Annotated in this window: 45 protein-coding genes, 3 tRNA genes, 3 rRNA genes and 3 pseudogenes (2 of these 54 only partly in view); 47 read left to right on the top strand and 7 right to left on the bottom strand. The window is 64.2% G+C overall.

Translation table 11 applies throughout. The features are described 5' to 3' along the window. Positions 1-1,930 carry the 3' portion of a phenylalanine--tRNA ligase subunit beta gene (gene pheT / locus CKV91_RS07600; RefSeq protein WP_065860544.1) on the top strand. The gene continues 623 nt to the left of window position 1, outside the view, so only the last 1,930 of its 2,553 coding nucleotides appear in the window; its start codon lies beyond the left edge, outside the window; the stop codon is at positions 1,928-1,930. Positions 1,931-2,177: 247 nt separating this feature from the next. Here pheT and bioB read toward each other — a convergent pair whose 3' ends face one another. After that, positions 2,178-3,263: a biotin synthase BioB gene (bioB, locus tag CKV91_RS07595; RefSeq protein ID WP_065860545.1), complete on the bottom strand. Its 1,086-nt coding sequence runs from the start codon at positions 3,261-3,263 to the stop codon at positions 2,178-2,180. A gap of 97 nt (positions 3,264-3,360) precedes the next feature. On the opposite strand from bioB, the gene CKV91_RS07590 reads away from it, so the two are divergent. From CKV91_RS07590 to CKV91_RS07490, 21 genes and pseudogenes are all read left to right on the top strand, one after another. Then, a complete protein-coding gene (locus CKV91_RS07590) occupies positions 3,361-3,951 on the top strand; it encodes a TetR/AcrR family transcriptional regulator C-terminal domain-containing protein (protein ID WP_065860546.1) in 591 nt (196 codons plus the stop codon). 40 nt (positions 3,952-3,991) lie between these two features. Continuing rightward, positions 3,992-4,534, top strand: a complete 543-nt coding sequence (locus tag CKV91_RS07585; protein ID WP_023034013.1) for an arginine repressor — start codon at positions 3,992-3,994, stop codon at positions 4,532-4,534. 116 nt (positions 4,535-4,650) lie between these two features. After that, entirely contained in the window at positions 4,651-5,871 is a 1,221-nt protein-coding gene (tyrS, locus tag CKV91_RS07580) for a tyrosine--tRNA ligase (protein WP_414836117.1), read from the top strand. 785 nt (positions 5,872-6,656) lie between these two features. Continuing rightward, a 16S ribosomal RNA gene (locus CKV91_RS07575) occupies positions 6,657-8,180 on the top strand. Between the two features lie 238 nt (positions 8,181-8,418). Beyond that, positions 8,419-11,492, top strand: a 23S ribosomal RNA gene (locus tag CKV91_RS07570). Between the two features lie 145 nt (positions 11,493-11,637). Next, a 5S ribosomal RNA gene (gene rrf / locus CKV91_RS07565) occupies positions 11,638-11,754 on the top strand. The 16S, 23S and 5S rRNA genes sit together here, the layout of an rRNA operon. A gap of 156 nt (positions 11,755-11,910) precedes the next feature. Further along, positions 11,911-12,990 (top strand): hypothetical protein, encoded by a 1,080-nt coding sequence (locus tag CKV91_RS07560; protein WP_411791899.1) that lies wholly within the window; start codon positions 11,911-11,913, stop codon positions 12,988-12,990. Continuing rightward, entirely contained in the window at positions 12,983-13,978 is a 996-nt protein-coding gene (locus tag CKV91_RS07555; protein ID WP_065860613.1) for an HAD-IIA family hydrolase, read from the top strand. Before CKV91_RS07560 ends, CKV91_RS07555 begins: the two co-directional genes overlap by 8 nt. 357 nt (positions 13,979-14,335) lie before the next feature. Next, positions 14,336-14,902, top strand: a pseudogene (locus tag CKV91_RS07550) (biotin transporter BioY); the annotation flags it as partial. 205 nt (positions 14,903-15,107) lie between these two features. After that, complete coding sequence (locus tag CKV91_RS07545) at positions 15,108-15,821, top strand: energy-coupling factor ABC transporter ATP-binding protein (protein WP_065860615.1); 714 nt, start codon at positions 15,108-15,110, stop codon at positions 15,819-15,821. Positions 15,822-15,886: 65 nt separating this feature from the next. Next, a complete protein-coding gene (locus CKV91_RS07540) occupies positions 15,887-16,504 on the top strand; it encodes an energy-coupling factor transporter transmembrane component T (RefSeq protein WP_065860676.1) in 618 nt (205 codons plus the stop codon). A gap of 139 nt (positions 16,505-16,643) precedes the next feature. Beyond that, complete coding sequence (locus tag CKV91_RS07535; protein WP_021103528.1) at positions 16,644-17,369, top strand: TlyA family RNA methyltransferase; 726 nt, start codon at positions 16,644-16,646, stop codon at positions 17,367-17,369. 154 nt (positions 17,370-17,523) lie between these two features. Beyond that, positions 17,524-18,492 (top strand): NAD kinase, encoded by a 969-nt coding sequence (locus tag CKV91_RS07530; RefSeq protein ID WP_051167175.1) that lies wholly within the window; start codon positions 17,524-17,526, stop codon positions 18,490-18,492. After that, complete coding sequence (recN, locus tag CKV91_RS07525; protein ID WP_065860677.1) at positions 18,489-20,198, top strand: DNA repair protein RecN; 1,710 nt, start codon at positions 18,489-18,491, stop codon at positions 20,196-20,198. The genes CKV91_RS07530 and recN overlap by 4 nt, the downstream gene beginning before the upstream one ends. 120 nt (positions 20,199-20,318) lie before the next feature. Further along, on the top strand, positions 20,319-22,073 hold the full coding sequence (locus CKV91_RS07520) for a CTP synthase (RefSeq protein WP_095141012.1): 1,755 nt from the start codon (positions 20,319-20,321) through the stop codon (positions 22,071-22,073). Further along, positions 22,070-22,705 (top strand): NUDIX domain-containing protein, encoded by a 636-nt coding sequence (locus CKV91_RS07515; RefSeq protein ID WP_065860616.1) that lies wholly within the window; start codon positions 22,070-22,072, stop codon positions 22,703-22,705. The genes CKV91_RS07520 and CKV91_RS07515 overlap by 4 nt, the downstream gene beginning before the upstream one ends. A gap of 257 nt (positions 22,706-22,962) precedes the next feature. Further along, positions 22,963-23,889 carry a site-specific tyrosine recombinase XerD gene (xerD, locus tag CKV91_RS07510; RefSeq protein ID WP_065860678.1) on the top strand — a complete coding sequence of 309 codons (927 nt, stop codon included), beginning with the start codon at positions 22,963-22,965 and terminating at the stop codon, positions 23,887-23,889. Positions 23,890-24,005: 116 nt separating this feature from the next. Beyond that, complete coding sequence (locus CKV91_RS07505) at positions 24,006-24,926, top strand: ParA family protein (RefSeq protein WP_023035185.1); 921 nt, start codon at positions 24,006-24,008, stop codon at positions 24,924-24,926. Next, positions 24,908-25,411 carry a hypothetical protein gene (locus CKV91_RS10110; protein ID WP_065860617.1) on the top strand — a complete coding sequence of 168 codons (504 nt, stop codon included), beginning with the start codon at positions 24,908-24,910 and terminating at the stop codon, positions 25,409-25,411. Before CKV91_RS07505 ends, CKV91_RS10110 begins: the two co-directional genes overlap by 19 nt. A 59-nt stretch (positions 25,412-25,470) precedes the next feature. Then, positions 25,471-26,214 carry a pseudouridine synthase gene (locus CKV91_RS07495; protein ID WP_065860618.1) on the top strand — a complete coding sequence of 248 codons (744 nt, stop codon included), beginning with the start codon at positions 25,471-25,473 and terminating at the stop codon, positions 26,212-26,214. 69 nt (positions 26,215-26,283) lie between these two features. Next, the gene (locus CKV91_RS07490) at positions 26,284-27,285 is read left to right on the top strand and encodes an FKBP-type peptidyl-prolyl cis-trans isomerase (protein ID WP_231933716.1); all 1,002 of its coding nucleotides are present in this window, start codon (positions 26,284-26,286) and stop codon (positions 27,283-27,285) included. 168 nt (positions 27,286-27,453) lie between these two features. On the opposite strand, the gene gluQRS is transcribed toward CKV91_RS07490, so the two are convergent. Next, positions 27,454-28,581: a tRNA glutamyl-Q(34) synthetase GluQRS gene (gene gluQRS / locus CKV91_RS07485; RefSeq protein ID WP_065860619.1), complete on the bottom strand. Its 1,128-nt coding sequence runs from the start codon at positions 28,579-28,581 to the stop codon at positions 27,454-27,456. Positions 28,582-28,719: 138 nt separating this feature from the next. Here gluQRS and CKV91_RS07480 point away from each other — a divergent pair, with 138 nt between their 5' ends. The 10 genes from CKV91_RS07480 to CKV91_RS07435 all read left to right on the top strand — a co-directional run bounded on the left by CKV91_RS07480 (position 28,720) and on the right by CKV91_RS07435 (position 38,707). After that, positions 28,720-29,817, top strand: coding sequence for a helix-turn-helix transcriptional regulator (locus CKV91_RS07480; RefSeq protein ID WP_065860620.1), 1,098 nt, complete (start codon positions 28,720-28,722; stop codon positions 29,815-29,817). Continuing rightward, positions 29,801-30,748 (top strand): helix-turn-helix transcriptional regulator, encoded by a 948-nt coding sequence (locus CKV91_RS07475; protein ID WP_065860621.1) that lies wholly within the window; start codon positions 29,801-29,803, stop codon positions 30,746-30,748. Before CKV91_RS07480 ends, CKV91_RS07475 begins: the two co-directional genes overlap by 17 nt. A 28-nt stretch (positions 30,749-30,776) precedes the next feature. Further along, positions 30,777-30,959, top strand: coding sequence for a hypothetical protein (locus CKV91_RS07470; protein WP_021106159.1), 183 nt, complete (start codon positions 30,777-30,779; stop codon positions 30,957-30,959). Positions 30,960-31,148: 189 nt separating this feature from the next. Beyond that, on the top strand, positions 31,149-31,385 hold the full coding sequence (locus tag CKV91_RS07465; protein WP_021103513.1) for a twin-arginine translocase TatA/TatE family subunit: 237 nt from the start codon (positions 31,149-31,151) through the stop codon (positions 31,383-31,385). Positions 31,386-31,411: 26 nt separating this feature from the next. After that, positions 31,412-32,266: a twin-arginine translocase subunit TatC gene (gene tatC, locus CKV91_RS07460; RefSeq protein WP_021103512.1), complete on the top strand. Its 855-nt coding sequence runs from the start codon at positions 31,412-31,414 to the stop codon at positions 32,264-32,266. A gap of 56 nt (positions 32,267-32,322) precedes the next feature. Then, entirely contained in the window at positions 32,323-35,157 is a 2,835-nt protein-coding gene (locus CKV91_RS07455; protein WP_065860622.1) for a DEAD/DEAH box helicase, read from the top strand. Between the two features lie 136 nt (positions 35,158-35,293). After that, a complete protein-coding gene (gene hisF / locus CKV91_RS07450) occupies positions 35,294-36,055 on the top strand; it encodes an imidazole glycerol phosphate synthase subunit HisF (RefSeq protein WP_065860623.1) in 762 nt (253 codons plus the stop codon). 37 nt (positions 36,056-36,092) lie between these two features. Then, complete coding sequence (locus tag CKV91_RS07445) at positions 36,093-36,488, top strand: HIT family protein (protein ID WP_021103509.1); 396 nt, start codon at positions 36,093-36,095, stop codon at positions 36,486-36,488. 20 nt (positions 36,489-36,508) lie between these two features. Next, positions 36,509-37,477: a ketol-acid reductoisomerase gene (ilvC, locus tag CKV91_RS07440; RefSeq protein WP_065860624.1), complete on the top strand. Its 969-nt coding sequence runs from the start codon at positions 36,509-36,511 to the stop codon at positions 37,475-37,477. A gap of 129 nt (positions 37,478-37,606) precedes the next feature. Further along, positions 37,607-38,707 carry a branched-chain amino acid aminotransferase gene (locus CKV91_RS07435; RefSeq protein WP_065860680.1) on the top strand — a complete coding sequence of 367 codons (1,101 nt, stop codon included), beginning with the start codon at positions 37,607-37,609 and terminating at the stop codon, positions 38,705-38,707. A gap of 207 nt (positions 38,708-38,914) precedes the next feature. Here the strand turns inward: CKV91_RS07435 and CKV91_RS07430 are convergent, their stop codons facing one another. Both CKV91_RS07430 and CKV91_RS07425 read right to left on the bottom strand, forming a co-directional pair. Continuing rightward, complete coding sequence (locus CKV91_RS07430) at positions 38,915-40,387, bottom strand: metallophosphoesterase family protein (protein WP_065860625.1); 1,473 nt, start codon at positions 40,385-40,387, stop codon at positions 38,915-38,917. Further along, positions 40,387-41,661, bottom strand: a complete 1,275-nt coding sequence (locus tag CKV91_RS07425) for a thymidine phosphorylase (RefSeq protein ID WP_065860626.1) — start codon at positions 41,659-41,661, stop codon at positions 40,387-40,389. The genes CKV91_RS07430 and CKV91_RS07425 overlap by 1 nt, the downstream gene beginning before the upstream one ends. Before the next feature lie 55 nt (positions 41,662-41,716). Here CKV91_RS07425 and CKV91_RS07420 point away from each other — a divergent pair, with 55 nt between their 5' ends. From CKV91_RS07420 to CKV91_RS07405, 4 genes are all read left to right on the top strand, one after another. Next, the gene (locus tag CKV91_RS07420; protein WP_021103503.1) at positions 41,717-42,598 is read left to right on the top strand and encodes a fumarylacetoacetate hydrolase family protein; all 882 of its coding nucleotides are present in this window, start codon (positions 41,717-41,719) and stop codon (positions 42,596-42,598) included. A 43-nt stretch (positions 42,599-42,641) separates the two neighbouring features. Further along, positions 42,642-43,586, top strand: coding sequence for a CPBP family intramembrane glutamic endopeptidase (locus CKV91_RS07415; protein WP_095141101.1), 945 nt, complete (start codon positions 42,642-42,644; stop codon positions 43,584-43,586). Positions 43,587-43,682: 96 nt separating this feature from the next. Next, positions 43,683-43,754: transfer RNA gene (locus tag CKV91_RS07410), tRNA-Gln, on the top strand. Between the two features lie 117 nt (positions 43,755-43,871). Continuing rightward, positions 43,872-43,947, top strand: a tRNA-Glu gene (locus tag CKV91_RS07405). A gap of 156 nt (positions 43,948-44,103) precedes the next feature. Here the strand turns inward: CKV91_RS07405 and CKV91_RS07400 are convergent. After that, complete coding sequence (locus tag CKV91_RS07400) at positions 44,104-44,826, bottom strand: IclR family transcriptional regulator (protein ID WP_021103501.1); 723 nt, start codon at positions 44,824-44,826, stop codon at positions 44,104-44,106. A gap of 375 nt (positions 44,827-45,201) precedes the next feature. Between CKV91_RS07400 and CKV91_RS07395 the strand changes: the two genes are divergently transcribed. The 5 genes and pseudogenes from CKV91_RS07395 to CKV91_RS07380 form a co-directional block, all read left to right on the top strand. Then, positions 45,202-45,903 carry a lysophospholipid acyltransferase family protein gene (locus tag CKV91_RS07395; protein WP_081672439.1) on the top strand — a complete coding sequence of 234 codons (702 nt, stop codon included), beginning with the start codon at positions 45,202-45,204 and terminating at the stop codon, positions 45,901-45,903. A 78-nt stretch (positions 45,904-45,981) separates the two neighbouring features. After that, the gene (locus tag CKV91_RS07390) at positions 45,982-47,082 is read left to right on the top strand and encodes a D-alanine--D-alanine ligase family protein (protein ID WP_021103499.1); all 1,101 of its coding nucleotides are present in this window, start codon (positions 45,982-45,984) and stop codon (positions 47,080-47,082) included. A 24-nt stretch (positions 47,083-47,106) separates the two neighbouring features. Beyond that, on the top strand, positions 47,107-48,177 hold the full coding sequence (locus CKV91_RS07385; RefSeq protein ID WP_021103498.1) for a thiamine-phosphate kinase: 1,071 nt from the start codon (positions 47,107-47,109) through the stop codon (positions 48,175-48,177). A gap of 122 nt (positions 48,178-48,299) precedes the next feature. Further along, positions 48,300-48,980: pseudogene (locus CKV91_RS10145) on the top strand (DNA translocase FtsK); the annotation flags it as partial. Between the two features lie 246 nt (positions 48,981-49,226). After that, positions 49,227-50,858, top strand: a pseudogene (locus CKV91_RS07380) (DNA translocase FtsK); the annotation flags it as partial. Between the two features lie 276 nt (positions 50,859-51,134). Here the strand turns inward: CKV91_RS07380 and CKV91_RS07375 are convergent. Both CKV91_RS07375 and CKV91_RS07370 read right to left on the bottom strand, forming a co-directional pair. Beyond that, the gene (locus tag CKV91_RS07375) at positions 51,135-51,749 is read right to left on the bottom strand and encodes a DUF805 domain-containing protein (protein ID WP_065860629.1); all 615 of its coding nucleotides are present in this window, start codon (positions 51,747-51,749) and stop codon (positions 51,135-51,137) included. Between the two features lie 106 nt (positions 51,750-51,855). Further along, positions 51,856-51,929, bottom strand: a tRNA-Val gene (locus CKV91_RS07370). Positions 51,930-51,981: 52 nt separating this feature from the next. Between CKV91_RS07370 and prfB the strand changes: the two genes are divergently transcribed. The 6 genes from prfB to argH form a co-directional block, all read left to right on the top strand. Further along, complete coding sequence (gene prfB / locus CKV91_RS07365) at positions 51,982-53,091, top strand: peptide chain release factor 2 (RefSeq protein WP_021103494.1); 1,110 nt, start codon at positions 51,982-51,984, stop codon at positions 53,089-53,091. A 173-nt stretch (positions 53,092-53,264) separates the two neighbouring features. After that, positions 53,265-53,951: a cell division ATP-binding protein FtsE gene (gene ftsE / locus CKV91_RS07360; protein ID WP_021103493.1), complete on the top strand. Its 687-nt coding sequence runs from the start codon at positions 53,265-53,267 to the stop codon at positions 53,949-53,951. An 84-nt stretch (positions 53,952-54,035) separates the two neighbouring features. Continuing rightward, on the top strand, positions 54,036-54,938 hold the full coding sequence (gene ftsX / locus CKV91_RS07355) for a permease-like cell division protein FtsX (protein WP_021105761.1): 903 nt from the start codon (positions 54,036-54,038) through the stop codon (positions 54,936-54,938). A gap of 34 nt (positions 54,939-54,972) precedes the next feature. Then, on the top strand, positions 54,973-56,478 hold the full coding sequence (locus tag CKV91_RS07350) for a M23 family metallopeptidase (protein WP_065860630.1): 1,506 nt from the start codon (positions 54,973-54,975) through the stop codon (positions 56,476-56,478). A 225-nt stretch (positions 56,479-56,703) separates the two neighbouring features. Next, entirely contained in the window at positions 56,704-57,183 is a 480-nt protein-coding gene (gene smpB, locus CKV91_RS07345; protein WP_065860631.1) for an SsrA-binding protein SmpB, read from the top strand. Between the two features lie 147 nt (positions 57,184-57,330). Further along, on the top strand, positions 57,331-57,671 hold the 5' portion of the coding sequence (argH, locus tag CKV91_RS07340) for an argininosuccinate lyase (protein WP_411791889.1). It continues 1,111 nt past the right edge of the window; only the first 341 of its 1,452 coding nucleotides appear in the window; the start codon lies at positions 57,331-57,333; its stop codon lies off the right edge, out of view.

Below are 57,671 nucleotides of genomic sequence, written 5' to 3'. Positions count from 1 at the left end.
TGGGGCATTCAGCGACATCTACGGCGGTGTTGGCACTGCCAGCTCCGAGGATTGCGTGGAGGACCCCGTTGCGGTCGAGGGACCGGTGCCGGTACGTCTGGACTCCGAGGCCTGTTCCCGGTTCGTCGCCCTGCCACTGGAAGGGTTCGATGCGACCGCACCCACGCCACGATTCATCCAGGATCGGTTGTTCCGCGCCGGGATGCGTCCGATCAGCCTCGCCATTGACGTGACGAATTACGTCATGCTCGAGTCCGGACAGCCCCTGCACGCCTACGACGCCGACAAGGTCACCGGATCCATCGTCGTGCGCAAGGCTGGTCAGGGTGAGAAGCTGCGCACCCTTGACGACGTCGAGCGCACTCTGGATCCCGATGACCTCGTCATCGCCGACGACTCCGGTGCGATCGGCCTGGCAGGGGTCATGGGCGGTGCCACCACCGAGATGTCCACCGAGTCCAGCTCCATCATTCTCGAAGGTGCCCACTTCGATGCCATGACGGTGGCTCGCACCTACCGTCGGCACAAGCTCGGTTCGGAGGCATCCCGTCGTTTCGAACGAGGTGTGGACCCCGCTGCGACCCTTCCAGCCGTCAACCGTGCTGCCGAACTGCTGGTCCGCTATGGCGGTGCCACCGTGGGAGCTGCCACCGCCGTCGGGACGATCGCTGCGATGCCGCGTCAGAGCATCAACGCAGACCTTCCGTCTCGTGTCCTCGGCCAGAACATCGGCAAGGACGAGGTCATCGACATCCTCACCCGCTCCGGGGTCACGGTGACGGCCATGGGAGACAGTCTCTCCCTGGTGCCACCCACATGGCGCCCGGATCTCGTCGATCCGTTCGACTACGTCGAGGAAGTGGCTCGCAAGCGCGGATTCGACGCCGTGGAGTCGGTGCTGCCGCGTACCGCTGGCGGTGGTGGCCTCACCAAGGCCCAACAGGCGCGTCGTCGGGTGACCGCCGCCGTGGCCGGTGCCGGGTTCGTCGAGGTGATCTCGCTGCCATTCATGGGCGATGCGGACCTCGACCATCTCGGGCTGGACGCCGAGGATCCTCGTCGGGCCACCGTCAAGTTGGCCAATCCGCTTGACGACACCCATCCCTACCTGCGCACCACCCTGCTGCCCGGGCTGATCGAGGCGGCCGGGCGCAACCTCTCACGTTCCCAGGATGATCTTGCCATCTTCGAGACCGGCACGGTCTTCCGTGCCACGGCGAAGGCTTCCGCGCCTCGTCCGGCCGTCGATCATCGCCCCAGCGACGCAGAACTCGCTGAGATCGCAGCAGCCCTGCCCGCCCAGCCGCGGATGCTGGCCGGACTGCTCACCGGACACTGGCTGCCGGATCGCTGGGACGGCACGGCAGTCAAGGTGAACTGGACCCATGCCGTGTTGCTGGCCGAGGAGGCCTGTCACGCGGTTGGCCTGGAACTGCAGCGTCGTTCCGCCGCCCTGATGCCGTGGCACCCGGGACGTTGTGCCGAACTCGTCGTTGCAGGACAGGTCATCGGACATGCCGGCGAGTTGCACCCCACCGTGTGCCGGAAGGCTGGTCTGCCGGCTCGCTCCTGCGCAGTCGAGCTGGATCTCGACGCGTTGATTGCTGCTGCCCCCGACGGCGGCACCATCCGGGGGCTCTCCACCTTCCCGGTGGCCAAGGAGGACGTCGCTCTCGTCGTGGACGAGGAGGTCTCCGCAGCCCAGGTGCGCGAGGCCCTTGTCGCTGGCGGCGGGGAGTTGCTGGAATCGGTGGAGCTCTTCGACGTCTACGCCGGCGAGCAGGTGGGCGAGCACAGGAAGTCCTTGGCGTTCAGTCTGCGGCTGAGGGCAGCTGATCGTACCCTCACCGATGCCGAGGCTGCCGAGGCACGAGACGCTGCCGTGGCTCGTGCCGAGCAGGTGTGTGGGGCCCAACTCCGGGCCCAGTGACTCTGCCACTGATGGTCGGCGCACCAGTACCGATCATCAGTGCTCACGCCCATCGGCGCTCACACGTCGTCGCCATCGTTCCCGGCGGGCCCGTCTGCCCAGTCCGTTCCGACTGCCCCGTCCGTTCCGACGCCGGTTTTCCACTCCCGATCCCCTGAACTCTCCTCAGGAGGGTTGAGCCGGGAACGGTCAGCCCCTCCCCGAAACAGGCTCGAGGAGGGGCTGACCGGTGGGGGATCAGTACGAATCAGGCGTTCGCCGGCTCTGGGGACCCGATGCCGCGATGACGGATGTCGACATGCAGCTGCTCGCGGTCCTTGCGGACCTGGCTCACCAGCACGGGCTGGCCCTCGCCGCCCTCGAGCACGAATCCGGCGTCCTCGATCATGGCGAGGTCGGAGGCACCCGCAGCTCCCTCACTGGTGAGGTAGTCGCCCAGGAAGATCGAGTTGGCCACCTCGAAGATGAGTGGCTGCAGGGTACGGATGTGCACCTCGCGACCGGCAGCCGAACGCACCTCGGCGTCCGGGTGGATGAAACGCACCATGGACAGCACACGCAGGCAGTGCCGCGGGGTGAAGTTGTCGGTGGTGTGGGCGTTGCCCAGCGGAGTCCCCTCGAAGGGCAGCAGGAAGTTCACCGGGACCGAGTCGACGCCGTGCTTGCGCAGGTCGAAGATGACGTCCACGAGTTCCTCGTCGGTCTCACCCATGCCGACGATGACACCCGAGCAGGGGGAGAGTCCCGCCTCCTTGAGGACGTCGACGGTCTCCATGCGCTCCTCATAGGTGTGCGTGGTGCAGATGTCGCGGTAGTTGCTCTGCGCGGTGTTGGCATTGTGGTTGTAGGAATCCGCACCGGCCTCCTTGATGGACTCGGCCTTGTCCTTGTCGACGAATCCCATGCACACGCAGACCTCGACATTGGGGTGCTCCGACTTGACGTCACGCACCATCGCATTGACGCGTTCCACGTCCCGGCTGGATGGTCCGTGGCCCGAGGCGACCATGCACACGCGTCGTGCGCCGCCGGCGATTCCTGCCTCGACGGCGTTGTGAACGGTCTCGGGGTCGGCCCAGGAGTACTTCATGATGTTGGCCTGGGAGGAGAGCCGCTGCGAACAGTAGAAGCAGTCTTCCGGGCACAGGCCGCTCTTGAGGTTGACGAGGTAGTTGAGGCGTACGCGGTTGTCGAAGAAATGGCGGCGGACCTTTCCGGCAGCTGCCACAATGGACAGCAGCTCGGAGTCGTCGCTGCGCAGGATCTTCAGCGCTTCCTCTCGGGTGATGGGCTGCCCGTTGAGGCCACGTGCTGTCATGTCAGCTAGATTCATGGAAGCTCCTGTGAGGTACACGATGCGTGTTGAACGCCGTTCATCTTAACGGTGTTCAATTTATCTCACGTTGGGTCAGTGCAAATGAGGGGGTCCGGTGTCACTCACCACACACGACATCGTCGCAGCGGGTCTGGAGATCCTGGACAACTACGGGTTGGAGGACCTGTCGATGCGACGGCTGGCACAGCTGCTGGACGTCAAGGCCAGCGCGCTGTACTGGCATGTCGCCAACAAGCAGACCCTGCTCGCTGCAATGGCCGATGAGATCCTGGGGGAGGAGGGTCAGTTGACCCCTACGGACGATGGTGGGGAGCTGGCCCGAGAACTGCTGGGGTGGGCGCATGCGCTGCGCTCGAAACTCCTTGCGCATCGGGACGGTGCCGAGTTGGTCTCATCGGCCATGTCGGTCGGGTTGGTGACGACCGACCCGAGCGTGCAGCTCGCCAGCTTTCTGCAGGATTGTGGGGGGTGCGACTCCCAGACCGCCCGAGCAGCCTCCCAGGCCCTCACCCATCTGGTCGTCGGGCACGTCATGGATGAGCAGGCGCGTAGCCAACTCTTCGAACTCAACGTCATCGACACCTTCGACGCCGAGGCCCAGGAGACCGAATTCGATGTCGGGGTCAGACTGCTGGTGACGGGAATCCGTGGTGCCAGTTGTGTGATGAAAACCCACGATGCATAATTATTCGTGGTTTTGGAAGGTTTTCGATCACGGAGAGATGATGGCCCAGGACAATCACGCCCCGGCATCCCGAACTGCTCGTCAGGCGCGCATCCGTGAATTGGTACGGTGCGGACGGGTCGCCTCGCAGTCGGACCTGGCCTCGATCCTCGCAGCCGAGGGGCTGACCGTCTCCCAGGGCACCTTGTCACGGGACCTGGTGGAGATCGGAGCGGTACGCGGGCGTGACCTGAACGGCAAACTGCGCTACACGATTCGTGAGGGAAGTCACCCCTCCGATGTGACGACTGGATCACCGGCCTGGGAACACCTTGCCCGGCTCACCAAGGAGTTGTGCACCGGAGTACGCAACAATGAGTCCCTCGTCGTCCTCAAGACCCCACCCGGTGCTGCCCAGTACTTTGGTTCGGCAATTGATCTGGCTGGGTCGCAGGCCATTCTCGGCACGATTGCCGGTGACGACACCATCGTCATCATCTGCGCGTCGGGCATCCGGGCCACCGACATGGCCGAGGCCTTCCGCTCGATGGCGGAGTCGGGAACTCCTGCGCCGATACTTGCCGCCGAAGCCACGAGCAGCTGACGAAACCCCCTACTCACACCGGGCGACGAACTGACCCGGTATGGTGAAGGGGTCAGAGAGCCAGAAGAAAGGATCATCCGGTGAACAGCGTCCTGGACGAACTCACGTGGCGTGGCATGATTGCCGATTCCACCGACAGGCAGGCCCTTGCGGGCCATCTCGCCCAGGGGCCGGTGACCTTCTATGTGGGCTTTGACCCCACTGCATCGAGCCTTCACATTGGTCATCTCATGCAGCTCATGGTGGTTCGAGCCATGCAGGAGCATGGACACCATCCGTTGTTGCTCGTCGGTGGGGCAACTGGCCTCATCGGGGATCCCAAGATGACGGGCGAGCGCAAGATGAATGATCGCGAGGTCGTCGAGGGTTGGGTGGAATCGCTCAAGGCCCAGGTGAGCAAGTACGTCGACATGGACGGACCGACAGGCGCTCGTGTCGTCAACAACTACGACTGGACCAGTGAGTACTCCGCCCTGCGCCTGTTGCGTGATGTCGGAAAGTACTTCTCCGTCAACCGCATGCTGGCCCGGGACGTCGTGGCCCGACGTCTGGACTCAGGCATCTCGTTCAGCGAGTTCAGCTACGTCCTGCTGCAGTCGTTGGACTTCAAGGAACTGCACGAGCGCTATGGATGCACCCTCCAGACCGGTGCTCAGGACCAGTGGGGCAACATCACCGCCGGGGCGGAGTTCATCCGGCGTACCTCCGGCGACGTCGTCCACGGACTGGTGACTCCGCTGCTCACCAAGGCCGATGGCACCAAGTACGGCAAGACGGAGTCGGGAACGGTGTGGGTGGACCCAGAACTCACCAGTGCCTACGCATTCCACCAGTTCTTCCTCAATGCGGAGGACGCGAAGGTCATCGACTACCTCAAGGTGTTCAGCCCGCGTCCGCACGATGAGATAGACGACCTTGCCCGCCAGACTGCCGAGCAACCATGGAAACGTGCTGCCCAACATGCACTGGCTGACGACATCACGGACATGGTGCATGGTCCAGAAGCCAGGAGGGCAGCCGAGAAGGCGGCGCAGGCCCTGTTCGGCAAGGCCGAACTCTACGAGCTGGACGAGACGACCCTGGGCTCGGTCGCGTGTGAGGTCGACGCCGTGACGTTGCAGGGGCCAACTCTGCCAACAGTTGCCGATGCCATGGTTCTCGCCGGTGTCGTGGAATCGAAGTCTGCCGCCCGACGGGCTGTTCGCGAGGGGGGCGCCTACCTCAACAACGTCAAGGTGACTGACGCAGATCAGCCACTCACCAGCGACGACTTCCTTCCCGGCGGGGTGGCTTTCCTGCGACGCGGCAAGAAGACGATCGGTGCGGTACAACGATGAGTCGTCACAGATGAGTACGTCACATGCGTGGTGCGGTGTGCACCACGGCACTGGACGTCGCTCGTCACACTGAGTGAGTACCACGTCACCTGCATCTCGAATCGGCCTCAGGACCAGTGTCCTGAGGCCGATTTTGCATCTGGTCGGAGAGTGTGTATTGTTTTTCGAGTCCTTGCGGGGTTGTCCGGGGTTTCTGGGTGGTTTTGTGGGGGTGTGGTTTTGCCTTTCTTCTTTGGGTTGGCCATGGATGTGGTGTGTCTGCAGTGTGTAGCCGCTTGGGTCCGGGTTTGACTTGGGGATTGTTGATGGGTAAAGTCTTACGGGCTGCCTGAGGGTGGCTGGCTGCATGGGTGGTCTGGATTGGTTTCTGGGTTGCTTGGTGTGGTGGCTGGTGATGTGAGCCGGGTTGATTTCGGTGATCTGATCTGGTAAGCTTGGTCGAGTCGCCGTGAGGCGGTTTGCCGGTCTGGATGGTCGTGGGATTGTCTGGGGCTGGGATCCGGGTTTGACATTCGGGTTTCGGTCTGGTAAGCTTGATCGGGTGCCCCAAGGGGTTGTCGGGAGATGGTTCCGCGGGTCGCGTGTGATGCTTGAGAACTCAACAGCGTGTCTTTCATAGTCAATAGATGCACTTTTGTGTGTCGTTTTAATTATGATTCCTTTGATTGATTCAAATGGACGGATTGACGTTTTTTCGTTGGTTGTTTGTTTGGGTTAGTGTTTTGGATTCTTCATGTTGACACCGTTGCCCTGTGCCTTTTGGGTGTGGGGTTGGTGATATTTTTTCATTGGAGAGTTTGATCCTGGCTCAGGACGAACGCTGGCGGCGTGCTTAACACATGCAAGTCGTACGGTAAGGCCCTTTCGGGGGTACACGAGTGGCGAACGGGTGAGTAACACGTGAGTAACCTGCCCACAACTTTGGGATAACGCTAGGAAACTGGTGCTAATACTGGATATGTGCTCCTGCTGCATGGTGGGGGTTGGAAAGCTCCGGCGGTTGTGGATGGACTCGCGGCCTATCAGCTTGTTGGTGGGGTAGTGGCCTACCAAGGCGGCGACGGGTAGCCGGCCTGAGAGGGTGACCGGCCACATTGGGACTGAGATACGGCCCAGACTCCTACGGGAGGCAGCAGTGGGGAATATTGCACAATGGGCGCAAGCCTGATGCAGCAACGCCGCGTGCGGGATGACGGCCTTCGGGTTGTAAACCGCTTTCAGCAGGGACGAAGCTTTTTGTGACGGTACCTGCAGAAGAAGCACCGGCTAACTACGTGCCAGCAGCCGCGGTGATACGTAGGGTGCGAGCGTTGTCCGGATTTATTGGGCGTAAAGGGCTCGTAGGCGGTTGATCGCGTCGGAAGTGGAAACTTGATGCTTAACGTTGAGCGTGCTTTCGATACGGGTTGACTTGAGGAAGGTAGGGGAGAATGGAATTCCTGGTGGAGCGGTGGAATGCGCAGATATCAGGAGGAACACCAGTGGCGAAGGCGGTTCTCTGGACCTTTCCTGACGCTGAGGAGCGAAAGCGTGGGGAGCGAACAGGCTTAGATACCCTGGTAGTCCACGCTGTAAACGGTGGGTACTAGGTGTGGGGTCCATTCCACGGATTCTGTGCCGTAGCTAACGCATTAAGTACCCCGCCTGGGGAGTACGGCCGCAAGGCTAAAACTCAAAGGAATTGACGGGGCCCCGCACAAGCGGCGGAGCATGCGGATTAATTCGATGCAACGCGAAGAACCTTACCTGGGTTTGACATGGATCGGGAGCTTCCAGAGATGGTTGTGCCTCTTTTGGGGTCGGTTCACAGGTGGTGCATGGCTGTCGTCAGCTCGTGTCGTGAGATGTTGGGTTAAGTCCCGCAACGAGCGCAACCCTCGTCCACTGTTGCCAGCAATTCGGTTGGGGACTCAGTGGAGACCGCCGGGGTCAACTCGGAGGAAGGTGGGGATGACGTCAAGTCATCATGCCCCTTATGTCCAGGGCTTCACGCATGCTACAATGGCCGGTACAGTGAGTTGCGACATCGTAAGGTGGAGCGAATCTCAAAAAGCCGGTCTCAGTTCGGATTGGGGTCTGCAACTCGACCTCATGAAGTCGGAGTCGCTAGTAATCGCAGATCAGCAACGCTGCGGTGAATACGTTCCCGGGGCTTGTACACACCGCCCGTCAAGTCATGAAAGTCGGTAACACTCGAAGCCGGTGGCCTAACACTTTTTGTGGGGGAGCTGTCGAAGGTGGGACTGGTGATTAGGACTAAGTCGTAACAAGGTAGCCGTACCGGAAGGTGCGGCTGGATCACCTCCTTTCTAAGGAGCAAGTGGCGCACTGTTGTGTGTTCTTGTTGTGGAATGTTGGCTGTGGTCACCGTTTGTGGTGGGGCACGTTGTTGGGGTTCTGGGGTATCACGCCGGCTGGTGTGGTTTCCTGGATGTGCGAACGCCGTGGCTGCATGCGTTGGTGTGTGTGGTGGGTGTCTCGTGTGGTGGTTGAGAACTGCATAGTGGATGCGAGCATTTTTGTTTTGTGATTTTGTTGTTTGTTGTGTGACAAGCTACTAAGTGCGATCGGTGGATGCCTTGGCACCAAGAGCCGATGAAGGACGTTGTAACCTGCGATAAGCCCTGGGGAGTTGGTAAACGAGCTGTGATCCGGGGATGTCCGAATGGGGAAACCTTGAATGTCCGGAGTCATGTCCGGTGACCCTGCCCTGAATGTATAGGGGTGTGGGAGGTAACGCGGGGAAGTGAAACATCTCAGTACCCGTAGGAAGAGAAAACAATTGTGATTCCGTGAGTAGTGGCGAGCGAAAGCGGATGTGGCCAAACCGTGTGTGTGTTCAAGCCGGCAGGTGTTGCATGTGCGGGGTTGTGGGGGCCTGTGTGATCCTGCTGCCGTGGGATCGGCTTGCATGTGGTGTGAAGTTGAATCGTCTGGGAAGGCGGACCGTAGTGGGTGAGAGTCCCGTAGACGTGAGTGTCATGTGTGGTTTCAGGTTGCCCCAAGTAGCGCGGTACTCGTGGAATGTCGCGTGAATCTGGCGGGACCACCCGTTAAGCCTAAATACTTCTTGGTGACCGATAGTGTATCAGTACCGTGAGGGAATGGTGAAAAGTACCCCGGGAGGGGAGTGAAATAGTACCTGAAACCGGTCGCATACAAGCCGTCGGAGCCTTGCGGGGTGACGGCGTGCCTATTGAAAAATGAGCCTGCGAGTTAGTGGTGTGTGGCGAGGTTAACCTGTGTGGGGTAGTCGTAGCGAAAGCGAGTCCGATAAGGGCGTCAGTCGCATGCTCTAGACCCGAAGCGGTGTGATCTATCCATGGCCAGGATGAAGCGTCGGTAAGACGTCGTGGAGGTCCGAACCCACTTCAGTTGAAAATGGAGGGGATGAGCTGTGGATAGGGGTGAAAGGCCAATCAAACACCGTGATAGCTGGTTCTCCCCGAAATGCATTTAGGTGCAGCGTTGTGTGGTTCGTGTCGGAGGTAGAGCACTGGATGGTCTAGGGGGCCTATCAGCTTACCGAAACCAGCCAAACTCCGAATGCCGGCACGTGGAGCGCAGCAGTGAGACGGCGGGGGATAAGCTTCGTCGTCGAGAGGGAAACAGCCCAGATCATCAGCTAAGGCCCCTAAGTGATAGCTAAGTGGAAAAGGATGTGGAGTTGCGTAGACAACCAGGAGGTTGGCTTGGAAGCAGCCATCCTTGAAAGAGTGCGTAATAGCTCACTGGTCAAGTGATTCCGCGCCGACAATGTAGCGGGGCTCAAGTTATCCGCCGAAGCTGTGGCAACTTTTTTTGAGTTGGGTAGGGGAGCGTCGTGTTCGTGGTGAAGCAGCCTGGTGATGGGTTGTGGAGTGGATGCGAGTGAGAATGCAGGCATGAGTAGCGAATGACGGGTGGGAAACCCGTCCGCCGAATATCCAAGGGTTCCAGGGTCAAGTTAATCTGCCCTGGGTGAGTCGGGACCTAAGGCGAGGCCGACAGGCGTAGTCGATGGACGACCAGTTGATATTCTGGTACCGGTGTAGCACCGTCCGTGTCGAGGTGTGTGATGCTAAGCGTGCGAGTGTCCTGGTGATCCCTTCGGGGTGATCTTGTGGCGTGAGTGTGTGAACCGATCATGTAGTAGACAAGCTGCGGAGGGACACAGTGAGGTAGCTCGTCCCCGGCGATGGTTGTCCGGGGCTAAATGTGTGGACTGTCTGGTAGGTAAATCCGCCAGACATTGAGTTGAGGCATGATGGCGAGCCATGTTTGTGTGGTGAGCGAGTGATCCTGTGCTGTCGAGAAAAGCTTCGTGAGCGAGGTGTGAGCCGCCCGTACCCTAAACCGACACTGGTGGATTGGTAGAGTATACCGAGGCGATCGAGAGAATCATGGTGAAGGAACTCGGCAAAATGCCCCCGTAACTTTGGAAGAAGGGGGACCTGAGCTGTTGCCGCCACGTGCTGGTGGTTGCGGTGAGGGGCGCAGAGAATTGGGGGAAGCGACTGTTTACCAAAAACACAGGTCCGTGCGAAGTCGTAAGACGATGTATACGGACTGACTCCTGCCCGGTGCTGGAAGGTTAAGGGGAACTGTTAGCTTTGGCGACGCGGTGAACTTAAGCCCCAGTAAACGGCGGTGGTAACTATAACCATCCTAAGGTAGCGAAATTCCTTGTCGGGTAAGTTCCGACCTGCACGAATGGAGTAACGACTTCCCTACTGTCTCCACCATGAACTCGGTGAAATTGCATTACGAGTAAAGATGCTCGTTACGCGCAGCAGGACGGAAAGACCCCGGGACCTTCACTATAGTTTGGTATTGGTGATCGGTTCGACTTGTGTAGGATAGGTGGGAGACTGTGAAGCTGTCACGCTAGTGGTGGTGGAGTCGTTGGTGAAATACCACTCTGGTCGTTCTGGTTATCTAACGTTGGGCCATGATCTGGTTCACGGACAGTGCCTGATGGGTAGTTTGACTGGGGCGGTCGCCTCCTAAAAGGTAACGGAGGCGCCCAAAGGTTCCCTCATCCTGGTTGGTAATCAGGTGTCGAGTGTAAGTGCACAAGGGAGCTTGACTGTGAGACAGACATGTCGAGCAGGGACGAAAGTCGGGACTAGTGATCTGACGGTGGCTTGTGGAAGTGCCGTCACTCAACGGATAAAAGGTACCCCGGGGATAACAGGCTGATCTTGCCCGAGCGCTCACAGCGACGGCATGGTTTGGCACCTCGATGTCGGCTCGTCGCATCCTGGGGCTGGAGTCGGTCCCAAGGGTTGGGCTGTTCGCCCATTAAAGCGGCACGCGAGCTGGGTTCAGAACGTCGTGAGACAGTTCGGTCCCTATCCGCTGCGCGCGTAGGAATCTTGAGAAGAGCTGTCCTTAGTACGAGAGGACCGGGACGGACTGACCTCTGGTGTGCCAGTTGTACTGCCAAGTGCATGGCTGGTTGGCTACGTCGGGTTGTGATAACCGCTGAAAGCATCTAAGCGGGAAGCACGCTTCGAGATGAGGGTTCCCGCAGATGAATCTGGTAAGACTTCCGGTAGACGACCGGGTTGATAGGCTGGATGTGGAAGCACTGCAAGGTGTGGAGCTGACCAGTACTAATAAGTCGAGGGCTTGTTACACAACAACTTCTTGCTGATCAAAACAGTTTTTCTGTGTGTTCGTATCCACTATGTGGCTCCCTTCCACCACCCGAGACGGTGGTGTGGAAGACACCTGACTTGGTTGGGTGTGTGGCATGTTCAGGGTTGTGTGCCCTGTGGATGTTTCGGTGGTTATAGCGTAAGGGAAACACCCGGTCCCATTCCGAACCCGGTCGTTAAGCCTTACCACGCTGATGGTACTGCCAGAGGGATCTGGTGGGAGAGTAGGACACTGCCGGACTTTATATATTGTTTGTGGTTCTCAGCTTGTATGGCTGAGAACCACAAACGCATGTACAGACATTCTCACCGTGATTGTTCCTCGGGCCGTGTCCTGGACGACGTGCCCGGGAGGGTGTCAGTGGTGTCGTGCGTCCCAATGCGAGAAGATAGGGCTATGTCAGATTCTTCCTCTCCCCAGTCCGACGGTAGGCGCAACGACCGGGGTCGTCCCAGTCGTCATGGTGGCTCGCCCCATCGGGGTGGTTCATCTGCTGGTCGTCCGCAGGGCGGTTCGCGAGGACGTGGCCGTACACATGACGATCGTCGTGACGCCGAGACTCGCCCCGGCCGTCGTTCTGGTGGACGTCCTGACCGAGGCCAGTACAACGATCGTCGGCGCCAGGATGGCCCGCGTCGTGATGACCGTCGCAAGGGCGTCGATCGTCAGCCCAACTCACAACGTCACTCGCGTCTGGACAACGAGGTTGAGGAAGAACCGCTGCACCCAGGCCTGCAACCGCGTGACGACGAGCCCATGGCTCCCCTCGACTTTGATGAGAAGGCCCTGCCCGCCTCGGTGAAGGCCGAGCTTCGTGGCGTGCCCTCCGACACCGCGCACATCATTGCCGGGCATCTCGTTGCGGCATCGGAGCTCATCGACGAGAATCCCGAACTCGCCAATGCACACGCCCAGGCTGCCCGTCGCCGGGCTGCCAGGTTGCCGGTGCTACGTGAAGTTGCTGCCGACACCGCCTATGCTGCGGGTGACTATGCGTCTGCCCTCAATGACTACCGTGCCTTGCGTCGTATGACCGGCAATGACAACTATGTGCCTGTCATGGCCGACTGTGAGCGTGCGCTGGGGCGTCCCCTGGCCGCCCTCAAACTCATCGAGACCGGCGAGAAGGCCTCCCTGTCCGGCAGCCAGCAGGTTGAACTGGTACTCGTCAAGGCTGGTGCCCGCGAAGACCTTGGTCAACATGCCGAGGCGCGGCGTCTGTTGAGAGAGGCAATCACCACGACGACTGGTCCCACCGAGGCCGTTGCTCGCCTGCACTATGCATTTGCCGAGATGCTGCTTGCCGACGGCGATGAGAAGATGGCACGGCGCTGGTTTGCCAGTGCCGAGTCCCATGACCCGGGCAGGCTGCTGGACGCGCAGGACCGGGTGGACGTCATCGACGGGTTGGATCCGGCACCAGAGGATGAGGTTGTCCTCACCGAGATCGAGGACGATGGCAAGGCCGATGACTGAAGCACTCATTGATTCCCATGACGCCGCGCTCTTCGACCTGGACGGCGTGGTGTATCTCGGATCCGAGGTCGTGCCGGCGGTACCTGCCACGATGTCCCGGCTGCGTGCGCGTGGCGTGGGCGTGGGTTTCGTGACGAACAACGCCGCTCGGGCCACCACCGTGGTCGCCGATCAGCTCACCGACATGGGCATTCCCGCGGCACCCTCGGACGTCGTCTCCTCCGCAGAGGCCGTGACGGCCCTGGTCGCCACCGAGCTGGGGCAGGGGACCCGGGTCCTCATCGCCGCTACCTCCAATGTCGACGATCTGGCCCGACAACGCGGTCTCGTCCCGGTACACAGCGCTGATGAGCATCCGCAGGCTGTCATCCAGGGCTATGACCCGGACATCGAGTGGTCACGGTTGGAGGAGGCGGCCTTTGCCGTCCAGGCCGGTGCGCACTGGTACGCGTCCAATCCCGACATGACTCGCCCCACCGATCGCGGGCTGGTCCCGGGGCTCGGGGCGCAACTTGCCGTCGTGGGTGCTTGCGTCGATCGGGAACCGACGATGGCCGGCAAGCCGGCTCGCCCCCTGCTGGAAGCCACATGCACTCGGCTGGGGTGCCATCGACCGATCTTCGTCGGGGACCGGTTGGACACCGACATCCTTGGCGCCCGCAATGCCGGCATCACGTCGCTGTTCGTCCTCACCGGGGCCCATGGGGTGCACGACCTCATGGATGCCGATCCTGATCGTCGCCCCGACCACATCGGTGCCGATCTCGGTGCGCTCCTCGAGCCACCCCAGCGAGTTGTCGTCGACGGCGACGCGGCACGGTGCGATGGGCAGCTCGTACGCCAGATCGATGGCGATCTCGAGGTCGACCTGACCAACCATGACATGGCAGCCCAGCTCTGCGGGGTGCGGGCCCTGCTGGAGCTCGTGTGGACGGATAGGGTGCCCGTGAACCACGACGCTCTGTCGGTGTTCGACCTGCTGCACTGAATCGAGTCGCGCCGGATCGATTCGCGTTGGGTCAAGCTGGGTCGACCCGCGGTGGGTTGATTTGCACCGGGCCAATCTGAGTTGAACCGATCCGCGCCGGGTCAATGTGCACTGAATCGATCTGCGCCGGATCAATCCGCACTGGGCCAGTCGCGCTGGTTCATCCCCGTGCCCGTGGCGCATCGCGTTGATCGCAGCGCAGCTGGACGTGTCCGAGCTTGGTGGCCCGTCCTGAACGGTGTTCAAGATGAAGCTATGATACTGGGTGCGCCGCGTGGCGGTGCTGACTGGCACGTCTGATCGAGAACTGAGTCGGATCGGACGTGCGTCATCGCAACGTTTTCTAGGAGATTGATCGTGGCAGCATCCCGCCGCTTCCAGGCAACGGATCTGGCTCTCATCGCGGTTTTCGCAGCCCTCATCGCCGTCCTTGCCATCATCCCGCCGTTGTTCGCGATCGGGGCCGTGCCGTTCGCGATCCAGATGATTGCCGTCATGCTCGCTCCACTCGTGCTGGGCGGTGTGCGCGGCGGCAGTGCCAATGCGCTGTACCTCATCGTCGGGGCTCTCGGCCTGCCCGTCTTCGCCGGGCAGTCCAGCGGACCCGGCGTCCTCTTCGGACCCACTGGCGGATACATCTGGGGATTCGTCCTCGGCGGATTCGTCTCCGGTGCCGTGGCCACCCAGATGCTGTCCCGTCGTCCTCGCAAGGCCATGCTGCCGGTCCACCTGTACCTCGTCGCCATCGTCGACCTGCTCGTCATCTACCTGTGCGGCGTGCTGGGCCTGGTGGGATTCGCCAAGATGGGATTCGGTGCCGCCCTGGCCGCCAACGGCCCGCTGCTGCTCATCGACCTCATCAAGGCCCTCATCGCCGTGGCCATCGCCGTCGCCGTCCTCACCGCCTTCCCACGGCTGCTTCCTGCTGCTCGCACCGCCAACGACGTGCCCGCCGGCACCACGACGCAGCCCAACGCCAGCACCTCCCAGGCTCGTGACAGTTCCGACTCCGCCGGCACCGCAGCCCCCAGACACGCCGCCCAAACCGACACCACCGGTGGTCGGCCTGGCGAGGACCCCAGCGCGACGGTTGCGGGGACGGCTACCGAGCCGACGACGAAGTGATCGCGTGATCGAGTTCCACGATCTCAGCCTGAGCGTTGACGAGTACGACGTCGAGGGCAACCATCGCACCACCACCATCCTACGCGACGTCGACGTCACCCTGCCCGAGCGCCGCATCGCCGTGGTCGGCCCCAACGGTGCCGGAAAGTCGACCCTGCTCAAACTCGTCAACGGCCTGGCCGAACCCACCAGCGGCACCGTCCTCGTCAACGGAATAGAGCCGAAGGCCAACCCGGGACTGGCCCGGCGACAGGCGGGTTACGTCTTCACCAACCCCATGGCCCAACTGGTGATGTCCACTCCGGTGGCCGACGTGGAGTTGTCATTGCGCAGCAGCATCAAGGATCGCAGGGCTCGTCATCGTCGAGCCCTGGAACTGCTCGACAGGCAGGGACTCTCCGACATCGCAGGGCGCTCCGTCCACGACCTGTCAGGTGGGGAGCGCCAACTCGTCTCCCTGGCCAGCGTGCTTGCCGTCGAACCAGACATCATCCTGGCCGATGAACCGACGACCCTGCTGGACCTGCGCAATCGGGAGATGCTGCGCATCGCCTTCGAGCGCCTCGACCAGCAGATCCTGTGCTGCACCCACGATCTGGAACTGGCGGCCAGCTTCGACCGGGCCCTGGCCGTCGAGGGTGGGCAGATCGTCGACGACGGGGAGCCCGCAGCCGTCATCGCCGGGTACCGACGCAGAATGGTGGGGCGGCTGCAGTGAATCGACTGGGACACGGTGGGGACTATCTGGGCAGCTATCGACCCGGCAACAGTGCGGCCCACCGGATGCCGTTGTGGGCGAAATACCTCGTCGTCCTCCTGGTGGGCGTCGTGCCATTCATCTGGCGACGGTGGTGGCTGTCCATTGGCTGCGCCATGCTGGCCGTCGTCATCATCCTCGTCGTGGCCAGACTGCCGTCCCGGGCGGCCCTGCGACTGGGCCCTGCCCTGTGGGCCATGAATGCCCTCATCCTCGTCTACCACGTCTTCCTCACCACATGGCAGAACGGTGTGGCCTATGTGGGGGCCATCATGGCAGCCATCTACACCGCCAGAATGCTCACCTGCACCACCGATCCCGGACGGATCATGGATGCCACGGCGGCAGTGGCCAGACCATTTCGTCTTCTCGGTGCCAAACCCGAGAAATTTGCCCTCACCATGGCGATCATGTGGACGACGATTCCCTACCTTCTCTCCTCCTTCGTCACCGTGAAGGACGCTGCACGAGCCCGTGGGTTGGAGAAACAGACCTGGCGATTCCTCATCCCGTTCGTCGTCGGTGCCGTCGGGCACGCCCTGGAACTGGGCGAGGCACTGCAGGCGCGCGGACTCGGGGAGGACGAGCAGGAGCGTGTCCCACGCGCTCGTACCGAGGCCACAGCCGAGGCGGTGTCGGAATGACGCTCACATGTGTGGCGCCTGACACGAGTGATGCTCCTGCGAAGATTTCGGCGGGGATCACCTCGGTGCCCCGACACCGAATGAACCAGTCCCTGTGCCGAGATGGTGCACCATGTCGCATGGTCCCCGTGGTGCGCCGATGACTCGGCTGGACGTGGAACTGGTGTCGCGCGGCCTGGTGCGCTCACGCACCCTTGCTGCCCGACTCATCAAGGAGGGCAAGGTCCGGGTGGGGGGATCCGTCGTCACCAAGCCGTCGACCCCGGTGGACGCACACACCCCCCTCATGGCCGAGCAGGAGCCGTGGGTCTCCCGAGGGGCGTACAAACTCCTGGGTGGTCTTGACGATCTGGACGTCAGGGTGCCGCCTCTGGTGCTCGATGCCGGGGCGTCGACCGGGGGATTCACCCAGGTGGTTCTCGACCGGGGCGCCGAGCGCGTCTTCGCCATCGACGTGGGACACGGCCAGATGGCTCCCCAACTCGCCGAGGACCCCCGTGTCGTCATGCGGGAGGGGTTGAACCTGCGGGATCTCACCCTCGATGACCTCGACGGGCAGCCGGTCGATCTCGTCGTGGGGGACGTGTCGTTCATCTCACTCACCATGCTTCTGGAGCCACTGAGCGCAGCAACCCATGATGCGTCGCAGATGCTGCTGCTCGTCAAGCCGCAGTTCGAGGTGGGCAGGAAGGACCTTGGTGCCCGTGGGGTCGTCACCGATCCCATGCTGCAGGCCAGAGCCGTGGACACGGTCGTCTCGCAGGCATCGGCGCTCGGCTGGACCCTCATGGGCACGGCCCCCAGCAGGATCACGGGTCAGGACGGCAATCGCGAATTCTTCGTCCACGTCGTGCGCAGTACGTGAACCTGCAGCTGCTGACACGGGACCTGGGGTTGCCACATGGAACCCGGCGCTGCCGACATGATGGAGAATTCGTTGCAAACCCCACCTTTCGACATGGTGCCTTGCTCGGACGACGATCTGTCGCACGATTACCACGGCCGCTAGAGTTGACGTCGTGAGTGAAGCAGCATCCCAGAGAGTTCCCGGACCAGATGCGCCTGCCGACTCGCCCCGAGTCGTCGCGGTGATATCACATCCCATTCGGGAGGATGCCTTTGACGCTGCCGGGGAGTTCATCGCCGGTATCGCCGAGCAGGGTGTGTCCAGCGTGGTACTTGCCGACCAACGCGACGCTCTGCAGCAGAAGGTCCCCGGGGTGCCGCTGACGACGATCGATCCCAGCGAGGTGAACCCACGCGAGAGCCGTATCGAGGTCGTCGTCGTGTTCGGGGGCGATGGCACCATCCTGCGTGCTGCCGAATGGGCTCTTCCTCGTCGGGTCCCCATGCTGGGGGTCAACCTTGGGCATGTCGGGTTCTTGGCGGAGCTGGAGCGCTCCGACATGAACTCCCTGGTGCGCCAGGTCATTGACCGTGCCTACACCGTCGAGGACCGCCTGGTGCTCGAGGTCACCCTCACCGACGCCGCTGGTGAGGAACACTGGAGATCCTTTGCTGCCAATGAGCTGAGCGTGGAGAAGGCGTCGCGGCGCCGTATGCTCGACCTCATCGCCTCCATCGACGGCCTGGCCGTGCAGCGGTGGAACTGCGACGGAATCCTGGTGTCCACTCCCACCGGATCCACGGCCTACGCCTTCTCCGCCGGGGGACCGGTGATGTGGCCGGACGTCGACGCCATCCTCATGGTGCCGGTGGCCGCCCACGCGCTTTTTGCCCGCCCCTTGGTCACCTCCCCACGTGCTCGACTGGACATCGACATCCAACCTGACGGTGCCGATTCCGGGATCATGTGGTGCGACGGACGGCGCAGCTGTCAGGTGCGTCCCGGTGACCGGATCACCGTGGTGCGCCATGAGGCGAACCTGCGCATCGCGCGACTCTCCGAGCAGCCGTTCACCTCGCGGCTGGTGAAGAAGTTCGCCCTGCCGGTCGTGGGATGGCGACAGGGGCAGGCCACGTCATGATCACCACACTCACCATCCGCAATCTCGGAGTCATCGAGGACGCCTCCCTGGAACTCGCCGGGTCACTCACCGCCGTCACCGGTGAGACCGGTGCCGGAAAGACGATGGTCGTGAGCTCCTTGGGGCTGCTGCTCGGGCAGAAGGCCGACCCCGGTCTGGTGCGCCACGGCACGGATCGTGCTGTCGTGGAGGCCGTCATGTCCTGTGACGAGCAGATGGCACGACACGTCACCGAGGTCGGCGGGGATTGCGAGGATGGTGAGGTCATCTGCAACCGTCAGGTGCTGTCGTCGCGGCGCTCCCGGGCCGTACTGGGTGGAGCACGGGTGACGGCCGGCCAACTCGGTTCGCTGACCTCCCAGACCATCACCATCCATGGCCAGTCCGAGCAGATCCGACTCACCGATCCTGCCCACCAGCTCCTCATGCTCGACCGAGCTGGAGGAGAGGAGATGGCCGCGGCGCTGCATGACCACCACGAGCTGTGGTCGCGATACACCGACGTGGCGGCTCGGCTGCACGAGGCCACCACTGGACGAGACGAGAAGGATCTGCAGATCGAGGTGCTCCGCCGCCGCCTCGACGAGTTCGACAAGGTCGATCCGCACCCCGGTGAGGACGACGAGCTCCTCGCCACCTCACGGCACATGCAGGTGGCCCAGACCCTGCGTGAATCGCTGCAGCAGGCCGACCAGTTCCTCAACGGAGCGCAGGGCGAGGCAGAGCTGCAACCGGGCGCCCTGGCCCTGGTGAGCCAGGCAGCTGCCCAACTCGCCGCGATGGGGGACGAGGACCCACGTGCCGCCGGACTGGCCCAGCGAGCCCAGGGCATCGAGGTCGACCTCACCGATCTGGCTGCCGACGTCGCACGACTGGCCGCCGAGTCCGACACCGGGCCCGGTGAACTCGACGAGGTCATGGCACGGCTCAGCGCCATCCAACGTCTGCTGCGCTCCCGGGCGACGACACTGGACGATCTGCTGAGAACCACCCAGCAGGATCGGGAGAATCTCGACCACCTCGTCGGCGGTGATGACGACGTCGACGAGCTGACCGCACAGGTGCAGCAGCTCAAGGGCCAACTCGCTGCCTCGGCCTCCCGGCTGAGTGCGATCCGGCACCGCACCGCAGCTCGACTGCACCACGACCTCACCCCGGAGCTGGCAGCTCTGGCGATGCCATCGGCCCGGGTGGAGTTCCAGCTCGACGAAGCACCGATGGGCCCCACCGGCACCGATGCCGTCACCATCATGCTGGCTGCGAACTCGGGGGCTGCCCCGGCATCGCTGTCCAAGGCCGCTTCCGGTGGTGAGCTGTCCCGGGTCCGATTGGCCCTGGAGGTCGTCCTGGCCGGGAGCGAGAGTGGGAGAACCCTGGTCTTCGACGAGATCGACTCCGGCGTCGGCGGCAGCGTCGGCATCGAGATCGGACGCCGACTGGCAGCCCTGGCCACCCGCCACCAGGTCATCGTCGTCACCCACCTGGCGCAGGTGGCTGCCTTCGCCGACACCCATCTGGTCGTCACCAAGGCCGATGACGGGCGTATCACCCGATCTGGGGTGCGTGAGGTCGGCGAGGCGGATCGGGAACGGGAACTTGCCCGGATGATGAGTGGCATGTCCGGTTCGCAGACCGCCGTCGACCATGCTCGCGAGCTGCTGGACCTTGCCCGGGGCGGCCAACCATCACGAGACAGTGGGCTGTGAGGCAGCAGTGGTGTGGGATCGAGACGACACGGTGACGTGTCGGGTGGCGTCCTGGTGACGCAGGTGCGGTAATCGTCCCGAGCTGACTCATCGGGGGTCGATCAGATAGGCTGGAATTCCGTGGGCAACGAAAATCATCGCAGCAGGCACGTGTTCGTCACTGGAGGAGTCGTCTCCTCACTCGGCAAGGGGCTGACGGCGTCATCCCTGGGTTCCCTTCTCAAGGCTCGTGGGCTCAAGGTCACGATGCAGAAGTTGGACCCCTATCTCAACGTCGATCCGGGCACGATGAATCCGTTCCAGCACGGTGAGGTGTTCGTCACCGAGGACGGTGCCGAGACCGACCTGGACATCGGCCACTACGAACGGTTCCTCAACGAGAACCTCTCCGGTGAGGCGAACGTCACCACAGGCAAGGTGTACTCGGCCGTCATCGCCAAGGAACGGCGCGGCGACTACCTGGGCGACACCGTGCAGGTCATCCCGCACATCACCAACGAGATCAAGGCGCGAATGCTCGCCATGGACGAGGGCAACCCCGATGTCGTCATCCACGAGATCGGCGGCACCGTGGGCGACATCGAGTCCCTGCCCTTCCTGGAGGCTGCTCGTCAGGTGCGTCAGGAGATCGGACGAGAGAACGTCTTCTTCCTGCACGTCTCACTGGTGCCCTACATCAAGCCGTCCGGGGAGATGAAGACCAAGCCGACCCAGCACTCGGTCGCCGCCCTGCGTCAGGTCGGCATCCAACCCGATGCCATCGTCTGCCGTTCGGAACGCCCACTGGTCAAGGGCATCAAGAACAAGATCGCCCTCATGTGTGACGTCGACACCCCGGCCGTGGTCTCGTGCCCGGATGCCCCCTCGATCTACCTCATTCCCAAGGTCCTGCACCGTGAGGGGCTGGACGCCTACGTCGTCCAGAAACTCAACCTGTTCTTCCGTGACGTCGACTGGACCACCTGGGACGACCTGCTCGAACGGGTGAAGAAGCCCACCAGCGAGGTGACGATCGCCCTGGTCGGCAAGTACATCGACCTGCCCGACGCCTACCTCTCGGTGACCGAGGCGCTGCGTGCCGGTGGATACGCCAACCGCGTCAAGGTCAACGTCAAGTGGGTTGCCTCCGACTCCTGCGCCACCCCGCAGGGGGCGGCCCAGTACCTGGGTGACGTGGACGGCATCTGTGTGCCCGGCGGGTTCGGTATCCGCGGTGTGGAGGGCAAGATCGGAGCCATTCGTTACGCCCGTCAGAAGCGGATCCCCTTCCTGGGGTTGTGCCTCGGACTGCAGTGTGCAGTCATCGAGGCGGCCCAGGACTTGGCGGGGATCGAGGGAGCTGCTTCCAGCGAGTTCGATCCGGGCTGCGCCGATCCCGTCATCGCGACGATGGCGGAGCAGGTCGACGTCGTCGAGGGCAAGGGTGATCTCGGGGGAACGATGCGGCTGGGGTCCTACTCGGCCAAACTCGACAAGGACTCCCTGGTGGCCAGTCTGTACGGCACGACGACCGTGACGGAGCGACACCGCCATCGTTACGAGGTCAACAACGCCTACCGGGACCGTCTCGAGGCTGCCGGGCTGCACATCAGCGGTACCTCTCCCGACGGCTCCCTGGTGGAGTTCGTCGAGTTGGAGCGCAGCAGTCACCCGTTCTTCGTGGCCACCCAGGCCCACCCGGAGCTCAAGAGCCGTCCGACCCATGCCCATCCGTTGTTCCGTGGACTCGCTGCTGCTGCAGTACGGCGGGCCAAGGGAGAGGATCGTGAGGTCCCGCTACCCAGCAGGCACACCTCCAAGGCCGAGAAGTCCCGGTCCGACCGTTTCACGGCGGAGGCATCCGCGTCTGCGAGCAGGAAGGACGACTCCAAGTGAGTCGCTGGGACGCTGCCGAGACCTGGCAGGTGGATGAGCACGAGGTGCTGGCCACCGGACGGGTGTGTGATTTCGTCAATGACACCATCACCACCCCGGCCAGGGAGCGGATCCAGCGTCAGTACACCACCCACCCCAGTGCCGTGGGCATCATCGCCCTCGACGAGCACGACCGGGTTGCAGTGGTGCGTCAGTACCGCCACCCGGTGCGCATGATCTTGGTGGAACCACCTGCTGGTCTGCTCGACGTCTGCGGGGAGGACTACCTGGCTGCTGCCCAACGAGAACTCGCCGAGGAGGCGATGCTCGCGGCCGTGGACTGGCAGGTACTCCTCGACATCGTCACCACTCCCGGGGGATGTCAGGAGGCGTTGCGCATCTATCTGGCCAGGGACCTGAGCCCGGCCCCACGCCCGGACGGGTTCGTCCCGGAGGGGGAGGAGCGTCTCATGACGGCCGACTGGGAACCCCTGGACGACCTGGTGGCAGCGATACAGGCCGGGCAGTGTCAGTCACCCACCCTGGTCACCGGTGTGCTGGCGACGGCTCTGGCCAAGGCGCAGGGCAGGCTGGACGATCTGCGTCCGGCGCACAGTCCGTGGCCGGTGATGGATCGGCGGCGAGCCCGCTGAACTCCCCACAGCCTCACTCCACCGCTCAGCTCCGGACGACGTCGACACCGTCCCCCCCGCCAGCCGGGGATGCCACGGCGATGGGGCACACGCACACCACGGACGGCTCAGGCCCCACGAATGGCCCAGACTTCACGGGCGGAGACCCCACGGACAGTTCAGACTCCACGGGCAGGCCAGCTGCGGTGTCTGGCCCCAGCTCGCTGCCCGGATCCGTTCCAGCTGCTGGAGGCAGATCTGCTGATGGTCACCGTCCCATCGACGACCAGGTGAGTGACTACCTGCAGCACCTGGTCGTGGAACGTGGCCTGTCCGACAACACCGTCGTGGCCTATCGTCGTGACCTGGCCAAGTATGCCCAGTTCCTGGCCGATCGTGGCGTGGACGATCTGGCCGGAACCACCAGCCCGGACGTCGCCGAGTTCGCCCGTGACCTTGCCGAGCGGGGACTCGCCCCCTCGTCGGTGACGCGTACCGTCGTGGCTGTGCGCAATCTGCACAAATTCGCCCTCGTCCAGGGATGGGTGAGCGACGACGTCGCCAAGACCGTCGCCCCGGCAAGCCCGGCGAAGCGGCTTCCCAAGGCGCTCAGCATCGCGGAGGTGGAGGCCCTGCTCGCCTCCTGCGACACCTCCACCGTTGAGGGGCTGCGGGATCGGGCATTGCTCGAGTTGCTCTACGGCACCGGCGCACGGATCAGCGAGGTCTGTCAGCTCGATGTCGACGATCTGCGCGGGGTACGTGCCGACCCCAGCTCTGGACTTCGATTGATCGGCAAGGGCAACAAGGAGCGAGTCGTTCCGTTGGGCCACTATGCGTTGGAGGCCGTGGAGGCCTGGTTGGTGCGTGGGCGTCCCGCCTGGGCGGATCGCGGCGCCGCCACCCCGGCACTCCTGCTCAATTCCCGCGGCTCGCGGCTGTCACGGCAGAGTTCGTGGGCCATCATGCAGCGTGCGGCGCGATCGGCTGGTGTCACGACGCACATGTCGGCCCACAGTTTGCGGCACTCCTATGCCACGCACCTACTCGACGGAGGCGCGGACGTACGCGTCGTCCAAGAGTTGCTGGGGCACGCCTCGGTGACGACGACCCAGATCTACACGATGGTGACGGCAGAGCATCTGCGTGAGGTCTATCGCAGCTCGCATCCCCGGGCGGTGTCACGCCCGCCCACCGAGAACTGACGGGTGGAGCGCCGTGTCCACCGAATCGAGGGGCCGGCAGGCGTCGATTTTTTCGGGAACATACTAGGGTTGGACATTGACCGGTGAGTACCGGCTCGTCGTCCAAGGAGGTCAAGGTGTCCGAACCGTCACCGGAACCGCTGATTCGCGTGCCCGGGCCTGGGCAACAGGCCATCGAAGCGGCTGAGAACTCGATCGGCCCCACGGGTAGGCCATTACCAGACCTCCCCGACCCTGCTCCGGTGCCCGATGGCCCCCAACACGCCATGGTCATCTCGATGTGCAACCAGAAAGGTGGCGTCGGCAAGACGACGACGACCATCAATCTCGGCGCGGCCTTGGCCGAGTACGGCCGCAGGGTGCTGCTCGTCGACTTCGACCCGCAGGGATCACTCTCGGTGGGTCTGGGCGTCAATCCGCACACCCTCGATGAATCCATCTACACCCTGCTCATGTCTCGGCAGGGAGATCCGCACGATGTCATCACCGACACCGTCATCGAGGGCATGGACCTACTTCCGGCCAACATCGACCTGTCGGCGGCGGAGGTGCAGCTCGTCAGTGAGGTGGCCCGTGAGCAGACCCTCAAGAGGGTCATTGATCGGGTGCGTGATGAGTATGACGTCATTCTCATCGACTGTGCACCGTCCCTGGGGCTGCTGACGATCAATGCCCTCACTGCCTCCGACTGGGTCATCATGCCCTTGGAGTGTGAGTTCTTCGCTCTGCGTGGTATCGCCCTGCTCACCGACACCATCGAGAAGGTGCAGGATCGTCTCAATCCCGATCTCAAGATCCTCGGTATTCTTGGCACGATGTTCGACTCGCGTACCCTGCACGCCCGTGAGGTCATGGAGCGCGTCGTCCAGGCTTTTGGTGATGTCGTCTTCCATACCGTCATCAAGCGCACCATCAAATTCCCCGAGACGACGGTGGCTGGCGAGCCCATCACCACCTATGCCCCCAAGTCGCCGGCGGCCGATGCCTATCGTGATCTCGCCAAGGAGGTGCTGACACGGTGTCAAACCGCCGCGTGAGCCTCCCAGGTGCCTCGGAACTCTTCCGGTCCACGGCCAAGCACAATTCCTTCGGTGACACCGACAAGGCACATGATGGCCTTGACGATGTCGAGCAGCGCACATCCTCGGATCCAGATGCCTCGGCACGGTCCGGCAATGGCACACGGCAGGGGCATGGCGGTCGGCAGACCGCTGCTGCGGATGCCTCGGCGGACGCACAAGGATCCACCGAGGATTCTCGTGCTGCCACCACGAACAGCTCGGCCACGAGGGGCACGACCGGATCCCGCCGGGGTAGCGGACGGGTACGTCATGATGAGAAGATCACCGTCTACGTCAGTACCGAGGAACTCCTGGCACTGGAGAATGCACGTCTGCAGCTGCGTGCCCAAGGGGTGGCAGCCGATCGAGGACGCATCGTACGGGAAGCCATCGCCATCGCCCTGGCCGACCTCGACCTTCGCGGCACCGAGTCCGCACTGGTCACCCGTCTGGACCAATGAGACGTGAAGAACCCAGCTGTGGGGACAGTGGGCCGGTGAGCCCGACTATTGGAGGAACGATGAGCGACAAGCCCGAGGAAGGAATCCGTCTGCAGAAGGTCCTGGCCCAGGCCGGGCTGGCCTCGCGACGGGCCGCAGAGGAGATGATCGCCGGTGGTCGAGTGGAGGTCAACGGCGAACTGGTCATCGAGCAGGGTCGCCGTGTCGACCCCGAGCACGACGAGATCCGAGTGGACGGGTCACGTATTCCCACGGCACGCCGGCACGTCTACTACGTGCTCAACAAGCCGCGTGGCGTCATCTCGACGATGGACGATCCGGAGGGCCGCCCAGATCTCTCCGACCTGGAGGGGGTGCCGCACGGTATCCGACTCTTCCACGTCGGCCGGTTGGACACCGAGACCTCTGGGCTCATCCTGCTCACCAATGACGGAGAGTTCGCCAACCGCATGACACATCCGTCCTACGAGGTGCTCAAGACCTACCTCGCCGATGTGGAAGGGCGTGTTGACCACAAGGTCATCAACCGGTTGAGCAAGGGAATCACCTTGGAGGACGGCCCGGTGCACCCGGACTCGGTGAAGCTGGTGCAGGCGATGGACGAGCACTCGTTGGTCCAGGTGACACTGCACGAGGGACGCAACCGCATCGTGCGTCGCATGATGGACTCGGTGGCCCACCCGGTGCGCCGACTGTCGCGCACCTCGATCGGTCCGGTGCATCTGGGCAAGCTCGGGGGGGGCGACATGCGCCCCCTCACCCGTGAGGAACTTGGCAAGCTCTACGACATCGTCGGGCTGTGATGAAGACCCAGTGGGCGAACAGATGGTCTGTGCGCCCGTACATGAGTGACAGGAAATGTGATGAGTGACATGAAACGTCGACCCGCGCGCCGGTTCGTCCAGGCGACGACCCTCCTGGCAGTGGCTGCCATGGGGTTGACGGCCTGCGGTTCGAAGGACTCCGATGCCGGATCCTCACCCTCTGCGACCCCGAGTGCCACGGCTGCCTCGTCGGCATCCAGCAAGCCTGCCAAGGCCATCAAGAGCCTGGACGAGCTCAAGGTCGACGCCAAGCAGGGCAAGGAGTCCACGGTCACCGGGGCCTGGCCACTCAAGATCGACAAGACCCAGTCCACCGTGCTCAAGAAGGGATCGGGAGCCGAGGTCAAGGCCGACAGCACCGTCACCCTCGACTACGTCGGTGTCGACGCTCGGGACGGCAAGGTCTTCGACTCCTCCTACAAGCGTGGTCAGGCGGTCACCTTCCCGCTGCAGCAGGTCGTCCCCGGATTCCGCAAGGGGCTTGCCGGGCACCGTGTGGGTGATCAGGTACTCGTCATGATGCCCGGTTCCGATGGTTACGACGCCAGCGGCGGCAACCCCGAGGCCGGCATCCAGAAGGGTGACTCGCTGATCTTCGTCGTCGAGATCAAGGAGCTCACCCCCACCGAGGCCACCGGTGAGAAGGTCGATCCCCCTGCTGGTCTGCCCACCGTCAGCATGGCCAAGGACGGCCCCAAGGTGAACATCGGCAAGGCGTCCAAGCCGTCCAAACTTGTCACCCAGCCGCTCATCAAGGGCAAGGGCAACAAGATCACCGCAAACGACGTCGTCACGGTGAAGTACCGTTCATGGGCTTGGTCCACCGGCAAGGTCGTCGATGACGGCTATGACGATCCCGGCATTCAGGGCATGCTCCAGCAGACCATTCCAGCGTGGCAGGAGGGTCTGGCCGGTCAGACGGCTGGATCACGACTGCTCATCATCGCCCCGCCGAACAAGGCCTATCCCGAGGGCAGTCCCGACAAGAAGGTCAAGAAGGGCGAGACGATGATCTACGTCATTGACGTGCTCCGGGCCGAGAAGGGGTGACTCCTGGGGCGTCGTGTGTTTCCCCTGCGTCCCAGCTGGACTCACTCGTGCCCCAGCTCGACCCATTCGGGTGTCATCCGGGCAACATCATCTGGTGACTTCCCATCGGGCACCTTTCGAGGGTGGACGTTCCTGGTGGCGGTGGTGGCTGGCCGTCTCGGTGATGGCTCACCATGTGGGTGCCGTCCAGTCACTCCACCAGCCCAGCCTGCTCGACGACTCCGAATCACGGTACGGCCCCGCGTCCACCGGACGTGGGGCTTTCCCCTGTGGTGGGGCGTGGCGTGACGCCGCCGGTTGCGGGGTGGCGGCAGGCGCGTCCGAATGCCGCGACGAGCTCGGATCGTCCCAGGTACCCGGCGTCCCCGATGGATCAGGGGCCGTCGGGGGAGGAGTGAGGGCTGCCGTCACGTCAGGATCGGCGAGTAACTCATGTGGATCATCCACTGCCGGAAGCCCCAGGGACTCACACAACGCGGCCCGCACCCGAGGAAGCTCCACCCCGCGGGCCGCCAGTTCGGCCAACCCTCCGGCGTGCGCCGATTTGGACAACCGTTCGCCGTCTGGAGCATGCACCAGGCCGCAATGGGCGTAGCGCACCTCGGGAAGACCGAGCAGGTGCCCCAGATGGCTCTGCCGCCCAGCAGAGGGCCACAGGTCACGGGCCCGCACCACCTGATCGACTCCCTGCACACCATCATCGACGACGACAGCCAGGTTGTAGGCGTAAACCCCGTCATTGCGACGCAGGACGACGTCGTCCACCTGGCCCAGACAGGTGCCACGGGCTTGGTCGGTGACCTGCCAACCGGAGACCTCGGAGGCCAACCGAGTGGCAGCAGGGCGCATTCTCGCGCGGCTCTGGCGATCTGAGTGGCTCAAGGTGCGGCACGTTCCCGGGTAGGGGCGCCAGCTCTGGACGCCATTGGGGGCCTGGGCGGCTGCTGCGATCTCCCTGCGAGTGCAGAAACACGGGTAGGTGGACAGCTGCGCGAGGGCGTCTGAATAGATGTCCAGCCGCTCCGATTGACGCATCACCGGGCCGTCCCAGTCAAGGCCCAGGGCCTCCAGATCGCGCAACTGTTGATCGGCGATCCCATCGGCAGCAGCGACCCGTTGCTGGTCCAGGTCCTCCACCCGCACGACGAATCGTCGATCACTGCACCGCGCCAGCAACCACGCTGCCAAGGCGGTGCGGAGATTGCCGATGTGCAGTGCAGAGGTGGGCGAGGGGGCGAACCGGCCGGCAGGACGCCCGCCGGTGGTGGCATTGCTGAATGGGTGTGGGCAGGACACGGATGGATTGTAGATCGACTCGAGTCACCCATCACGATGGACGCGAGTAGGCTCATCCCCGTCTGACCGTGTGCACCAGCCATCGAGATCGAGGAATCGATGTCTGCGGCACTGCACAGGATTTCGTGGACTGGGGTGATGATGTCGAAACGGCACGAACGAATGGTGAGCCTCGTCACCGCCCTGCTCACCACTGATCGTCCACTGCTGCGCAGCGAGTTGCGCGACCACATCGAGCTCTACCATGACCTCTCCGACGATGCTTTTCGGCGCACCTTCGAACGGGACAAGAGATCACTGCGCGAACTCGGCATTCCCATTGACGTCGTCGACATGCCCGGCATCGGCCCCAACAAGATGGGGTATCGCATCGTTCGTCAGAACTACGAGCTGAAGCCAGTACATCTCACCACCGACGAGACGGACGTGTTGGCCATGGCCAGCACGGTGTGGCGCGACTCCGTGCTCGACGAGTCGGCTCATTCCGCCATTCGCAAGTTGCGTGCTGTTGAGGCCGAGCCGTGCAGCGATGCCGATGCGACGTCGATGCTGGCTGCAGAGGTACCGGACGTCACCATGACGGGTCCGATGGCCCTGGCCGGGCACAGCGATGGTAACGACCAGGTGCCAGTGCTCATGACCGCCACCGACCAAGGTGTTCCCGTGAGTTTCGAGTATCGCGCCGAGCGAGTACGGCACGTCGACCCCTGGCAGGTCATCCTGCAGGACGGTCACTGGTACCTGCAGGGGCGTGACATCGATGTTGACGAGGCACGCACCTTCCGGGTGTCACGGATCACCTCGCACGTGCGGCTGACAGGTCGACCCGGCACGGTCGTACGCCCGGACAGTGCCACCATGCAGCGCGAACTGGGGCCATTGGATCCCACCGACAGCGAGGACATCGAGGCGATCGTCGTCCTCACCGGAGCCGTCCAACTCGCCGGGGTGCGGATCCGAACCCTGAGCGACGACGAGATTCCACCGTCCGTCGGCACCGTGGGAGGCACTGGAAACTCTCGTGTCGTGCATGTCACCGCACCTGGTCTGCGCCAGCTGCAGACGGCAGTCCTCCAGGCCGGTGGTCGAGCAGTCGTCGTCGGACCACCGCAGGTGCGTGAACAGGTCATGGCGTGGCTGCAGGAGCTCGTCGACCAGCCCTGGCTGCAGCAGGCATCGGGGCAGGACGGCGATGGTGACGACATGGTGGAGGTGGGCAATGGCCGGTCACAGTGACCTTTCCCGACTTCTCACCGTCGTGCCGTACCTGCGCTCCCATCCCCAGGTGACGGCGACGCAGGCCGCCAAGGATCTGGGCGTGACCGAGCGCCAGCTCGAAGGCGACCTGCGCACCCTGCTCATGAGCGGTTTCACCGTTGGAGGTCTGGACGACGACCTGCACCTGGAACGTGATGGGCAGGAGCCAGCGATCATCTCGATGGGCAGTCCCGATGAGCTCGATCGCCCCATGAAGTTGTCGTCTGCGGAGGCATGGTCACTCATCGCAGCACTGCAGATCGTGCGCGACCTGGCCGACGAATCGCTGACCCGGACGGTGGATCGTGTCATCGACAAGCTTGTCGAGGCGGGCTCGGTGGACCATGACGCCGTTCGGGTGCATCCCCCGGAGATTGATGAGAAGTCCCAGTGGTACATGCAAGCCTGTGAACGGGATTGGCGCATCAAGCTCACCCATCGACGCAAATCTGCCGGAGCGCTCACCACACATGTCGTCGATCCCGTCGAGGTGCAGCTGCGGGACGGACACCTGTACCTCCACGGCTGGTCACTGACCCGCAAGGCATGGCGTACCTGGCGGCTGGATCGCATCGTCGACGCGGTGAGGATCGGTTCGGCGACCCGCCACCGACACAGTGACGATGAATGGTTCGCCACCCTGCCAGCCGATGCCGAGGTTCAGGTGATCGTCAGACCCGCTGCCCGATGGTTGGGGGAGCACTTCCCGTCCCGCCGGGTGGAGCGCGTCGAGCAGGGCTGGCAGATCACCTTTCCCGTGGCGAATGACGCGTGGTTCACCGGTCTGTTGGCGATGTTCCAGGACGAGGTGCTCGCCGTCACCCCCGCGTGTGCCGCTCACCGCCTCGCGGAACTCGCCACCCGTACCCTCGCCGCCCACCGGGTCTGCAGCGTCGATGACGAGGGGTGAGGGTCTCATGTGGATCAGGATGCTTGGTGTGGCACTCGTCGGCATGATCGTGGTGGTCCTGTGGGGAGCGTGGTACCTGTGGAGACGCTTCACCCGGATGACGGAGAGTCTGGAGCAGCTCACCGCAAGACTGGGGGAGGTGGGCGAGGTGGCCGAGCAGATCGACCTTGAGGGACTGCAGCAGAGCGTGGACGGATCGGCGTCACCGTGAGGAAGCCGGGCCTTGATCCCTGCCTCCTGGGTGAACGGCTTGTGAACAGCGCGTGAATGGGCAACCGGCATGCAGATGATGGCGCAAAGAGTGACGACGATGGTCGAGGGCACGTGGTAGCCTGAACGCCGTCCGACACTGGGGTGCAACTAGGTGGGAGCGCCCCCGGAGCTCCTGAAAGGACTGCTCATGTTTCCAGCTCTGCTGCTCGTCCCCACCGAGATATCGGTGCTCATCCTCGTCATCATCGCCCTGCTGCTCTTCGGCGGGTCGCGGTTGGCTGGCGTCGGCAAGGGAGCTGGCCGTGCCATTCGTGAGTTCAAGGAGGAGACCCAGGGACTCAACGACAAGGACAAGAAGGACGACGCTGCTGCGAAGGCGCAGGACAAGGCCGTCGAGAGCAAACCCGAGTCCACCGAGAACTGAACGGGCTCTGACTGGTGGCGCAGACGATGGGCGAGGGGACCGAACACCGGCGTCGGTTCGGCAGGTTCCGTCCGCCTGAGGCCGGCGAGGGCGGTACGATGCCGCTGCTCGACCACTTCCGTGAGTTGCGTTATCGACTCATCGTCTCCCTGCTGGCCATCGTGGTGACCACCTCGGTGGCATTCGTCTTCTACCGCCCCTTGGTGCAGGTCGTCATGTGGCCTTACCAGTTGGCCAGTCGGGCGATCGTGGCGAAGAACCCCGGGGCACAGCTGCAGGTGGTCAACACCGGTGTCGTCGCTCCCTTCCTGCTCAATCTGCGGGTGTCCATGGTGGCCGGCCTCATCGCCGCCTGTCCGATATGGCTCTACGAGATCTGGGCATTCATCGTTCCGGGTCTGCTCGCCAAGGAGAAGAAGCTGGCGTTGAGATTCGTGGGGGCGTCCGTACCCCTGTTCCTCACCGGGGCCGCCCTGGGGTACTGGGTGCTGCCCAAGGGCATCACCATGATGCTCAATTTCACACCCAGCGGCATGGGCATCACGAACCTGTTGGACATGAATGCCTTCCTGGCGCTCGAACTGCGTCTTGTGCTGCTGTTCGGGGTGTGCTTCCTGCTGCCGGTCTTCCTCGTCCTGCTCAACCTCATTCACTTGGTGAGTTCTGCCCAGCTCGCTGCTGCCCGCAAGTGGGCGATCTTCGGTTTCTTCGTCCTGGGTGCGTTCGCCAACCCGTCCGGTGATCCAGTGTCGATGATGGCCCTGGCGCTGCCGATGGCCGTCATGTACGTCATCTCGGAACTCATCTGCCGGGCCAATGAGAAACGGCGTGGCTCCGACCTCGGGATCGATCCCGAGGAGTTCAACATCAAGGTCGACTGAGAGCCCGGTGCCGTTGCGATACCGCGTGCCGGGTGACTCGTGGATATCGTGGAGCCATGGACACCTCCCCGTTGAGCCGTTTCGCGTCCACCTACTCCTTCGAGCTGGACGACTACCAGCTGCAGGGCTGCCACCACCTCGATGAGGGAGCCGGCGTGCTCGTCGCAGCTCCCACTGGTGCCGGGAAGACGGTCGTGGGGGAGTACGCGACCTTCCTGGCCTTGGAATCCGGTCTCAAGTGTTTCTACACCACCCCCATCAAGGCCCTGTCCAACCAGAAGTACCACGACCTCGTCGCTCGCTACGGCGCGGACTCGGTGGGGCTGCTCACCGGGGACGCCTCCGTCAACTCCGAGGCGCCCATCGTCGTCATGACGACCGAGGTGCTGCGCAACATGATCTACGCCGGCTCGTCGACCCTCGTCGGGCTGGGATGGGTCGTCATGGACGAGGTGCACTACCTGGCGGACCGGTTTCGCGGCCCGGTGTGGGAGGAGGTCATCCTTGGCCTGGACCCGACGGTGCGTCTGGTTGCCCTGTCGGCAACGGTGTCCAATGCCGAGGAGTTCGGCGAATGGCTCGACGAGGTGCGCGGTGACGTGCGTGTCGTCGTCTCGGAGGAACGTCCGGTGCCGCTCAGCCAGCACGTCGCCGTGCGTGGTGGTCTCATCGATCTCTTCGATCCCCAGGGTGATGACGTCAACCCGGAGCTCACTCGTCTGGCCAAGCAGGAGTCTCGCTACCATCGCGACGATGCCCGCCGACCTCGTGGCCGCTCGGGTCGGGGCCGCAGGACCGTGTCCTATGGTTCCGGCCGGTTCGGCGGAGCCTCGATGTCACGAAACCGGCGGGGTAACACGGATCGAGGACATGCAAGGAACGGAGGACAGGGCAAGGATCGCGGCAGGGGCCAGTGGGGTCGCGGGCAGGACCGCGAGCGAGCCCCGCGCAACTCACCGAGCCGTGGCCAGGTGGTTCGGGCCCTTCGTCGTTCACGGCTTCTTCCCGCCATCATCTTCATCTTCTCCCGCAAGGGCTGCGAAGCCGCTGTGCACCAGTTGGCCAATCAGGACATCGTCCTCACCAGTGAGTACGAGGCCGGACAGATCCGCCGGATCGCCGAATCCTACGGCGACTCGCTGGGCGTCGAGGAGAGACGGGCCCTGGGATGGGACGTCTTCGTGTCACATCTGGAGCGGGGGCTTGCCGCCCATCACGCCGGCCTGCTTCCGGTGCAGAAGGCCGTGGTGGAGGAGGCATTCGTCCGTGGTCTGCTCAAGGTCGTCGTCGCCACCGAGACCCTCGCCCTGGGAATCAACATGCCGGCACGAACCGTCGTCCTGGAGAAACTCGTCAAGTACAACGGCCAGACCCACGCCGACATCACCGCAGGTGAGTACACCCAGCTCACCGGCCGGGCGGGTCGACGCGGCATCGACACCCAAGGGCATGCCGTCGTCTGCTGGCAGCCCGGGATGGATCCGCGAGCCGTGGCCGGACTGGCGTCCCGACGCACCTATCCACTCCGGTCGGCATTCGAGCCCACCTACAACATGGCCGTCAACCTGGTGCACTCGATGGGCCGTGACCAGGCCGTCGATCTTCTCGTGCACTCCTTCGCCCAGTTCCAGACCGACCGTCGGATTGGTGCGCGGGCCGGGCTGAGTCGTGAGGACGAACAGGCCATCTCCGACTACCTCGCAGCAGCACACTGCGAGCTGGGTGACTTCACCGAGTACGCCGCGATGCGTGAGAAGATCTCCCAGTTGGAGGCGGAACAGGCCAGGGCACGCCGCGGTGGGGCCCGGGCCGAGATCCTCGACTCGGTGTGCGAACTCGGGGTGGGAGATGTCATCGCCGTGCCCAGCGGGCCACATGCCGGCTGGGCAGTGGTGCTGGATGCCAGACGACGTGGTGGACGAACGGCGTCGATCCGGGTGATGGCGATGGTCGAGGGGCACACGGTCGTCACCCTGGGCAATGACGACATCGACGCCCCGGTGCACCGGATGGCGGGAATCCACGTCCCCAAACACTTCCATCCCGGCAATGCGGCCGCCAGACGAGCACTGGGGCGAGACCTCGACGCGGCAACGGCCCGTCTGGAACCTCCGAGACCGGACCGACGCCACAAGGCGCGGCCAGACACCGACCTGGCCGATGAGATAGCCCGTCTGCGGGCGACGATCCGCACCCATCCGTGCCACCAGTGCCCAGATCGTGAGACCCATGCGCGATTCGCCGAACGTGCCATGCGCCTGCAACGTGCCCGGGACAAGGCCCAGGCCAAGGCGCGCAGCCGCACCACCTCCATCGCGACCCGGTTCGACCGCATCTGTCTGGTGCTGGAGGCCCTGGGGTATCTGGCCGACGACGGGCACCAGGTCACCGACCGTGGTCAGATGCTCTCGCGCATCTACTCCGAGCTGGACCTGGTGACCTGCGAGGCCATCGGGGAGGGGATCTTCGACGAACTGGACCCGGCAGATCTCGCTGCCGTGCTCTCCACCCTGGTCCACGAGTCCCGGCCGGGGGATCGAGGCCGGATGATGCGCATGCCGACCCATGAGAGCGAACGAGCCGAGAGCAGGCTTCGTGCGGTACGTGCCCGGGTGGGGCGTCTGGAACGCGATCAACGACTGGAGCCGCGCCGTGACCTGGACATCGGCTTCGCCGAGACGATCCACGCCTGGGTGTGCGGAGCCGGGCTCGACGTCGTCCTCAGCGAGGGCGGCAGTGCGGGGGACTTCGTACGGCAGGCACGTCAGGTGGCCGATCTCGCCGGGCAGATCTCCCGATCCGGGGTGGACGACGAGTTGGCCCACACCTGCCGGCAGGTGGTGGGTGCCATCCAACGTGGCGTCGTCGTCCTGGACCGTGACGAGGGCTGAGACGCTCCGTCAGCGGCAGACGTCGCCGCCGTTCACCGGTCTGGCTCGGGTGAGGCCTGGGGCATACCATCCGTGGACGTCGTCCCACCCTGCGGAGCTGGGGCGAATACTGCTCGGCTGGCAGTAGGGTTCGGACATGGGTGTTGCGCTGCGCGTCATCGCGTGCTTGGACGTCAAGGACGGTCGCGTCGTCAAGGGGGTGAACTTCACCGGTCTGCGCGATGCGGGCGATCCGGTGGGGATGGCTCGCAGCTATGGCGAGCAGGGGGTGGACGAACTCACCTTCCTCGACATCTCGGCCTCCGAGCAGGGACGACGTACCACCATGCAACTCGTGACGAGGTGCGCCAACACGGTGTTCATCCCACTCACGGTGGGCGGGGGAGTGCGCACCGTGGACGACGTCGACGCCCTGCTGCGCCACGGCGCCGACAAGGTGAGCATCAACACCGCGGCCATCGCCGATCCGAGCGTCATCGCCACGATTGCCGACCGATTCGGAAACCAGGTGGTCACCCTGTCGCTGGACGCCCGACGGGAGGCGGGCCAGCCTTCCGGTTTCGGCGTCACCACCCACGGGGGCAGCCGTGCCGCTGGTCTGGACGCCGTCGAGTGGGCTCGCCGTGCCGTGGATCTGGGGGCGGGGGAGATTCTGCTCAACTCGATGGATGCCGATGGCACCACGGCTGGATTCGACCTGGAGATGATCGAGGCACTGCGAGACGCCGTGGACGTCCCGCTGGTGGCCTCGGGCGGTGCCGGAACCGCAGACCACTTCGTGCAGGCCGCCCGAGCCGGTGCCGATGCCGTGCTGGCTGCCTCGGTGTTCCACTACGGCAGGCTCACCATTGCCGAGGTCAAGGATGCGCTGCGCGCAGCAGGATTCGAGGTGCGTTGACCCTCGCCGCACCGAAAACTCTGGTAAAAGAAGGGGCATGGATTGCCTTTTCTGTTCCATCATCTCCGGTGACGTCGAGTCACGGCAGGTTGCCAGCGACGACGTCAGCCTCGCCTTCCTCGACGTGAGTCCTGCCCAGGAGGGCCACACCCTGGTCGTGCCGCGTCACCACGTCACCTCCGCCCTTGACGACGAGGGCGAGCTGGCCCGCATCATGCCCATGGTGACGAAGGTTGCCCACATCCTCGTCGACAAACTCGGAGCCAGCGGGGTCAACCTGCTCGTCAACAGCGGTACCGTGGCCGGTCAGAGCGTCGATCACCTGCACGTCCACGTCATCCCGCGCTACGAGAGCGAGCCGGGCATGTCGCATGTGCGTACCCAACTGCCGATGCGTCCGGTCGACGAGATCCACGCCCAGCTGTGCAGCTGACGTCAACGAAGGAGACATCCATGGCCGCCATCCATTCCGGGGATGCCGATCTCTCCATGATCCAGGACCGGGAGGTCGCCGTCATCGGGTTCGGGCCCGAGGCTCGCGCCCACTGCCTCAACCTGCGTGACTCCGGGGTGGATGTGCGGGTCGGTCTGGCCCCGGGCTCCAGCGGCATTCCTGCTGCCCAGGCCGAGGGGTTGCCGGTGATGTCGATTACCCAGGCCTGCCAGGAGGCCGACGTCATCGCCGTTCTGCTCGCCGACGAGCAGATCCCCACGATCTACGCCGAGCACATTGCTGCCCACCTGGGCGATGGTGATGCCCTCGTGTTTCCACGCGGTTTCAGCGTGCACTTCGGGCAGGTTGAGCCGCCTCGCGGGGTGGACGTCTGTCTGGTGGCGGTCGAGGAGTCCGGTGCGACGATGCGGCGTCACTACGAGGACGGACACGCCGTCCCGGCCCTGCTCGGCGTCCACCAGGACGCGACCGGTCGGGCATGGGACCTCGCCAAGGCCTACACCAAGGCCATCGGCGGGCTGCGGAACGACGCCTTCGCCACGACGATGGGTGAGCAGACCCAGGCCGAGCTGTTCAGCGAGCAGGTGGTGCACGGCGGTCTGGCACAGTTGGTGCAGATGGGTTTCGAGACGCTGGTCCAGGCCGGGTGCCAGCCCGAGGTGGCCCACCTCGAGATGCGGCACGTGCTCAAGGACGTCATGAATCAGATGACGGAAGGGCAGGGAAACACCTCACAGGACGCCACCGCCGAGTACGGCAGTCTGCTGGCTGGCACGAGAGTGATCGACGGACACGTCCGAGCTGCCATGAAGGCGGTCCTCGACGACATCGGTTCGGGTCAGTTCGCCAACCGGTTCCGTGCCGATCAGGATGCCGGTGCCCCCGAGCTCGCCCGGCTGCGCGCCGAGCACGCCAGTCACCAGCTGGTGAGCACGGACGAGCGAATCCGTCCCTGCCCCGGTCGCTGATCGCTCCCGTCCCTGGCCCGAGCCCCTGCCTCGACCATCGTTCGAGCGGCTGGGCTGTCCGGAGCTGATCACGGTGTCCGTCATACGAACTGTCCGGCATGGGCGGGGTCAAGGTATAGCGTGACGACCATGACTTTGAGTTTTGCTGCCCCGGATCGTCCCCATTGGTCTGACCAGGAACGGATCGACGAGATTCACGCCGCTCCCAAGATTGGCCAGCACTTCGGCGAACAGGTCAGTGACCACATGGCGGTCGCCGATTGGACCGTCTCCAACGGCTGGTCCGGTGACGCGATCACGGACTACCAGCCCCTTGCGGTGAACCCTGCCAATGCCGTGCTTCACTACGCTCAGGAGATCTTCGAGGGACTCAAGGCCTATCGCCATGCGGACGGCTCGGTGTGGCTGTTTCGCCCCGATGAGAACGCACGGCGGTTCAACGCCTCGGCCACACGACTCGCACTGCCGCACCTGCCCGAGGAGGACTTCCTCACGGCGGTACGTCAACTCGTTGCCACCGACGCACGCTGGGTCCCCGACCCGGGTTCGGGTGAGAAGAGCCTCTACCTGCGACCGGTGATGTTCGCCAATGACGACTTCCTGGGGGTCGCGCCAGCTGGCAAGGTGCGGTTCGCCATCCTCGGCTCCCCGGTCGGCGCATACTTCTCCGACGGGGTGCGTGCCGTCGACATCTGGGTGGAGCGTCACGAGGTGCGTGCCGTTCCCGGTGGTACCGGTGCCGCCAAGTGTGGCGGCAACTACGCCGCCTCGCTCACTGCACAACTTGCCGCGCAGGATCGCGGGTGCGCCCAGGTGCTCTTCCTCGACGCCGTCGAGCACACCTGGATCGAGGAGCTCGGTGGCATGAACTTCATGGCCGTCACCAATGATGGCCGACTCCTCACTCCGGAGCTCACCGGAAGCATTCTGTCCGGCATCACCCGCAAGTCCATCCTCCGGCTGGCCCATGACCTGGATCTGGTGCCGGTGGAACGCAGGATCTCCATCGACGAGCTCCACGACGCGGTGCGTGCCGGGACGGTCCAGGAGGCCTTTGCCTGCGGCACGGCTGCTGTCGTCACCCCGATCGGCGCCCTGGTCGACGAGAACGGACGATTCGAGCTGCCCTCACCCATTGGAGAGGTGACGATGACGATCCGCCAGAGGCTGCTCGACATCCAGTTCGGCCGCGTCGAGGATCCCTACGGCTGGACCCAGAAGGTCTGCTGAGTCACCGAGACCGACCGGGATCGGTCGGAGGGCTCGATCCCGACCAGTCCAGGCCGCGAACCAGATTCTCCGCCCCACGAGGGCAGAGGGGTGCATCGGGCTGAGAGGCGCATCGGATGGGTGCCAGACCGGTGCCTGCCCCTCGGCCGGTCCTGCCGGAGTTCAGCGCCGTCCTCCAGTGCGGCACGTCCCAGTCGGGCGCGGGCCTCAGCTCGAGGTGAGGGTGAACCGATCAAGGACCACCGGTGTCGGTTCCTCCTGGGTCATGTCGGCGATCCAGCTGGTGAGCACTCCGGTGCCGGTGTCGAGCAGCTGGAAGACGACGTGGTCATCGCTGGCGACGTAGGGCAGCAGTGCACCATGTGCGTCGTGCAGGGGATGGACGGTGGGCACCTGCGGGGTGAGACCACCGGGATCGTCGGCGGCACTGTAGTTGCCGACCTGCCATGGTTCTGGTGGTACGTGCCGCCAGACTTTTTGGGCCGTCGTGTACGCCCCGTAGGAGTTGCCGGTGTTCGACCCCTCGAAGTAGTGGGTGTCACCGCTGCAGAACCGATTCCACAGGTGTGAGTGGCCGCTCGCGACCAACTGCACCCCGGCCTCCTCCAGCAGCGGACACAGGTGGTTGAGCAGCGGATTGTCACGCTGGTCGTAGTCGTACCGGATGCCGATCAGTTCGCCCGTGTCGTCGTACTCGTCATGGCGTTGGGGATCGGCGAATGGGGGAGTGAGGTTCTCCCCGAGCCCGTGCGGCCCCTCGTGCATCTGGACGACGGTGTAGCGCGCCGCTCTGCGTTGCGGCGAGTCGAGTTCGTCAACCAGCCACTGCCATTGTGGGGAGCCGGGGGCGATCGACTCGTGGATGAAACATCCCCGGCCGTGGCGTTGCGGATCTCCGACGTCGGCACTCGCCTCCTGGTAGCGGCTGCGTTGCCGGGCCCGGGGGTCGGCGTTCACGTCGAACCCACGCCACATTCGTGCCACGAACAGGGTGATGAGACGCACATTGCCGATGGTGACGGCGTACCACGGTCTGGCACCGGTGATCTGCCGGTAGGAGTCGATCGAACAACTGCTCGGTCCGAGCTCCCCAGACACCTCGTGGTTGCCGATGGCCGGATACAGGGGGACGTTCTGCACCAGTGGCGCACCACGGTACGCCCTGCCGTTGGCAGCGGTGCTGCGTGCTCGGCCCTGCATGATCGGCAGGAACTGCCGAATCTCGGCATCGTCCTCAGCGCTGGGGTGCGGACCGAACCAGTCTGCCGCCCGGTCCGGGGAATTGACCAGATCACCGGGCATGATGACGGCGTCGACGGGGCCGACCGTGGCCGCGGCCAGTTCCATGTTCGCAGCGGTGTGGGGTTTGGCCTGGTGGTCGCTGGTGATGAGCAGTCGCACCCTCGACCCCTTGCCAGGGGCAGGACGCAGGGTGAAACGCGGTGAGGCCTGGCCATCGCTGATGACCCGATACCCCAGGCCACCGGCTTGCAGCCCGCCCACCCGGGCCCGGTGTCGATGCACGGCACGATCCATCCGGGTGAGTCTCGTCGTGGTGGCCGGAATCCGGCGTCCGTCGTCCAGCTCGACGACGTGACGTGCGCCCGCCTCGGTGGTGAACCAGACGACGTCGACGCCGTGTGCATCGGGCCACAGCAGAAGTGGATCGGACAGGAACATCAGTCCACGTGTCCCACGACGATCGGCCGGCAATCAGATGAATCCCCCAGGGTGAAGGCTCCCTCGAGTGCCGCCCGGGCCCGGTCGACGGCCTCGGGGGCGTCGGTGAGCAGGGTCGCCAGCGGCTGCCCGGTCACCACCCGGTCGCCGGGGCGTACCCGCAACAGCACGCCGGCAGCAGCTTGAACCGGATCCTCCTTGCGCGCCCGTCCGGCCCCCAGACGCCATGCGGCGATGCCGACGCTCATGGCATCGATGTCGGTGACGACGCCGTCATGGGGCGCGTGCAGATCATCGGAGTGCTTGGCGATGGGCAGTGCGGCATCCGGGTCCCCGCCCTGGGCACGGATCATCGCACGCCACACGTCCATGGCCGCCCCGGAGGCCAGCACCTGCTCCGGGTCGGCGTCCAGACCCGCGGCCTCGACCATCCGCCGGGCCAGGGCCACCGTGAGCTCGACGACGTCGGACGGGCCGCCACCGGCAAGTACCTCGATGGCCTCGGCGACCTCGATGCCGTTGCCGCAGGCGTACCCCAGAGGTACGTCCATCCGGGTGATGAGCGCGCTGGTGTTCACGCCAGCAGCCTTGCCCAGCCCCACCAGCCGACGCGCCAACTCCCGGGAGTCCTCCTCGGTCTTCATGAAGGCACCCGAACCGGTCTTGACGTCGAGGACGAGCGCGTCGGTGCCCTCGGCGATCTTCTTGCTCATGATGGAGCTTGCGATGAGGGGGATCGACTCCACGGTCCCGGTGACGTCGCGCAGGGCGTAGAGCTTCTTGTCGGCCGGTGCCAGCCCGGGCCCGGCAGCGCACACGACGGCCCCGACCTCCTCGAGCTGACGCATCATCTCGTCATGGGTGAGGTTCGCTCGCCACCCGGGAATGGCCTCCATCTTGTCCAGGGTGCCGCCAGTGTGCCCCAGGCCCCGTCCGGACAGCTGTGGCACGGCTGCCCCGCACGCGGCGACCAAGGGAGCCAGGGGCAGGGTGATCTTGTCGCCGACCCCGCCGGTGGAGTGCTTGTCGACCGTGGGACGTGACAGACCGCTGAAGTCCATCCGGTCGCCGGAGGCGATCATGGCGTCGGTCCACTGGGACAACTCAGCATCGTCCATTCCGCGGAAGAACACCGCCATGGCCATGGCGGACATCTGCTCATCGGCGATCGTGCCAGTGGTGTAGGCGTCGATGAGCCAGTCGATTTCCTCCTGGGTGAGTCGTCCGCCGCCACGCTTGGTGCGGATGAGATCGACAACGTCGAATTGTGTCATGGGCCAACAGTATTGCAGTGACGATCCAGTTCGGCAGCCCCGTTAGTCTAAAGACATGCGAATCGCCCGTTACGCCCCCGCAGATGGGGATCCTGCCTTCGGAATCGTGGAACTTGCGGCCGACGGTGGTGACCACCCCGACACCATCGCCCAGATCACCGGTGACCCAGTTGCCGGACCGGTGCAGTACACCGGGGCCAGGGTGAACCTGGCCGACGTCCGACTGCTCAGCCCGGTGATTCCCCGGTCCAAGATCATTGGTGTGGGACGCAACTACCCTGCACCGGGCACGGGACGCCCGGATCCCGGCTCGACCCGAGCCGCTGGTGATGGGTCCGCCGCCTCGGCCGGGGTGGGGCAGGGATCGGCTGACTCGTCGTCCCTCATGACGTTCCTCAAGCCCAACACGGCCGTCATCGGCCCCGACAGCCCCATCGTGCGTCCGGACGACTGCACGGATCTGCAGGTCGAGGGTGAACTGGCCGTCGTCATCGGACGAATCTGCAAGGACGTGCCGGTCGAGCGAGCCCAGGAGGCCATCTTCGGGTTCACCGTGGCCAATGACGTCACGGCTGATGGCGACTGGGGTGCCGACGACATGATTCGTGTCAAGGGATCGGACACCTTCTGCCCGCTGGGGCCGTGGATGGTCACCCACTTCTCGGTGGCCGAGGCCGGCAACGTACGGCTGCGCACCACGGTGGACGGAACGGTGTGTCAGGAGTCGTCCACCAGCGAGATGATCCGCTCCGTCTCCGAGCTCGTCAGCGAGATCTCGTCGCGACTGACCCTGCTGCCCGGTGACGTCATTCTCACCGGCACACCAGCGGGAGCTGCAACGGTCGTGCCACGACAGCAGGTCGAGGTGGAGATCGAGGGGATCGGCACCTTGGTGAACTCCGTGGTCGCAGGGCAGAACGCGGTTGTCGAGGGCTGACATGGCTGAGTCGAGACGCCGTGGTGCCCCCCGTCTGGTGCCGATGAGCCGTGGCCAGTGCGTTCCCCCCGAGTCCGGGGTCGACTACGCCCATGTCCTCGATCTGCCACCCGACGGCATGGCCCGGGGGCTCATCGGCGTCGCCGGGGCCATGCTGGGCTATGCCGTCGTGGTTCCGCTGCTCACCCAGCTGTTCATCGCCCTGGGATGGCTCGTCACCGGCATGCCCGGCACATGGCAGCAACACTCGGCACGGGCACTGCGCTACGAGACGGTCGATGGCTTGATCGCCACCCATCTGGGGCTGGCAGGTCTCATTCCCATCGTCGTGCTTCTGGCGAAATTCGTGCATCATCGTCGCGCCACGTGGATCTGGTCGGTGCAACCGGGTTTCCGGTGGCGATTCGCCCTGTTGGTGGCCCTTGTCGCGGGGGTCGTCATCAACGTCACCCAGGTCATCGTCAAGGGCGGGGACTCCTGGGGGTTCACCGCACCCTCGGACTGGTGGGTGTGGCTCATCGCCATCCTGCTCACTTCGCCACTGCAGGCGGCTGCGGAGGAGGTTCTGTTCCGCGGCTACTTCATGAACTGTCTGGGGTCGATGGGCGCCAACCGGTGGGTCGCCGTCGTCGTCTCGGCGCTGGTGTTCGCCCTTGCCCACGGCACCCAGAACATGTGGCTGTTCGCAGACCGGTTCACGTTCGGCCTGCTCGCTGGTGCCCTGGTGATCCTCACCGGGGGCTTGGAGGCGGGGATCGCAGCGCATGTGCTCAACAACCTCTTCGCCTTTGGGTACTCCGTGTTCCGGGGTGGGGCCTCCGTGGCCCGAGGGTTGACGTCGATGGGCTGGGTCGACGCGCTGTGGGATGTCACGGGATTCCTGGCCATCGCGCTGGCTGCCTGGTGGATCTCGCGATGGATGACGGTGGCGACGAGGACCCCGGATGACCTCGTCATGGCTGAGCTTGAGCACTCTGGCAAGGCGTGATGACGGCAGGGGTGGCCCAATTTGCGAAGCTTTCAGCACTGCTGCTAGAGTTCTACGTCGTTGCACGGGTTGGTGAAACCAATCGGTGAAATCCCTTGGGGTATAGGGTAATTGGCAGCCCGACAGATTCTGGTTCTGTTAGTCCAGGTTCGAGTCCTGGTACCCCAGCGCAGTACGTGTGAGCTGGTGACTTGGCAATCCGGTGAGCGGCTTGCTAAGCTTCCACGGCGCCGTCAAGCAGTTGACGGCCGGCTGAGCATGCAACTGTCACGAGAAGTGAACAATGGCCTCGTAGTGCAGCGGCCTAGCACGCGGCCCTCTCAAGGCTGAAACGGCGGTTCGAATCCGCTCGAGGCTACCATTGGCACATGCGGTCCAGACATCGGTCTGGACCGCATTTCTGTTGCCTCTGTCACAGGACCCACCAGCTGGCACACGTCGTTGGCGCATCCCTCGTTCGTGGTGTTCTCGTTGCGTCGGTACTCTCACAGCGGTGGTGCCCCTCACCGGGGATTGCTCACTCAGCTGTGCGACGCAGCACCTCCGAGAGCCGCTCACCGGCGGCGATGACGGCTGGAGCATGGATACGTCCGGGCTGGCGCGACAGTCTGCCAATCGGCCCGGAGACCGAGACAGCCGCAATAACCTTGTCCGAGGGGGAACGTACGGCTGCCGAGACCGAGGCGATTCCCTGCTCCCGCTCACCCACCGACTGTGCCCAGCCACGTTTGCGCACGGCAGCCAAGGTGACGGCCGAGAACGACGAGTGGGCCAGACTGCGGCGGATCTTGTCGGAGTCCTCCCAGGCAAGCAGGATCTGAGCGGCAGAACCAGCATCCATGGACATGAGGCTGCCCACCGGGATGGTGTCGCGCAGGCCAGTCGGGCGCTCGGCGGTCGCGACGCACACCCTGCTCTCACCCTGACGGCGATACAGCTGCGCCGATTCACCCGTGATGTCTCTCAGACGAGCGAGAATCGGCCCGGACGCCGCCAACAGACGATCCTCGCCAGCAGCAGACGCGAGCTCGGCCAGACGCGGCCCCAGGATGAATCGTCCGTGCAGATCGCGTGCGACGAAGCGATGATGCTCCAGGGCGCGGGCCAGACGATGGGCGGTGGGCCGAGCCAGTCCAGTGGTCTGCACGAGGTTTGCCAGGCTCGCCGGGCCGGTCTCGAGTGCGGCGAGCACCAATGCGGCCTTGTCGAGTACGCCGACGCCGCTGCTGTATTCGTCCATATGCTAAGACTAACGTCTCATTTGGCAGCGGTGTCGGGCGCCCTCCAAATAAAATTGTTCCGGCACGGTTTCACCACTGCAGGACACCACTGCGAGAAAGGTCATGAGGCCAGGCCCACGGCCGGGGTACTGCAGTCCAACTCGTTGCATGACTCGCCACCTGCCTGGTGGTGCCTGGTGGGCCGACAGTGTTTCTGGTGTGCAGTCACGGGACGGATTCCGCGTCCTGCGGCCAGAACGTTCTGGGGCCAGTACAGTGTGGTTGTTCACTCTCGAGAGGATGATTTCGTGCGTCGGGTACAGCTGACCAATTCCAGTGACCTGCCCGCCCCCGTGGTGGGGGCCGTCTCGGGCTGCCTGGCCCACCTGGCCCAGATGGCCACGGACATGGAATTCACTGGTGTGGAGAATCTTCCCGCCCAGGGGCCCTGCCTCATCGTGGGCAATCACATCTCCAACTACGATCCCGTCGTCATGGGGGCATTTCTGCTCTTCAACGGCAGGTTTCCGCACTGGCTCGCCAAGAAGGAGCTGTTCTCGGTGCCGGCTCTGGGATGGCTTGCCTCGGTCTCCGGCCAGATCCCGGTGGATCGCTCCCACCCCGATCCCCGCCTCATCCTCGGAACGGCACGCGAGCAGCTGGAGCACGGCCGGACGGTCATCATGTACCCCGAGGGGACGATCACCGCAGACCCGCTCGGGTGGCCGATGACCGGACGTACCGGCGCAGCTCGACTGGCACTGTCGTGTCCGGTTCCAGTGATCCCGGTGGGCCAGTGGGGGCCACAGGAGGTCATGGGTTTCAAGAAGATGACCTTCCCCAGGTTCTTCCCGCACAAGACGATGCGCCTGAGTGTGGGTGAACCCGTGCGATTGTCGGACCTGTGGTACCACCAGGACGATCGCGCTGCCGTCACGGAGGCCACCGAGCGCATCATGGCTGCCATCGACGCCCAGGTGGAGATCGTGCGTGGGGAACACGTGCCGGCCAGCCGATACGATGGGCGTACCGGTCTACGGGTGCCTCGCTGGGCAACCGGTACCGCCACCCGCACCGACAGTGCCGTGGGCAACTGACGCGCCTTGCAGCAATGACGAGATAGGCTTCCTCATCGCGTATGCTTCGTGCACGGATTTTCTCGGAAGGACTGCTCCATGGCTGACCCAATCACGGTGGCTGTCGTCTTCGGCGGGATGAGCTCGGAACACTCCATCTCGTGCCTGACGGCTGCCAACGTCGTCGCTGCGATGGATGCCGATCGCTTCACGGTCGTGGGAATCGGAATCTCACCCGATGGGGTGTGGACCTCGTGGAGTGCGCAGGACGTCCTCGACCTTCCGAGGACTGGCTCGCTTCCCGAGGTGAGCAGTGTCGGCCATCCGGGCGTCACCCTGCAACGACATGCCGACGGCTGCCATCTCGTCACCAGTGACGGGATCGACACCCCCATCGACGTGATCTTCCCACTCCTGCACGGCCCCTACGGTGAGGACGGCACCATCCAGGGGCTGCTCGAGATGAACGGGGCTCGCTACGTCGGCTGTGGTGTGGCGTCCTCGGCGAACTGCATGGACAAGCACCTCACCAAGGTGGTGCTGAGTGAGGCGGGCATCCTGGTGGGCCCCTACGTCGTCGTGCGTCCCCATGAGTGGGAGGACGACCGTCAGGGATGCCTGGACCGCATCGGCGAGCTCACGATGCCGGTCTTCGTCAAGCCCGCTCGTGGCGGCTCGTCGGTCGGCATCACCAAGGTCACCACCGGTGATGATCTCGTGGCCGCCATCGAGCAGGCGCGTCGGTTCGATCCCAAGGTCATCGTCGAGCAGGGGATCACCGGTCGAGAGATTGAGTGTTCCGTGCTCGACGGCCACGGCGGACACGCCCCGCGGGCATCGGCACCCGGTGAGATCATCGTTCACGACCCCGATGGTTTCTACGACTTCCAGGCGAAATACCTCACCGGGCAGGATCGGGCGACCGTGTCCATCCCGGCGGATCTGGACGAGGCCACCAGCGCACGGGTGCAGCAGGTCGCCATCGACGCCTTCCGTGCCCTGGGCTGTGAGGGTCTGGCGCGCATCGACACCTTCGTCACCGGTGACGGCACGATCTACGTCAACGAGCCCAACACCATGCCCGGATTCACCACGACTTCGGGGTTCCCCCTCATGTGGCAGGCCAGTGGGCTCACGTACCCCCAGATCGTCACCGAGCTGGTCGAACTGGCCCTGGAACGGCCGCTGGGGCTGCGATGAGGCCGCGCTGCTAGCGTATGAGCCATGACCGAGCAGACCATCGCCCAGGTGGGGGAGTTCCCCCTCATCGACTCCCTCGTCGCCCCGCTGTCCATGGGACCACAGGTGCAGCTGGGCCCCGGTGACGACGGGGCCGTGGTCACCATCGACGGATCCATGGTGGTCTCGGTCGATCTTCTCATCGAGAACTCACACTTTCGCCGTGACTGGTCATCGGCCCATGACGTCGGGCGCAAGGCGATCGCCGTCAACGTCGCAGACATCGAGGCCATGGGCGCCCAGCCGCTCACCGTCGTGCTGGGGTTCAGCACCCCCGCCAGTCTGCCGGTGCGATGGGCTCGCGAGTTCATGGCTGGTATGGCCCAGGAGGCGCAGCTCGCGGGTGTCAGCATCGTCGGGGGAGACACCACCAATGGTGAGATCATCAGCATCTCGGTCACCGTCATGGGGCAGACGGCAGGGCTTGCCCCAGTGCGTCGCGACGGCGCCCAGGTGGGTGACGAGGTGGCCTACGTCGGTCGACTGGGGTACGCCGCCGCAGGTCTCGACCTGCTCATGCACGGGATCGGCTGGCTCCAACCGGGGGAAGGGGCACACCAACGCGGATTCGACGGTTCCACGGCAGACGCAGCCCGGCGTTTCCAGCACGATGTGTCCAGATACCGGGAAACCATCGAGTCACAGCGTCATCCACAACCGCCGTACGGTCAGGGTCGAGTGGCAGCTCGCGCCGGGGCGCACGCCATGATCGACGTCTCCGACGGCCTCATCGCCGATCTGGGGCACATTGCCCAGAACTCCGGGGTGAGGGTGAATCTCCGCTCCGAGGCATTCATCATTGCCGAGCCGGTACGTGCGGCTGCCGAACGCATCGACACCGATCCCATGACGTGGATGCTCACCGGGGGAGAGGATCATGCCCTCGTCGCCACCTTCGCACCTGGCACCGTGCCCGAGGGCTGGACGGTCATCGGCAGCGTCGATGCTGCCGCCGGACCCGACGCAGCCGGTTCCGCACCGATGGGGCACCCGTGCATCATGGTTGACGGTCAGCAATGGCAGGGCGCCGGGGGCTGGACGCATTTCTCGTCGTGACGGCGCCGATCGAGTCCGCCGGTTCGACTCGTCACACGGGCTGACGAGCCCCTGACCCACCCTGCCCGCTCACAGACTCTGCCGCTGGAGGATCAGGTCGTGCCACGCGTGCCTGACGGGGAATGTCTCACCACTTTGGTAGCGTCCAGAGCATGGCTACTCGTGGGGCCTCCCCGTCACGGTCGCGCAAGAAGACCGGGGCAACCACCCAGGGGAGGAAGAAGCAGACGTCGACCAGCTCGCGGAGCAAGAAGTCGACGTCTTCTCGTGCGTCCACCTCCAAGGCCACCACATCGCGCAAGAGCGCCTCACGTGGAACGGCGTCGAGCGCCCAGAATCCGGTCTCGCGTGCCCTTTCCGCCACCTGGGGCGGATTGGTGGGCGCCATGGGGGCGTTGGTTCGCCGTATTGGCTCGAGCCTGCCCACCCCACAGAATCGCCGCGACGGGGCAGCCACCATCACTGCCTTCGGATCGATCCTCGTGGCCATCGCCTTCTGGTTCCAGCTGCCCGGCCCGGTCGGTGACGCCCTACGGATCGGCGTCTCCACCATTTTCGGCATGATCTCCTACGCCCTGCCGATCGCCGGATTCTGGATGTCGTGGCGTGCCTATCGACACCCTGACCGGCTGGGTTCGGGAAGTCGGCAGCTCGGCGGTTGGCTGGTGCTGTGCCTGGGGCTGCAGGGGCTCGTCAATGTCGCCGACGGGCTGCCTGGCCCCGACGATGCCGCAGCCATGCGGGACGCCGGCGGCATCCTCGGATTCATCTCCTCACACCTGCTCTCCGACATCCTCACTGTCTGGGGAGGGGTCCCCCTGCTCGCCGTGCTCACCGGTCTCGGCTCCTACCTGGTTGCCGGTCCTGGTCTCGGCAGCCGGATGTCCGCCCATCGAGCCAACCGCAGGCAACGCCAGCAGCGTCGTCAGGAGGAGCTGGAGCTCGATTCCCGGGACGCCTACGAGACCCCGCTGGTGGGTGATGGCGACGACGATGACATCCCCACCCTCCCCGGTGCCGCCTACAATCCCGGACTGCTGGGTCGGGACGCCGATGAGACCCCGACCGCCGTGCTTGCCGAGACGAACGACCAGGAACAGTCGGAGGGTCGTTCCCGGACCACGGCGGGTCTCCCGGCTGATTTCACGGTCCACGAGCATGCCGATCTGCAGCCCGCGGATCAGGAGCCCATGCCCGAGCGCGTCGAGCAACTGGCCGACGACGTCGCCTACACCCTGCCGTCCTACGATCTGCTCAAACCCGGCTCGGTGCCGCAGGCGCGCACCGAGGCCTCCGACGCCGTCGTGGCGAAGCTCACCGGGGTGTTCAACGAATTCGGTATCGACGCCAAGGTCACCGGTTACTCCCGAGGACCGACCGTCACGCGTTACGAGGTGGAACTCGGGGCTGCGGTCAAGGTGGAGAAGGTCACTGCGCTGAGCAAGAACATCGCCTATGCCGTGGCCTCACCCGAGGTACGTATTCTCTCCCCGATCCCGGGAAAGTCCGCCATCGGCATCGAGATCCCCAACACGGACAAGGAGATCGTCTCCCTGGGCGATGTGTTGCGCTCCGCGAAGGCCCGCAATGACCACAACCCGCTCGTCGTGGGGCTCGGCAAGGACGTCGAGGGTGGATTCGTCATCGCCAATGTGGCCAAGATGCCCCACCTGCTGGTGGCCGGCGCCACCGGCTCGGGCAAGTCGAGCTTCGTCAACTCACTCATCACCTCGGTGATGATGCGAGCCACTCCCGACGAGGTGCGCATGATGCTCGTTGACCCCAAGCGCGTCGAGCTCACCCAGTACGAGGGGATCCCCCATCTGGTGACGCCGATCATCACCAGCGCCAAGAAGGCCGCCGAGGCTCTGCAGTGGGTCGTGCGTGAGATGGATCAGCGTTACGACGACCTGGCCGCCTTCGGGTTCCGGCACGTCAAGGACTTCAACAAGGCCGTCAAGGCGGGTCAGGTGCAGCTGCCCGAGGGGTCCCAGCGCACCCTGGCCCCCTACCCGCACCTGTTGGTCGTCGTCGACGAGCTGTCCGACCTCATGCTCGTGGCTCCTCGTGACGTCGAGGACTCGATCGTGCGAATCACCCAGTTGGCCCGTGCTGCCGGTATCCACCTGGTGCTGGCCACCCAGCGCCCGTCCACCGACGTCGTCACTGGACTCATCAAGGCCAATGTGCCCTCACGTCTGGCCTTCGCGACCTCGTCGATGACGGATTCCCGAGTGATCCTGGACCAGCCGGGTGCGGAGAAACTCGTCGGTCAGGGCGACGGGCTCTTCCTGCCGATGGGGGCATCCAAACCGATCCGTGTGCAGGGATCGTGGGTCTCGGACGCGGAGATCCACACGGTGGCCGAGCATGTGCGCTCCCAGATGGCGGCCCATTACCGGGAGGACGTCGCCGCCCCGCCAGCGACGAAGAAGGTTGCCGAGGACATCGGTGACGATCTGGAACTCGTGCTGGAGGCTGCAAAACTCGTCGTCGAGCTGCAGCTGGGATCCACCTCGATGCTGCAACGCAAATTGCGCGTTGGGTTCGCCAAGGCTGGCCGCCTCATGGACATCCTCGAGACCCGCAATGTCGTCGGCCCCTCGGAGGGGTCCAAGCCGCGTGAGGTGCTCGTACGTCCCGACGACCTGGACGACGTGCTGGCCAATCTGCAGGCCTGAGCACTGCGACAGCCCCTGAGTGCAGCGACGTCCTGACACCCTGAACGCGACACCTGAGACCGAGTTTCCCCGGCGGGAGTTTTCCCGCGGCGGGCGGTGTGAATCCGTCGAAGGACGGTGGGGATCCGGGACAGCACGATCCTCAGGAGACAACGCGACCCCCAGCACACGGTCAGTGCTGGGGGTCGGTGTGGTCGTGGAGCAGCAACTGCTCAGCCGTTCGCTGGTCGACCGGCTGGCCCCTCGGTCAGCCCAGGTACCTCTCGGTCAGCTCTCTCACTCCTCAACCGGTAGCGTGCCGTTGTCGTACCTGCGCCAGGCATCGGGATGGGAGGACTGGCAGTAGAAGACCAGCAGGACGATCCAGCCAACGACGGGAAGCAGGGCCCAGAAAAGGTTGAATCCACTGCGGTTGGTGTCGTGAAGACGACGCACGCCCAAGGCGATTCTGGGGACGAGGGTCGCGAGCTCCCACACGAGTGACAGCACCGAGTAGAGCGTGCTCGGATTCGTGGTCGAACCACCCATGCCACCGTTGATGCCCCCGAGGACTGCTCCAACGAGGATGTTGAGCAGAACTACCCACCAGAACTCCGAGCGGGAGGCGCGGCCGTTGAACACGGCGTAGTTCTTGAAGAAGAGCCTTACGGCGGTGGGGAAGGAGACTCGGGGTCGCGGATGGCCTACCTGCTGTGGTGTGTAGGGATCGTAGCCGCATGGGTTGGGTGCGTACTGGCCCCGGCCTGGCTGCTGGTCCTGCGGCTGCTGGGGGTACTGCGTTGCGTGCGGGTTCTGTTCATGTGAGTTGCCCTGCCCTTGGGGGATGTCGGAGGCGGGGCGTTGAGGCTGGTCCTCCGGAGTCTTGTAAGGGCCCCACTGGTCGTTCGGCATGTGTCTCCTTGTGCATTGGGATTGCTGAGGTCAGTATAAGTGAACACCATTGCTGGCCGGTGAGTGGAAGAAACGAGGGGACGTGTCCCGGGGAGGGCTTCAGGGGTGGGCACAGCCGGTCTCGAACCGACGACCTCCTGCGTGTAAGGCAGGCGCTCTGACCAACTGAGCTATGTGCCCCTGCGTCGTGGGCATGTGCCCCCGAACCGAACAGACGATAGAGTACCTTATTGTGGCATTGGTAGACCTGCAACAGACCGTTGATGAGCTCAATCACTCCCTGGAGTCGATCGAGCTCGTCCTCGATCCTGAGACGAAGAAGAAAGAGATCGCCGAGCTGGAGCAGCAGGCTGCTGCCCCCGATCTGTGGGACGACCAGGAGCACGCCCAGAAGGTGACCTCCCGGCTGTCCGCCCTGCAGGCTGAGCTGTCCCGTCTGGAGAAGCTGCGTTCGCGTCTTGAGGACGTCTCCGTCCTGCTCGAGTTTGCCGCCGAGGGTGACGACGAGGACTCCGAGAAGGAGGCCGAGCAGGAGCTGGAGCGGATGCGCGACGAGATCGATTCCCTCGAGGTTCGCACCCTGCTCTCCGGCAAGTACGACGAGCGTGAGGCAGTCGTCACCGTGCGTTCCGAGGCCGGTGGCGTGGATGCTGCCGACTTCGCCGAGATGCTGCTGCGCATGTACACCCGATGGGCCGAACGTCACGACTACAAGGTGGAGATGCTCGACACCTCCTACGCCGAGGAGGCTGGCATCAAGTCGGCCACCTTCATCCTGCACGCCCCATACGGCTATGGCACCTTGTCGGTGGAGTCCGGCACCCACCGTCTGGTGCGCATCAGCCCGTTCGACAACCAGGGACGCCGCCAGACCTCCTTCGCCGGTGTCGAGGTGCTCCCAGTGGTGGAGGAGGCTGACCACGTCGACATCCCCGACTCGGACCTGCGTGTCGACGTCTTCCACTCCTCAGGTCCCGGCGGCCAGGGCGTCAACACCACCGACTCGGCCGTGCGCCTGACCCACCTGCCCACCGGGATGGTCGTCACCTGTCAGGACGAGCGTTCCCAGATCCAGAACAAGGCTGCCGCCATGCGCGTGCTGCAGGCCAAGCTGCTGGAGAAGGCCCACCAGGAGCAGGAGGCCGAGATGAACTCGCTGAAGTCCGAGGGCAACTCGTGGGGTGCCCAGATGCGCTCCTACGTGCTGCACCCCTACCAGATGGTCAAGGATCTGCGCACCAACTACGAGGTCGGCAACACCGATGCGGTCTTCGACGGCAACATCGACGGGTTCATCGACGCCGGTATCCGGTGGCGGCGCAGCACCGAGAACGAATCCTGAGAATCCTCAGACTTACCTCACTGCAGACGGCTCGCTCGGGCGAGTCGCCTGCTTTTTCGTGTCCATGCCCTTCTAGACTCGGTACTGAATGATCCGAGCCCTGGCCACCGGATCATCTCTCGGCCCGCGAGCACGGGGCCGAGGTCAGCAGCGAGCGTCAAGGACGGAATCCTTTGATCACCTTCGACAGTGTCAGCATGGTCTATGCCGGGCAGACCCACCCTGCCCTCATGAACGTCAGTGTTGACATCGACGACGGTGAGTTCGTCTTCCTCGTGGGGCCGTCCGGCTCCGGCAAGTCGACGTTCATCCGACTCATCCTGGGTGAGCAGCGCCCCAGTCGTGGTCGGCTCATGGTCAATGGTCGAAATGTCGGTCTCATGTCACGGCGTCGGGTCGCCTCGTTGCGACGAGGGATCGGCACGGTGTTCCAGGACTTCCAGCTGCTGCCGGGAAAGACGGTCTACGAGAACGTCGCCTTTGCGCTGGAGGTGATCGGCAAGTCCGTTCGATGCATCCGTGACGAGGTGCCCCGAACCCTGGAGCTGGTGGGACTTGCGGACAAGGGGGATCGCATGCCCGGCGAGTTGTCCGGCGGTGAGCAGCAACGAGTCGCCATTGCACGCGCCGTCGTCAACCACCCGGGGATCCTCATTGCCGACGAGCCGACCGGAAACTTGGACCCGGAGACGAGTATCGGCATCATGAAGCTGCTCGACCGCATTCATCGCAGTGGAACGACGGTGCTCATGGCCACCCATGACGCCACCATCGTCGACCAGATGCGCCGACGTGTGCTGGAGCTGGATCACGGCCACCTCGTTCGCGACCAGAAGGCCGGCCTGTACGGCACCCAGTGACGATGAGACCTTCCACCCAGGAACCCCCATCCCGACCCACCCGAACACGAACTGATCTGCCCCCAGCTGCCAAGGACTGACCACATGAGACACACCCTGCGAGAGACCCGGAACGGTTTGCGACGCAATGTCAGCATGACGATTGCCGTCATCGTCACGATGTGGGTCTCGCTGTCTCTGTTCGGTGCCGCGCTGTTGGCGGCCCAGCAGGTCGACCTCATCAAGGGTAAGTGGTACGACAAGGTCGAGGTGTCGGTCTTCCTGTGCGTGAAGAACGTTCCCGGCGACAACTGTGTGCCCGGCAAGGACGCAAGCCAGGCGGACAAGGACGCGATCAAGGCTGCCCTGCAGAGCGATCCGCAGGTCGAGAAGGTCTACTACGAGTCCAAGAAGGACGCCTTCGAGGAGTACCAGCGGGTCTACAAGGACTCCCCGGTCAAGGAGATCCTCACGGTGGACACCATCCAGGACTCCTTCCGGGTGAAACTGGTGAATCCGGAGAACTACCGTGAGGTCGTGGCCGCCACCCAGACCATGAAGGGTGTCCAGGCCGTCGTCGATCTGCACACCGCCCTCGACCCGCTCTTCGTGTGGCTCAACTCCCTGCGATGGACGACGGTGGGTCTGTCGGCACTGCTGCTCGTGGCTGCCGCCCTGCAGATCACCAACACCATACGTATGGCCGTGTTCGCGCGTCGCCGGGAGTTGGAGATCATGAAGCTGGTTGGTGCGTCCAACCGTTTCATCCTCACGCCGTTCCTGTTGGAGTCCCTGGTGGCTGGGCTCATTGGTGCGATCCTGGCCGCCGGCACTCTGGCGGCGGGTACCTATGTCATCGTCATGAAGAAATTCGCCGTGACGATGTCGACGATCGCGTGGGTCAACTGGCACCACGTGTGGGTGGCCATTGGATGGTTGGCCATCGTGGCCGTCGTCCTGTCCCTCATCCCGTCCTATGCGGCGGCAAAGAAGTATCTCAAGGTCTGAGTAGTCACAGCATGTCAGGAAAGAAGGGTGTCATATGAGGAGGCTGCTTCCCCCGGCCAAATCGACCACGTTCGCTTCGCCCCAGCGAGATGCCAAGGACGATCCCAGCGCCATGTCGCGGCGTCATCGCCGGGTCCAGGGCCTGGCACTGGCCTTCGTCGTCGGACTGAGTGGGTGGGCGGTGAGCGCTGCCGGAACCATCCACACGGCTTCCGCCGACGACCTCACCGATCGCAAGGACGAGGTCTCCAAGCAGATCACGAAGTCCGAGGCTGCCGCTGAGGGCTACAGTGACGAGGTCAACAAGGCGGCCGACGCCTTGCAGAAGTCCCAGAACGACCTGGACCAGGCCAGAAAGACCTTGCAGGGTGCCCAGGACGCCGTCTCCCAGGCGAAGGCAGCCGATGAGGCCAAGGCCGCCGAACTGCAGAAGGCGAGGAGTGACCTCTCCCGTGCCGAGCAGAAGGTCAGGAGCAACGAGGCAGCCCAGGTGCGGGAGCACCGGAAACTTTCCGTCGTCGTGAGTCGAACGGTCCAGCAGCAGACCCCCATGATGGGTGTTGCGACATTCCTCACGAACATGGACTCAGGCGACATGAACGCACGTATTCAGTGGTCCAACGCCCTCATGGCCGGGGGGCAGCAGGCACTGGACCAGCTTGAGACTCGCCAGATCGCACTCAGCAAGGCACGCGACGTGGAGAAGCAGGCGCGAGATCGGGTCGCGCGTGAGAAGCAGGCCGTCGAGGATCTCCTGGAGCGCAAGCAGCAGGCCGAGTCTGCAGCCGGCACTGCCAAGCAGGATGTCGCTGCGGCCGTGACGGCCAACGAGCAGGCCAAGAAGAGCGCGGACGCCAAGCTTGCGGGGGAGCGCAAGCACCAGGAGGAGCTGCGTGCCGAGGAGGACCAGCTCGACAAGCGCATCAAGGAGCGCATCGCTGCTGCCAAACGTGCCGAGGAAGCTCGCAGACGCGCCGAGGCCGAGCGACGCGCCAAGGAAGCTGCCGCCAAGGCCGCTGCCGAGAAGAAGGCTGCCAAGAAGGCCGAGTCGACGTCCAGGAAATCCGCCAAGCACAGCAGGCCTCATCGCCATCACCCGAAGAAGGCGCACAAGAGGTCCTCGGGCAGCACCAGGAAGGCGTCCTCGTACTTCGACTACCCGGTCAACGGCCCGATCACCTCACCCTACGGACAGCGGTTCCACCCCGTCCTGCACGTGTGGAAGCTCCATGACGGCACCGACTTCGGCGCCTCGTGCGGCACCCCGATCCGGGCGCCTCGAGACGGAGTCGTTGCCGAGAAGTACTTCAACAGGGGTTACGGGAACCGGCTCATGCTCGATCATGGCAAGATCGGCGGCCACTACGTGACGACCGGGTACAACCATGCCAGCAGCTACACGGTCGGGGTCGGGCAGCACGTGTCGCGCGGCCAGGTCATCGGCTATGTCGGCACCACGGGTTTCTCGACGGGTTGCCACCTGCATTTCATGGTGTGGACCGATGGAAACCGTGAGAATCCGATGGGTCGTTGGTTCTGAAACCGGTGGGGTGGTCTGATCGGCGTGGGCTGATCGGACCACCCCATGCCTGTCGCGCCGGCCTGGTGCACAGGCGTGCCGTGCCAAGCCCTTGCCATGTCAGGTGGTGGATGGCCCACGTCGACGGTGCCGACGGTATTGTGCCGCTGCGATCAATGGTGATCGCCCCGGCGGCCACGTCGCGATAGGATTTGTACTCCTGTCGTCGATGGAGAGGAAGGCCCCATGCCTCGTGAGAGAGGGTTGACAGTCGTCGCTCGCAACAAGAAGGCGCGCCACGACTACACCATCGGTGACACCTGGGAGGCGGGACTCGTCCTGCAGGGCACCGAGGTGAAGTCACTGCGAGCAGGCAAGGCCTCCCTGGCGGATGCCTTTGCCCAGGTGGACGAGCATGGTGAGGTGTGGCTCTACAACCTGCACATCCCCGAATATGCGTTTGGTACCTGGCGCAATCACGACGTCATGCGCAAACGCAAATTGCTGCTCAACAAACGCGAGATTGCCAAGATCTCTCGTGAGATGGATTCCCCGGGCAAGACGATCGTCCCGTTGGAGCTGTACTTCAAGGACGGGTACGCGAAGGTTGAGATCGCCGTTGCCACCGGAAAGAGGGAATGGGACAAACGCGAGGCGATCAAGGCGCGGGACGCCAAACGCGAGGCGGAACGGGCCATGTCGAGCCGACTCAAGCGACGTCGGTGAGCCGAACGTCCCGTACTCGATCCACCACTCGCTAGGCTGGCTGCAGGCCCGTGACCGGGCTTCGACCGCAAGACACCGTGGCTCCTCGCGCTGGGAGAAGTGTTGGAGTCCGCTTCCAGGCTGGTCAATTCTCATGAAAGGACGATCGTGACCGACAACGTCAACCCTGTACCCGAACCTGCCCGTCGTCTGTCGTTGTGGGGCGGCCGGTTCGCCGGTGGTCCGTCCGAGGCCTTGGCTGCACTGTCCGTCTCCACGCAGTTCGACTGGCGACTGGCTCGTCACGACATCGCCGGTTCCAAGGCGCACGCCGGGGTTCTGCACCGGGCGGGGTTGCTCACCGACGAGCAGTTCGACGGGCTCATCACGGCGCTCGATCAACTTGACGCCGATGTCGCCGACGGTTCCTTCACCCCGTCGGAGGAGGACGAGGACGTCCACACTGCACTCGAGCGTGGCCTCATCGAGCGTGCCGGGGCAGATCTGGG

Origin of the sequence: Cutibacterium granulosum, from assembly GCF_900186975.1 — a bacterium.
GTDB classification, from domain to species: Bacteria; Actinomycetota; Actinomycetes; order Propionibacteriales; family Propionibacteriaceae; genus Cutibacterium; species Cutibacterium granulosum.
This window is presented reverse-complemented; position numbering and strand designations above follow the sequence as displayed.

What these genes read in the sequence shown, in the direction of transcription:
- CKV91_RS07480 (WP_065860620.1), top strand. Translation starts at nt 28,720, where the DNA reads ATGATGTCGAAACGGCACGAACGAATGGTGAGCCTCGTCACCGCCCTG.
- smpB (WP_065860631.1), top strand. Translation starts at nt 56,704, where the DNA reads ATGCCTCGTGAGAGAGGGTTGACAGTCGTCGCTCGCAACAAGAAGGCG.
- bioB (WP_065860545.1), bottom strand. Translation starts at nt 3,263, where the DNA reads ATGAATCTAGCTGACATGACAGCACGTGGCCTCAACGGGCAGCCCATC.
- CKV91_RS07475 (WP_065860621.1), top strand. Translation starts at nt 29,801, where the DNA reads ATGGCCGGTCACAGTGACCTTTCCCGACTTCTCACCGTCGTGCCGTAC.
- CKV91_RS07430 (WP_065860625.1), bottom strand. Translation starts at nt 40,387, where the DNA reads ATGTTCCTGTCCGATCCACTTCTGCTGTGGCCCGATGCACACGGCGTC.
- CKV91_RS07385 (WP_021103498.1), top strand. Translation starts at nt 47,107, where the DNA reads ATGACCGAGCAGACCATCGCCCAGGTGGGGGAGTTCCCCCTCATCGAC.
- CKV91_RS07390 (WP_021103499.1), top strand. Translation starts at nt 45,982, where the DNA reads ATGGCTGACCCAATCACGGTGGCTGTCGTCTTCGGCGGGATGAGCTCG.
- ilvC (WP_065860624.1), top strand. Translation starts at nt 36,509, where the DNA reads ATGGCCGCCATCCATTCCGGGGATGCCGATCTCTCCATGATCCAGGAC.
- CKV91_RS07350 (WP_065860630.1), top strand. Translation starts at nt 54,973, where the DNA reads ATGAGGAGGCTGCTTCCCCCGGCCAAATCGACCACGTTCGCTTCGCCC.
- tyrS (WP_414836117.1), top strand. Translation starts at nt 4,651, where the DNA reads ATGATTGCCGATTCCACCGACAGGCAGGCCCTTGCGGGCCATCTCGCC.
- CKV91_RS07400 (WP_021103501.1), bottom strand. Translation starts at nt 44,826, where the DNA reads ATGGACGAATACAGCAGCGGCGTCGGCGTACTCGACAAGGCCGCATTG.
- CKV91_RS07395 (WP_081672439.1), top strand. Translation starts at nt 45,202, where the DNA reads ATGGCCACGGACATGGAATTCACTGGTGTGGAGAATCTTCCCGCCCAG.
- CKV91_RS07490 (WP_231933716.1), top strand. Translation starts at nt 26,284, where the DNA reads ATGAAACGTCGACCCGCGCGCCGGTTCGTCCAGGCGACGACCCTCCTG.
- CKV91_RS07540 (WP_065860676.1), top strand. Translation starts at nt 15,887, where the DNA reads ATGCCGTTGTGGGCGAAATACCTCGTCGTCCTCCTGGTGGGCGTCGTG.
- CKV91_RS07455 (WP_065860622.1), top strand. Translation starts at nt 32,323, where the DNA reads ATGGACACCTCCCCGTTGAGCCGTTTCGCGTCCACCTACTCCTTCGAG.
- CKV91_RS07445 (WP_021103509.1), top strand. Translation starts at nt 36,093, where the DNA reads ATGGATTGCCTTTTCTGTTCCATCATCTCCGGTGACGTCGAGTCACGG.
- CKV91_RS07555 (WP_065860613.1), top strand. Translation starts at nt 12,983, where the DNA reads ATGACTGAAGCACTCATTGATTCCCATGACGCCGCGCTCTTCGACCTG.
- recN (WP_065860677.1), top strand. Translation starts at nt 18,489, where the DNA reads ATGATCACCACACTCACCATCCGCAATCTCGGAGTCATCGAGGACGCC.
- tatC (WP_021103512.1), top strand. Translation starts at nt 31,412, where the DNA reads ATGGGCGAGGGGACCGAACACCGGCGTCGGTTCGGCAGGTTCCGTCCG.
- CKV91_RS07585 (WP_023034013.1), top strand. Translation starts at nt 3,992, where the DNA reads ATGGCCCAGGACAATCACGCCCCGGCATCCCGAACTGCTCGTCAGGCG.
- CKV91_RS07465 (WP_021103513.1), top strand. Translation starts at nt 31,149, where the DNA reads ATGTTTCCAGCTCTGCTGCTCGTCCCCACCGAGATATCGGTGCTCATC.
- CKV91_RS07420 (WP_021103503.1), top strand. Translation starts at nt 41,717, where the DNA reads ATGCGAATCGCCCGTTACGCCCCCGCAGATGGGGATCCTGCCTTCGGA.
- CKV91_RS07560 (WP_411791899.1), top strand. Translation starts at nt 11,911, where the DNA reads ATGTCAGATTCTTCCTCTCCCCAGTCCGACGGTAGGCGCAACGACCGG.
- CKV91_RS07435 (WP_065860680.1), top strand. Translation starts at nt 37,607, where the DNA reads ATGACTTTGAGTTTTGCTGCCCCGGATCGTCCCCATTGGTCTGACCAG.
- ftsX (WP_021105761.1), top strand. Translation starts at nt 54,036, where the DNA reads ATGAGACACACCCTGCGAGAGACCCGGAACGGTTTGCGACGCAATGTC.
- hisF (WP_065860623.1), top strand. Translation starts at nt 35,294, where the DNA reads ATGGGTGTTGCGCTGCGCGTCATCGCGTGCTTGGACGTCAAGGACGGT.
- CKV91_RS07535 (WP_021103528.1), top strand. Translation starts at nt 16,644, where the DNA reads ATGACTCGGCTGGACGTGGAACTGGTGTCGCGCGGCCTGGTGCGCTCA.
- CKV91_RS07425 (WP_065860626.1), bottom strand. Translation starts at nt 41,661, where the DNA reads ATGACACAATTCGACGTTGTCGATCTCATCCGCACCAAGCGTGGCGGC.
- CKV91_RS07495 (WP_065860618.1), top strand. Translation starts at nt 25,471, where the DNA reads ATGAGCGACAAGCCCGAGGAAGGAATCCGTCTGCAGAAGGTCCTGGCC.
- CKV91_RS07415 (WP_095141101.1), top strand. Translation starts at nt 42,642, where the DNA reads ATGAGCCGTGGCCAGTGCGTTCCCCCCGAGTCCGGGGTCGACTACGCC.
- CKV91_RS07375 (WP_065860629.1), bottom strand. Translation starts at nt 51,749, where the DNA reads ATGCCGAACGACCAGTGGGGCCCTTACAAGACTCCGGAGGACCAGCCT.